Below are 57,671 nucleotides of genomic sequence, written 5' to 3' on the forward strand. Positions count from 1 at the left end.
TGCGCGGGCATTCGGTGTTTTGGCGCTCGTGGGGTTGGCGATGTCAGGTTGGGGGGGGGGGGGGGCTGGGGAAGGGGGGGGGGGGGGGGGGGGGGGGGGCCGCCCCTCCCCCCCCCCCCCCCCCCCCCCCCCCCCCCCCCCCACCGCAGCATTTCCAGGGCCGCGCCGACGCTGACGACGTTCTCGGCCAGGGGCCGGGGGAGCAGCGCGTCGGCGCGGGCGAGCCGCCGCAGCACGGTGTTGCGGTGGGTGTACAGCCGCTCCGCGGCCCGCGTGGTGCTGCACTGCTCCCGCACGTAGGTCAGGACCGTCTCGTGGGTGGCGGCGTCGGCGTGCACCAGGTCGCCGAGGGTGTCGGCGAGGAACTCCTCCGCCAGGGTCGGCTCGGCGGTGAGCAGCGCGACCAGCTGCACGTCCTCGTACCGCGCCACCTGCTGCGGCGACGTGAGCCGGATCAGCATCCGCTGCGCCGCGGCCGCGTCGAGGTGGCTGCGGCGGAACCCGTCCACGTCGGTGCCGGGCCGGCCGACGGCGACCCTGACCTCGGGATGGCCGGTGAGATGGCCGGTGAGCCGGTCCAGCGACGGGGCGGTGGCGGCGGGGAACCAGACCCACAGCGCGGCGGCCCCCGCGACGACCGTCAGCCGGTGCGCGGCGCCGGCCGCCCGCATCACCGTCTCCGCGGCGCCTTCGAGCTGCCCGGCCGCGCCCCAGACGATCGCCGCCGTGTGCGGTCCCGTCAGGCCGTAGCCGAGCTGCGCCTCGGCCCGGGCCCGGCTGATCGGCGCCCCTTCGAGCAGCAGCGTGACCGCGGCCCGGCGCTCCGCGGACGCGCCCCGGGTCAGCTCGGCCCGCTCGGCCTCCATCCGCCGCGACACGGCGGCGACGGTGTCGTCGATGAACGTCGTGATCGACAGCGCGGACGCGTCCAGGAGCTCGCGCAGCAGCGCCGGGTCCGACGTCAGGTCGAAGCAGATCTCCATCCACCGCCGCCACGCGACGCTCTGCGCGGTCCGGTACGCGTCGAGGCCGCGCTCGTCCAGGCCGCGGCGCACCATGTCCCGCGCGGCGTCGAGGGCCTCCGCGCCGGTGTTCGCCGGGACGCGCCGGCCCGGGTGCAGGACGTTGCGCGCCGCCCAGTGCCGCAGGTTGGCGAGGTTGGCGCGTTTCGTCGCCTCCGCGAGGACCGGGTCGGCGGCGACGGGCCGCATCCGGTCGCCGCCGAGCGCGGCCGCGTGCAGCTCCTCGATCCAGTCGGCACGCGGGTCGAGGGCGATCTCCGCGCCGCGCCGGAACAGCTCGGCGACCTGCGGCGACAGCGGCGGCCACGATACCTCCGCAGCATTCTGCACCATACGGTGAGTATTTCGGTGCAGGTTGGACTGGCGCAAGGCGGCGGCGGTGGCGCATCGTCGAGGTCATGAGCGAGCATCTCGACGTCATCGTCGTCGGGGCGGGCATCTCCGGGATCGGCGCCGGCCGGTACCTGCGCACGATGCTGCCCGGCAAGACGTTCGCGATCCTGGAGGGCCGCGCCGCGTCCGGCGGCACCTGGGACCTGTTCCGGTATCCGGGCATCCGCTCGGACTCGGACCTGCACACGTTCGGCTACGAGTTCAAGCCGTGGCGCGACGAGGAGTCCATCGCCACGGCGCCGCGGATCCTGTCGTACCTGCGCGAGACGGCGACCGAGAACGGCCTCGACGCGCACATCCGCTACCACCACCGGGTGCGCGGCGCGCAGTGGTCGTCCGAGGAGGGCCGCTGGCACGTCGACGTGGAGCGCGCGGACACCGGCGAACGCGTGCGGCTGACCGCCGGGTGGCTCTTCTGCGCGGGCGGCTACTACCGGTACGACGAAGGCTTCACCCCGCACTTCGAGGGCCGGGACCGCTTCCCGGGTCCGGTCGTGCACCCGCAGCACTGGCCGGAGGACCTCGAGCACGCCGGGAAACGGATCCTGGTCATCGGCAGCGGCGCCACCGCGGTCACGCTCGTGCCGGCCCTCGCCGCCACCGCCGCGCACGTGACGATGCTGCAGCGCACGCCGTCCTACGTGATGCCCGTCGCGAAGAAGGACCCCGTGGCGAAGGCGTTGCGGCGGTGGCTGGGCGAGGAGCGCGGCTACCGGGCGACCCGCCGCAAGAACATCGCCCAGCAGCGCGCGATCTGGCGGTTCTGCCGGCGCTTCCCGAAGGCGGCACGGCGGCTGATCCGGTGGGTCAACACGAAGCAGCTGCCGGCCGGCTACCCGGTCGACGAGCACTTCAACCCGCCCTACGGCCCGTGGGACCAGCGGCTGTGCGCCGTCCCCGACGGTGACCTGTTCAGGGCCGTCCGCCGGGGTACCGCCGACGTCGTCACCGACCGGGTCACGACCTTCACCGAGCGTGGGGTGCTGCTGGCATCGGGCCGCGAGCTGGAAGCGGACGTCATCGTCACCGCCACCGGTCTCCAGGTGCAGGCCCTGGCGGGACTGTCGCTCGCCGTCGACGGGGTCCCGGTACGGCTGCCGGACACGGTGGCGTACAAGGGGATGATGCTGTCAGGGGTGCCGAACCTCGCGTTCGCGATCGGCTACACCAACTCGTCGTGGACGTTGAAGATCGGGCTGCTCTGCGAGCACTTCTGCCGGATCCTGGCGCACATGGACGCCATCGGCGCCGGCGTGTGCCGGCCCGAGCCGGGCGACCCCGCGATGCCGACCCGCCCGTTCCTCGACTTCGCCGCCGGCTACATCCAGCGCGTCGTCGACCAGCTGCCCAGGCAAGGAGACCGCATGCCCTGGCTCACCTCGATGGACTACCACTCCGACGTGAAGCTCCTGCGCGCCGGCCGCGTCGACGACCCCGAGCTGCGCTTCACCCCGGCCCGCAGCGCGGCGGAGGTGGCGGCGTGAGCGAGGACCGTTTCGTCGAGCTGCCCGGCGACCGGCGGATCTGCTACCGGGTCGACGGTCCGGACGACGGCCCGCCGCTGCTGCTCATCGCCGGGCTCGGCCTGGACCTGACCTCGTGGCCGCGGCGGATGCTCGACGGGTTCACCGGCCACGGGCTGCGCGTCATCCGGCTCGACAACCGCGACGCCGGCCGTTCGACCCGCGTCCGGGCCCGGCCGCCGAGCATGCTGCGGCAGCTGTTCGCCCGTCCTGTCCCCGGCGCGTACGACCTCGGCGACATGGCCGGCGACGTGGACGCGCTCCTGGAGGACCTCGGCACCGGGGCGGTGCACGTGCTCGGCATGTCGATGGGCGGGATGATCGCGCAGACCCTCGCCGCCCGGCACCCCGGCCGGGTCGCGACGCTCACGTCGGTCTTCTCCACGACCGGCCACCGGAAGGTCGGCCAGCCGGCGCCGTCGACGATGCTGCGGATGGCGAAGCGCCCCGCCCGCACCGTGGAGCAGGCCGTCGAGCGGCACCTGTCGCTGCTGCGGCACATCGGGTCGGCGCAGTTCCCGCCGGACGAGGCGGAGGAACGCGCCTGGGTCGCCGGCATGTGGGACCGCGGGTCGGGCCGGCCGAACGCCGCCGGGGTCGGCCGGCAGATCGGCGCCATCCAGGCCTCCGGCGACCGGACCGCGCAGCTGCGCGCCATCACCGCGCCGACACTGGTCATCCACGGCGACGCCGACCGCATGGTGCATCCGAGCGGCGGCCGGGCGACGGCGGCGGCGATCCCGGGCGCCAGGCACGTCGAGATCCCCGGCATGCGCCACCACTTCTCCCCGGGCGTCGTGGACCGCATCGTCACCCTCACCGCCGCCCACATCACCGCAGCCACCGGCACCCCGGGAGTTCCCGGCCGGGCCGCGGGCGCCGGGGTGGCGGAATGAGCGGCGTGCGCGGCAAGGTGGCCGTCGTCACCGGCGCCGGGTCCGGCATCGGGCGGCAGCTCGCCGCCGAGCTCGCCCGGCGCGGGGCGCGGCTCGCCGTCAGCGACGTCGACGCGACCGGGCTCGCCGGCACCGTCGAGGAGGTCAAGGCCCTCGGCGCCGAGGTGCACGCCGCGCCGCTCGACGTCAGCGACCGCGCGGCCGTGGAGGACTACGCGGCCGCGGTCGCCGCGCACTTCGGGGTCGTGCACCAGGTGTACAACAACGCCGGGGTCGCCGGCGGCGGGCGCAGTGTCCTGGACAGCGACTGGGCCGCGTACGAGCGCACCATCGCCGTCGACCTGTTCGGCGTCATCCACGGGACGAAGGCGTTCCTGCCGCACCTCATCGCGTCCGGCGACGGGCACGTCGTCAACGTCTCCAGCCTCAACGGGATCATGGCGCAGCCGGCGCTCAGCGACTACTGCGCCGCGAAGTTCGGCGTCCGCGGCTTCACCGAGGCGCTGCGCGGCGAGCTCCTCGCCGCCGGGCACCCGGTGCGGGTCAGCGTCGTGCACCCCGGCGGCGTCCGCACCAACATCGCGACCGCCGCGATCGAGGACGCCCGCCGGCGGGGCGCGCAGGTGACCGCCCGGGACGAGGCGCGGACCCGGCTCTACAACGAGAAGCTGCTGAAGATGCCGCCGGAGAAGGCCGCCCGCATCATCGTCGGCGGCGTCGAGGCGGGCCGCCCGCGGATCCTCGTCGGCGGCGACGCGAAGTCCGTCGACCTGCTCGTGCGGTGGCTGCCGCGCGCGTACCCGAAGTTCGCCGCCCGCCTGGAACGCCGGCTCTCACCCCGCTAGGGATCGCCGCGCCGGCCCGGTCGTCTCAGGACCGGGCCGCGTGTTCGACGTCGACGTCAGGGTTGAGCGTGTCGTCGAGGAGGCGCAGCGCCGCGACGTCCGGGCCGGGATGCTTGGCGGTGAAGTGGGCGAGGTTGCGGCGCCAGTCGGCGTAGCGGCGGGGGGTCATGCCGCCCCGCTCCCACGTGTACAGCACCGCCTCCGGGTCGAACGCGAAGGCGAGGCCGTGGCGGCGCAGCCGGTACCCGAGCTCCGAGTCCTCCAGGCCCCAGCCGGTGAACCCCTCGTCGAACCCGCCGACCGCCAGGAGGTGCTCGCGGCGCACCGACAGGTTGCAGCTGAACGCGTACAGCCAGCAGGTCGCCAAGGCGTCCAGGTCGCCGCCGAGCCGGTCCAGGACCCAGACCCGGATGTCGCGGGGCGTGGCCGGCCGGTCCGCGAACGACCAGTCCCGCAGGAACGCGTCCAGGGGGAGCTCCCCGTCGCCGAGGCGGTGGCGGGGGCCGGTGAGCACCAGGTCCGGCCGGCGCTCGTGGTGGCGGGCGTGCCGGGTGAGGAGGTCCGGCGGGAACACGTGGTCGGGGTCGATCATGACGACGAGGTCGCCGGACGCACGCCCGATCCCCGTGTTGCGGGCGGCCGAGCGCCCGGAGGCGGCCGTGCGCGGCTTGTGGACGTACACCAGCGGCAGCCCCTCGTCGAAGGCGCCGATCCGCGACCGGGTGCCGTCGTCGGACCCGTCGTCGACGACCACGACCTCCAGGGTGTGGCCGCCGAGCTCCTGCCGCCGCAGCGCGGTCAGGCAGCGGCCGAGCGCCGCGCCCGCGTTGTAGCACGGCAGGACCACGCTCACCTTCATCGACAAACCTCCAAATAGATGGTTGCCAGGCTCTAAGCTGGCGGCATGGGTGTGACGAGCCGCCGCGTGCGACGCACCTATCTCACTCTGGTGCTGCTCAACACGCTTGCCGTCACGTTCATCTGGGGCATCAACTCGCTGCTGCTGTTCGAGGCGGGCCTCACCAACACGGAGGCGCTGGCCGCCAACGCGTGCTTCACGCTCGGCTACGCCGTGTTCGAGATCCCGACCGGCTCGATCGCCGACACGTGGGGGCGCCGCGCGTCCTACCTGCTCGGCGGCGGCACGTTGACGCTCACGACGCTGCTGTACTGGCTGGCCTGGCGCCTGCACGCGGACGTGTGGGCGTGGGCGGCGGTGTCGGTCGTCCTCGCGATCGGGTTCACGTTCTTCTCCGGCGCCACCGAGGCGTGGCTCGTCGACGCGCTGCACTTCCTGGAGTACGACGGCAAGCTGGAGAAGATCTTCGCCCGGGCGCAGGTCGTGACCGGCATCGGCACCCTCGCCGGGTCGCTGGGCGGCGCGTACGTCGCGCAGGTCACCGACGTCGGCGTGCCGTTCCTCATCCGGGCGGCGCTGCTGCTGACGCTCACCGTCGTGGCCTGGCGGGTGATGCACGACATCGGTTTCACACCCAGGCGGGCCGGCGGCCCGCTGCAGGACGTCCGCCGCGTGCTCACCGAGTCCGTCCGGCACGGGTGGGGCCGGCCCGCGGTCCGCTGGGTGATGCTCGGCGCGGTCGTCGCCGCCGGGGTCAGCTACTACGTCGCGTTCACGATGAAGCCCTACCTGCTGCGGCTCGCCGGCGACCCGCACGCCTACGGCCTGCTCGGCATCGCCGCGGCGGTCAACGCCGCCGCGCAGACCGTCGGCGGTCTCCTCGCGATGGCGTTCCAGCGGCTGTTCCGCTGGCGGATGTCGGTGGTCATCGCCGGGGTCGTGCTCAACGGCGGGCTGCTCGTCGTGTTCGGTCTCGCCGGCGGTGTACCGCTCGCGATGGCCATGCTCGCCTGCTACAGCATGGTGTCCGCGGCGATGCTGCCGTCGCGCCAGGCGTACCTCAACGGCCTGCTGCCCTCGGACCGGCGCGCGACCGTCCTGTCCTTCGACTCCCTCGTGGCCAGCAGCGGCGGCGTCGTGACCCAGCCCGGCCTGGGCCGGGTCGCGGACCTGTGGGGCTATCCCGCCTCCTTCGTCCTGGGCGGCCTGCTCCAGGCGATCGCCCTGCCGGTCCTGTTCCTGGCCCGCCGCCACGAGGTCGCCGCCGCCACCCCGCAGGAGCCCGAGGTCGCCGTCCCACAGCGCACGTAGCACCCGCCGCGGCGCGGGCGCGGCGCGGCTCACCCCGCCGGGGCGGCGGCGCCGGTGAACGGGCGTTTCGTGCCCTCCACGACGGGCCACACCTCGCACGGGCGCAGCGGCACGCCGAGGCGGACCAGGGTCAGCCCGGCCTTGAGGCGCACGGCGGCGAGGCGGCCCGACAGGGCGTACAGCAGCAGGTAGAGCCGGCACTGCAGGCGCTGGGCCGGGCGGAGCCGGGCGTAGGCGGCCGCGTCGATCTCGCGGCGGAAGTGCCGGCGGCGGACCCCGCGCCATTCGGGGAACAGCAGGTCGAGGCGGTGCGCCTCGTAGGACTTGCGGCGCTGGGCGCGGGCGAAGTCGCGTAGGCGCGGGATCGGCTGGAACAGCACGCGGGCGGCGGCCGCGTGGTGGATCGCCCCGGTGCCGTGCCGGTCGATGATGACCCGGGACAGGAACGAGTCGTCGCTGATCGGGCCGCGGTCCAGGCTCAGGTACGCGGCGGTGCGCGGGTCGACGCCGGTCACCCGCCGGTGCGGGACGCGCCACGCGACGTCGTAGTGCCGCACGGCGAACGCCCGCCCGCACAGGTGCCGCCCGCGGCGGATCACGTCGGGGTGGTAGTCGGCGAAGTTGAACACCGGCCGCCAGAAGCCGGGCCGGCCGTGCAGGTCGGCGGGGACCATGCTGGCCCACGCGGCCTCCGCCTCCGGGTGCTCGGCCATCGCCGCGACCAGCTCCCGCAGGCAGCCCGGGTCGAGGACGCAGTCGGCGTCCACGAGGATGAGGTGCTCCCCGGAGCGGGCCAGCCCGGCGATGACCCGCTGCGCCTCGATGAGCCCCGGCGGGGACCCGACGACGCGGGCCGTGACGCCGCCGCGCGGCGCACCGGCGAACCCGGCGGCCCAGGCGTCGGCGATCTCGCGGGTCCGGTCGGTGGAGCCGTTGACCGCGACGATGATCTCCGCCGTGACGGCGCCCGCCGGCGAATCCAGCGCCGCCACGGCCACCTCGATCGACCGGAGCGTCTGGGCGAGGGTCGCCTCCTCGTTACGGGCGGCGACCCCGACGCTCAGCACGTGGGCGACACGACACCGCGGACGTAGTCGTCGAACTCCGCCACGGAGTCGCCGGTCCACACCATGCCGTGCTCGCGGATGATGAACCAGTTCGTGGACCGCTGCCGCAGCTCGCGGAAGAAGTGCCGGCCGGCGGCGAAGCGGCCGCCCTCGATCCGCGCGTCGGAGACGAGGTCGCGGAAGCGCGGGCCGCGGGTCAGCTCCCGGTGGTGGAAGTGCACGATGAGCCGGGGCCGCCGCTCGTGCATGGCGAGCAGGGTGCTCAGCATCAGGAACTCGGGGGCGTCGGAGCTCGGCAGCCGCTCCCCGGTGTAGGTGAGGCTCTGCTGCCCCTCGTCGAACGACGTGATCAGGTCGTAGTCGGCGGAGGTCATCCGCGACTTGTCGGTGACGGTCTGCGAGACGAGCCAGTGCCCGTCGTGGGTGAACATGATCGAGCCGTCGGTGTAGGGCTTGCGCTGCCACAGGTGGTGATCGCGGTGGATGCGGGCGAGCTCGGCGACGTCGCCGGCGTGCTGGCGCCGCAGCCGGTCCAGGACGGCCCGGTCGCCGGGGTCGGCGCTCTCCGCCGGGTGGTACTTGACGCGGATCGTCTCGCCGATCGCGTTGACGTAGACGTCCTGCCACGTGTTGGTCCGCAGCCGCACGGCCAGGTCGAGATGGTCGGGGTAGATCGCGTTGACGTCGAGCGCGTCGCACAGCTCGGGCACGGCGGTGCGCGCCGCCGCGTAGCCGGGCCCGTCCTCGTTGCTGTCGGTCAGCGGATACGCCGAGATGACGTTCGTCCTGGCGCCGGTCGCGGCGAGGGCCGCCAGGTAGTGCCGCTCCTCGTCGGGCATGAGCAGCGGGTTCGTCGGGCCGTAGACGACGTAGGTGACGCCCGGGCGGTGCTCAGGGAGCGTTCCGTAGGCGAGGGGCTCGGCGGTGACGCCGTAGTCGCGGTGCAGGGCGCGGAACGCCGGCTCGATGATCTCGCGCAGCGCCCATGCGCTGTGCGGTGAGGCCGGATTCAGGACGTAGCAGTAGCGCAGCTCCGCGATGTTGCGCTTATACCGGTAGTCGTAGGCCTGCAGGTTCCCCGTTGAAGTCATCGAAGTGACCACCCAGAGGACTCTACATCGACCTCTCTCGACCCGCTGGCCAAGCACTGCCCCGGCTGGGCCGCCGCGCTACTCCATCGTGCCGTCGCCGTTGCTGAATCGTGTTACTCGCGCCATCCCGACATCTCCACGCCCTTGCCCGTGTCGACGCGGTAGCCGAGCCGGACCGTCTGGCTCTGCCCCTCCGGCACGACCAGCCGCCAGGTGAGGACGCCGAGGTCGGTGCGCTCCGCCGGCTGCGGCTCCAGCACGTTCTCCTTGACGGCGATCGTGTCGTGCCGGCTGACCGGCAGCTGGTCCAGGACCGTGATCCGCACCGGGCGGCCCGTGTAGTTGCCGACGGTGGTGCGGTACTCGACCTCCCGGCGCCGGCTGGAGCCGAGCGTCGCCTTCGTCGCGGTGCGGCGGGTCAGCTCCCGCTCCACCCGGACCCGGTCGTCGAGGCCGAGCGCCAGCTCGAGCTCCTCGCCGGGCGCCCACGTCGACAGGGCGGTCTTGCTGACGAAGTCGGCCTCGTGGAAGACGGCGGCCTGCCCGGGCGGCAGCGTGTGCTGCGACGTGTTCGTCACCTTGGCCCGCAGGTGCACGTCCGTGGACCGCGCCGGCGCGACGACGTGGTCGAGCTGGGTGGCGAGGTCCAGGATCAGCACCGTCGCCCGTGAGGTGGTGCCGTCGGCGGGCACCGGGACGGCGCGGGCCGGGCGGTACGTCGCCGCGACCGGGCCCTCCTCGACCGTCGCCTGCGCGACCTCGACCTCGGCGAACCCGTCGAGGGCCTCCTTCGCCATCCGGCGCGGCGCCGGGGCCATCGCGGCGGCGGGGGCGGGCATCGCGCCGGGAGCGCCGCCGTACGCGCCGAACGACTGCATCGGCGGCATCGGCGGTGGCGGGATCAGCAGGTCGAGATACCACGGCTGCAGCTCGGGGATCGCGACGGCGCCGGACGGCCGGGCCGTGGACAGCGCCAGCTCGCACTCCGGCCAGTCCTCGCCGGTGCGCTGCTCGACCAGCCCGAACCAGGTCAGGCGCAGGGTCTCGCCGGTCAGCCGCACGTCATACGTGGACCGCCAGCCGGCGTCGGGCACCTGGTACGTCACGTCGAGCTCGACCGGCCCCGGCTCCGACACGGCGAGCGCGACGACCGCGTAGCGCGCGTCGGGCTCCCGCTTGCCGGACAGGTCGGCCAGCTGCCGGTCGAGGGCCGCCGCCCGCTCCGTGACCTCGGTGCGCCGCCGCTGCAGGTCGCGGATGCCGGCCAGGACCGCGGTCAGCTCGCCGCCCATCGTGGCGGTGAACGCGGTGACCGTCCCGGCCGCCGCGTCGCCGGTCGCGAGGGCCCGCGCGTAGGCGCCGCTGGCCCGCTCGCCGAGCGTGGTCAGGAACGCCTGCCGCTGCCGCAGGACCGTCTCGGTGTCCGCGATCTCGGCGAGCTCCTCGTCGAGGGCCCGGCGCTCCTGCTGCACCGCGGTGACGGTGCCGTCGGACGGGGCCGGGTGGCGGCGCAGCACCACGTCGACGCCGAGGACCGTCGCCGGGCCGCGGCCGCTGACCCGGATCGAGTCGCCGTCCATGCTCAGCGGCAGCGGGCCGATCTCGGCGAGCTGCTCGCCCGCCTCGAGGGTGGCCCGGCCGCGCCGGGTGACCCTGGCCTGCCGGGGGTAGACGGTGACCGCCACGATCGAGTTCTGCACGTCCCGCACCGTAACGCATGCCGTCACCCCCGCCGGTGCGCGTCCGCCGCCGTTCGGGGCATGCCCCATGGACCGTTCCGCCCGCCGGGGCGCGCCGGTCGGCCGCATTGCGCGACACGCCGTGCGCCGCGTCCGTCACCGGCGCCGCGGCGGCCCGAGAATCGCCTTCCCCCGAGAACGGACGGAGCTCGATGTGACGGTGCCGCTGACGCTGCCCACCTCCGCCGCGACGCGCTACCCGCTGCGGTACGCCGTCGTCGACGTGGAGACCACCGGCCTGCACGCGCCCAGGGACAGGGTCCTGCAGGTCGCGGTCGCGCAGATGGAGCCCGACGGCACCCTGGGCACGGTCTGGTCCACGCTCGTCGACCCGGGCTGCGACCCGGGACCCGTGCACATCCACGGGATCACCAGGGAACGCCTCGCCGGCGCGCCCCGCTTCGACACCGTCGTCGGGCACCTCGCCGAGCTCCTCGACGGGCGGGTCCTGGTCGCGCACAACGCCGCGTTCGACTGGCGGTTCCTCGCCGCGGAGGCGCACCGCGCCGTCCACCGCCTGCCGGTCAGCACCCGGCTGTGCACCCTCGCGCTGAGCCGCCGCCTCGACCTGCCGACGGCGAACCTGTCGCTGGCGGCGCTCGCCGCGCACTGGGGCGTCGCCCAGGCCCGGCCGCACGACGCCGAGGACGACACCCGGGTCCTCACCGAGATCCTCCGGCACAGCCTCGCCGCCGCCGACACCCTCGCCCTGGAGCTGCCGCTGAGCGCCTGCGACGCGGAGGCGACCGAGCGGGTGTACCCGGCCCGCCTGCCGCGGCCCGTCTGCCCGTGGGCGTGGCCGGGCAGGTGGACGCCCGGCCGCCCGCTCGTCCAGGGCGCGAAGGTCGCCATCACCGGCAGCACCGCCACCGCCCGGGACGCGCTCGCGGCCCGCGCCACCGGCGCGGGGCTGGACGTGATGAACACCGTCAGCGGCCGCACCGGCCTGCTCGTCACCAACGACCCGGCGGGCACGACCTCGAAGCTGAAGGCCGCTGCCCTGTACGCCGTGCCCGTCGTCGACGAGGCGACCTTCGCGGCGCTGCTCGGCGACGTGGAGCCCGGCACGCCCAGGCAGGAGGGCCGCGGGCCAGCTGCGGCGGTGCCGTCGCCGCGCCGGCCCACCGGGCCGCTGTCCGGGCGGTGCCTGCTCGTCCTCGGCGGGACCCACGCCGAGGCGGCGGAGGCCCGCAACCGGATCGCGGACCTCGGCGGGATCGCCGCGGTCAACCTCACCACCCGGGTCACCGACGTCGTCGCCCTGCCGGGCGCCGAGAAGGACCGCCGCTGGGCGACCGTGACCTCGCTCGGCCTGCCGGTCACCGACCCGGACGCGCTGTCACCGGCCGCCGCGATGCCGGCGCCGGCCGCCGGGCCCGCGACCGCAGTGCCCGCGGCCGTCGCGGTCCTGTCCCGCGGGGAGGTCATCGACCTGCCGGACGACGTGGCGGACTGGTCGGTGTCGGTGACGTGGCCGGCCGGCACCGACGCGGAGGTCGACGTGGTCGCGTTCCTCACCGACCAGGACGAGCAGGTCCGCGCCGACGCCGACTTCGTCTTCTACAACCAGCCGGCCGCCGCCGACGGGTCCGTGGAGCTGACCCTGGACGTGCCGCACGAGACGCTCGTCGACGTCCGCCTCGGCAGGATTCCCGAGGACGTCAGCCGGATCGTGATCGCCGCCGCCATCACCGGCACCCATTCGTTCGGCGATCTCGGGCCGGTCGAGTTCGTCGCCCGTACCGGCGCGGGAGCCACCCACGCCAGAGCCACCCTGGACGCGGCGACCACCGAACGCAGCCTGCTGCTGGCCACCGTCTACCGGCGCGACGGGCACTGGCGGCTCCGCGCGATCGGCCAGGGCTACGACCACGGCCTCGCCGAGCTCGCCACCCTGCACGGCGTCACCGTCGACGACGACTGAGGCGGGGCCGGCGGTGGACTAGCGGTCCGGCGCCAGCAACGCCGCGAACATGTCGCGCAGCGGCTCGGCGAGCTCGTCCTGGTCCGCCGAGGCGAGGGGCTCCAGGGCCGTGGAGGCGCGCAGCAGCGCGATCCCGATCGCCGAGGCCAGGGTCATCTGCGCCCGCAGCATCCGGCGGTCCGCGTCGGCGTCCCCGGGCTGCCAGCCGGCCGCTGTCGCCATGCGGTCGGCGAAGCGGCGCAGGATGCCGACCCGGATCCGCTCGGCCTTCTCGTCGCCGGAGGAGCGCAACAGCAGCAGCAGCTGGGTGCGGTGCTGGGCGGCGTGCGGGCCGGCGAGCCGGACCGCCAGGTCGTGCGGGATCCGCTCCAGGGGCAGCTGGTCGTCGACGGTGCGGCCGAGCTCGTCGCCGACCTCCGCCAGGCACGCCTCGAACAGGCCCTCCTTCGACGTGAAGTACCGGTTGATGAGCGCGACGTTGACCCCGGCGTCGGTGGCGATGTCCCGGACGGTGGCGGCCGTGTAGCCGTCCGCGGCGAAGCGCCGGCGGGCCGCGTCGAGCAGCAGCTGACGGGTCCCGGCGGCGTCCCGGCGCCGCGTGCCCGCGGTGTTGGTCGTCACGCCACCAGCGTAGACGCACCCCGGGTGTGACGTAAACGATTGTTGACTTACGTCCGCGGCGGGCACATGGTGGACAAGTCAGCAATCGTTTACATAGCGCCTCGGGGACCTCATGACGCAAACCCTGCAACCACCGGCCGGCGCCAACCGGCACGTCAACGGCACCCTGCTGGTGGTGTACCTGTCGCTGGGCGGCCTGGCCTTCGCGGTCCTGCAGTCCCTGGTGGCGCCCGCGATGTCCACCATCGCCCGGGACCTGAACGCCTCGACCGCGGACATCAGCTGGATCCTGACCGCCTACCTGCTGTCGGCCTCGGTCCTCACGCCGATCCTCGGCCGCCTCGGCGACATGGCCGGCAAGCGCAAGGTCCTCATCGGCGTCCTCGCGGTCCTCGCCGCCGGCACGCTCCTCGCGGCCCTCGCCCCGAACCTCGCCGTGCTGATCGTGGCCCGCGCCATGCAGGGCGCCGCCGGGGCGATCCTGCCGCTGTCGATCGGCATCGTCCGCGACGAGCTGCCCCGGGAGAAGGTCGCCGTCACCGTCGGCCTGCTGTCGGCCATCTTCGGCGTCGGCGCGGGTGTCGGCATCGTCGGCGCCGGCCCGATCGTGGAGCACCTGTCCTGGCACTGGCTGTTCTGGCTGCCCCTGGTCCTGGTCGTGATCGCCCTGCTCGGCGCGATCTTCGGCATGCCGGAGTCGCCGGTGCGCACCCCGGGCCGCCTCGACGTGCTCGGCGCCGGCATCCTGTCGGTCGCCCTCGTCTCGCTGCTGCTGGCCATCAGCAAGGGCCAGGCGTGGGGCTGGACCGACGGCGCGACCGTCGGCCTGCTCGCCCTCGGTGTCGTCGCCCTCGGCGTCTTCGTCGCGGTCGAGCTGCGGGTCGGCGAGCCGCTCGTCGACATGCGCCTGATGTCGATCCGCGGCGTGTGGGCCACCGACCTCGTCGCCCTCATCCTCGGCTTCGCGATGTTCGGCACGTTCCTGCTGGTGCCGACGCTGCTGCAGCTGCCCGCGGCCACCGGCTACGGCTTCGGCAAGTCGGTGTCGGAGTCCGGCCTGTTCCTGCTGCCGACGGTGCTCATGATGGTCGTCTTCGGCCCGATCGCCGGCATCCTCAACCGGCGCTTCGGCCCGAAGCTGCCGATGTTCCTCGGCGCGGTGTCCGTCGTCGCCGCGTTCGCCCTGCCGGCGATCGCCCACGGCGCCGTCTGGCAGGTGCTCGCCTCGGGCATCCTCACCGGCGCCGGCATCGGCCTGTCCTTCGCCGCCATGTCCAACGCCATCATCGAGAGCGTGCCCGCCGCCCAGACCGGCGAGGCCAGCAGCGTCAACACCATCGCCCGGACCATCGGCAGCAGCATCGGCACCGCCGTCGTCGCCGCCGTCATCACGTCCAAGAGCACCCCGCAGGGCCTGCCCACGGACGCCGCGTTCACCGCCGGTTTCTGGGTCTGCGCCGGCGTCGCCGTCCTCGCGGTGGTCGCCTCCCTCGCGCTGCCCTCGGCGCACCGCCGCCACGAGCAGGCGGTCGCCGCGGGCGTCAAGGACCTCCCGCCGGAGCCGCAGGAGCTGCACCTGCCCCACCTGCACGCCCGGGGCTGACCCTCGCCGGTACCTCTGGAGCCCCCGGCCGTCCGGTCGGGGGCTCCGCCGCGACGGACAGCGGACAGCACCCTTGATCAGGTTTGCGGCGGGCGGCCACAATGCCGGTCGTGGAGACAGAGGACGAGGAGCGGCGCAAGAAGGACGGCTGCGACTGGGGGCCGGACTGCGACCTGCCCAGCTGTGACCTGCCCGGGTGTGACGGGTGCGACCTGCCCAGCTGCGGGTGCGACTTCATGCTGGGCACGATGCTGCTCAGCACGATGGCGATCAGCGCGCCGACGAGGAAGCCCCGGGCGAGCGCCAGCGGGCCCGGGCGGGCCGGGATGGCGGCGATCCGCGGCTACCAGCGCTGGATCTCGCCGCACCTGGGGACGCGGTGCCGGCAGATCCCGTCGTGCAGCAACTACGGCATGGAGGCGGTCCGCCGCTACGGGCTCGTCGTCGGGTCGCGGCTGACCGCGGCCCGGATCCGCCGGTGCAACCCGTCGACGCCGCACGGGACGCGCGACCTGGTCCCGTAGCCAGTGCTGGTTGCGCTCACATGAGCTCTGCCAGAGGTTGACAACTGAAGATGTGAGCGCAAACATGACGGTTCCCCGCCGCCACGAGGAGCCTTCATGCCCAGCCGCCTGCTCACGTTCGTCGCCGCCCTGCTCGTCACCGCCGCCGGGCTCGTGCTCACCCCGCCGGCGGCGGTCGCGTCGCCGGCCGTGCGCTACACGAACCCCCTGGCCAACCAGCGCGCCGACAGCCAGATCGTCAAGCACACCGACGGGTACTACTACTTCACCGCGACCGTCCCCGAGTACGACCGCATCGTCCTGCGCCGCGCCACCACCCTGCAGGGGCTGTCCACCGCCGCCGAGACCGTCATCTGGCGCAAGCACAGCAGCGGCGTCATGGGCGCGCACATCTGGGCGCCGGAGATCCACTACATCGACGGCAAGTGGTACGTGTACTTCGCCGCCGGCGCCACCAACGACATCTGGGCAATCCGCATGTACGTGCTGGAGGGCACCGGCGCGAACCCGCTGACCGCGACGTGGACCGAGAAGGGCCGCATCACCACCGCCTGGGACACGTTCTCCCTCGACGCGTCCACGTTCGTCACCAACGGCGTGCGGTACCTCGTCTGGGCCCAGTCCGAGCCCGGCCTGGCGACCAACTCCAACGTGTACATCGCCCGCATGAGCAACCCGTGGACGATCACCGGCAGCCCGGTCAGGATCGCGACGCCGACCTACGACTGGGAGCGGCGCGGCTACGCCGTCAACGAGGGACCCACCGTCATCCAGCGCAACGGGCGGGTCTTCCTCACGTACTCCGCCAGCGCCACCGACGCCAACTACTGCCTCGGCCTGCTGACGGCGAACGCCTCCGCGAACCTGCTCAGCGCCGGGTCGTGGGTGAAGAGCCCCGCCCCGGTGTTCGCCAGCAACGCCGCGACCGGCCAGTACGGCCCCGGGCACAACTCGTTCACCACGTCCGAGGACGGGCAGAGCGACATCCTCGTCTACCACGACCGCAACTACCGCGACATCACCGGCGACCCGCTCAACGACCCGAACCGCCGCACCCGCCTGCAGAAGCTGTACTGGAACGCCGACGGCACCCCGAACTTCGGCATCCCCGTCCCCGACGGCGTCACGCCGGTGCGGCTGCAGTCGTACAACGTCCCGGGCCGCTACGTGCGGCACTACGACCACCGGGCCCGCATCGACGCGGACGTGGCACCGCTGGCGGACGCGCAGTTCCGCATCGTGACCGGCCTCAACGGCGGCGGCACCGTGTCGCTGGAGTCGACGAACTTCCCCGGCTACTACCTGCGGCACAGGAACTTCGAGGTGTGGGTGGAGCGCAACGACGGCTCCGCGGTGTTCAAGGCCGACGCCAGCTTCTTCCAGCGGGCGGGCCTGGCCGCCGGCGGGGCGGTGTCGCTGGAGTCGCAGAACTTCCCCGGCCGCTACGTGCGGCACAGCAACGGCCTGCTCCACGTCCAGGCGGTCGGCGACGCCACCGGCCGCGCCGACGCCACGTTCACCCTGGACTGACGGGAGCGCGGGGCCGGGCAGCGCCGTCCGGCCCCGCGAAATCCGGTTGCCGGGACGGCGCGGGGTCCGCGATCATCGCTGCATGACGCGCTGACCTCCGCCCCTGCCCCTTGTCTCCCGAGCAGCCGAAGTGAGCGTCCCGTGTCACATCCGAAGGCGACCGTCACCGTGTTCGCCGGCCCGTCCAGCTGGATCGAGTCCGACGCCGTCGCGCAGTGCCACCAGGTGGCCGCGCTGGACGGCATGCTCCACGTCGCCGGCATGCCGGACCTGCACCCCGGCAAGGGCGCCCCGATCGGCGCCGCGATGTCCTCGACGGTGCTGTATCCGTTCCTCGTCGGCTCCGACATCGGCTGCGGCATCGCCGTGTTCCCGATCCGCCTCAAGCGGGTGGTGCCGGAGAAGCTGGCCGCGAAGTTCCCGGACCTGGACGTCCCGCTCGACCCCGCCGACGTGGCGGCCGCCGGCGAGATCCCCGGCGGGCACACCGAAGGCCTCGGCACCGTGGGGCGCGGCAACCACTTCGTCGAGCTGGCGAAGGTCGGCACCGTGCTGGACGGCGGGCACGCCGCCCGGCTCGGGCTCGCCGCCGGCGACCTCGTCCTCGTCGTCCACAGTGGATCCCGCGGCTTCGGCGAGCGGATCCTGCGCGCGCACACCGAGGTCCACGGCGCGGGACCGGCCGCCGACCCCGCCGCCTACCTGGCGGCGCACGACGACGCGGTCCGCTGGGGCTCGCTCAACCGGCGGCTCCTCGCCGCCCGCGTCGCCGACGCCCTCGGCGCGGAGCGCACCGAGCCGGTCGTCGACCAGTGCCACAACCTCGTCGAGGTCCGCGACGGCGGCTACCTGCACCGCAAGGGCGCCGCGCCGGGCGACGGCCGGGACGTGCTCGTCGCCGGGACCCGCGGCACCCCGTCGTATCTCGTCGCCGCGCACGCCGGCGCCGAGGCGAACCACTCGGTGGCGCACGGCGCCGGCCGCAAGATGTCCCGCGCCGACGCCCTGCGCCGCGGCAAGGTCAAGCACACCGTCGAGGAGCTGCGCCGCACCCCGGTCGGCTCGTACGTCGTCTGCGGCGACCGGCAGCTGCTGTTCGAGGAGGCGCCGACCGCGTACAAGCGCATCGAGCAGGTCATCGGCGACCTCGCCGACCATGGGCTGGCCACGCCGGTGCTGACGACGGTCCCGCTGGTGACCTACAAGACCGCGCCCGTCAAGGACCGGCGCTTCAGCACCTGACGCCCTGCTTGGCGAGCTCGGCGATCAGCGCGGACGCGGTGAGGTTCGTGAAGTTGACGTCCTTGCCCGCGGCGACCTCGATGACGTAGTCGTGGTCACCGGAGTCCTGCTCGATCTCGACGTCGCAGCTGCCGGCCTTCGCGTCGGCCTCGTAGTCGTCGAGCTTCTTCACGTTCTTCTTCTTTTTCTTGTCGTACACCTGGTCGTAGTCGGCCTCGGCGTCCACGTTGGTGTAGCCGGCCTTGGTCAGCTGCTTCTCCAGGTCGTCGGCCTGCGACGAGCAACCGGCGAGCCCCATGCCGAGCAGCAGCATGGTCGTGGCGGCGATGACGGATCGGGTGGCTCGCATGGCTATCGGCACTACTTTCGTCTCGGGGGGCTGCGGGGGTGGAGTCATCAATTCTGGATCATCCGGCCGGCGACGCTGTCGGGATGCCGATGCTCGATGTGTCGACAAACGGCGTGGTGCCGGTGCGGCGGCTGTCGTACCGCGGGTCGAGCGTGCCGAACAGCCGGTCCCACACGGTGGTGTAGAAGCCGAGGTTGTACCGCGGCGCCGCGTGGTGCCCGGCGTGCATCCCCGGCGTCGCCACCCACTTGAAGACGACGGACGCGCGCACCCTGGGCGGCAGCGGCTCCACCCCGAGGTGCCCGAGGATCCCGAAGAGCAGGTTGACGCCGGTGTACGCGGCGAGCGCCCACACCGAGAACGGGTGGACGGCCAGGACGAGCAGCCACGCGCCGCCGAACCCGATCACCTCGACGGGGTGCAGCGCGAACAGGGTGACCGGCCGCGGGTCGGCGAAGACGTGGTGCAGCCGGTGCGCGAGCGGGAACAGCCACCGCACGTGCGCCGTCGCGTGACCGGCGTACAGGACGGCGTCCATCACCACGACCAGCACCGCGAAGTCGAGCAGGGCCCGCCAGGTCAACGGCATCGTGAAGGTGATGGTGCCGGCCCGCCACAGCCACCACCCGGCGACGGTGACGCCCGCGTTGAGGACGGTCGCGGACGCCACGAGCCCCAGCTCCAGGCGGCTGACCGGGCCCGCGGGCGCGGTGACCCGCGCCGCGCCCGGCAGCCGCAGCACCCAGTGCCCGAGCACGGCGGTGATCCCGACGAGGGCCGCGTTCTCGGCGAGGGCGAGCACCGCGAACCAGCCGGCGGGCAGCTCGCGCAGCCACGTGACGACGTCGTGCACGCGCGTCCCGCCTCCCTTCGCCGGTATCGGGGTGCCCGGTCCGCATCCCGCTCCGCACGGCACTGTGTCACCCGCCCGCAACCCCTCGCGCGGAACACGGGGACGGTCCGGCGGGCGGCCGATGACTACAGTCGTGGCATGGGGACGGACTGGGGGACGCAGGCACCTGCGGCGGCATCGCAGGACGAGGTGGGGGACACCGGCGAGGACCGGGACGCCGGCGAGAGCGGCTGGCGGCCCAGGTCGCGGGTCGGGGCGATGGTCGCGGCCCTGCTCGCGGGGGACCAGGACGCGGCTGAGCAGGTCGCCGACGAGCCGGAGGCCAGCGAGAAGGAGCCGCGGGTCCTCGCGGCGGCGATCCGGCTCGCCGTGCAGAGCCTGTTCGACGAGGACACCCCGCCCGACGCGATCGCCGGCTCCGTGGCCGAGATGGCCCGCGACGTCGAGGTCGACCAGGACGCGGCGGTGGCCCTCATCCGCGCCCAGCTCGGCGAGGAGCACCTCATGGAAGCGTTCCCGGAGCAGGTGGTGATCGACACCACATGGTCGGTGTTCGGCTATCTCTGCGAGCAGCGGCTCGGCCGTGAGGACTCCATCGAGCTCATCGCCCAGGCGGAGGCGGAGGCGCTGTAACGGGCCGGTGGACCAACAGTCACCGAACGGTTGATCTCAGCGTGCGTGGTGTGTGCGAGCATCCACGCCAGCGGATACCTATGCGCTGGGAGCGGCCGAGTGACTGAGTTGGTGGAGCGGATCGTCGTCCCGTTCGAGGGCCCCGGCGCCGGTGCCGGGCCCCTCACCTGGGGTCAGCGGCAGGTGTGGGCGGCGATGGTCGAGATCGACTCGTCGATGAGCATGGGCGGCGCGGTGCCCGCCACCGGCGGCAGGACCGTCGAGGACTTCGCCGCCGAGCTGCGGTTCTTCATGTGCCGGTACGCGGCGATGCGGACCCTGCTGCGCTTCGCCGACGACGGCACCGTGACGCAGGAGGTGTTCGGCTCCGGCGAGACCAGCCTCGTCGTCATCGACACCGCCGACGGCGACGACCCGGCCACCGTCGCCGAGGCCCTCGCCGCGCAGTGGCGGGACCGCAAGTTCGACTACGCCACCGAGTGGCCGCTGCGGATGGGCGTGGTCCGCCACCGCGGCGACGTCACCCACGTGGTCGCCCTGATGTGCCACATCGCCGCGGACCTCGGCGGGGTCGCGGTGATGATGCGCGACCTCGCCCAGCGGGACCCGGTCACCGGCGAACCGGCCGCGCCGTACGACGCGCCGCAGCCCCTCGACCTGGTGCGTCTGCAGCAGGAGCCGGCGATGACCCGGCAGACGGCCACCGCGATGCGCTACTGGGAGACCCACCTGCGGGCCATCCCCGCGTCGCTGTTCGACCCTCCGGCCGCCGCCCCGGGGCAGCCGCGCTACTGCCGGCTGCGGTGGCAGTCCCGCGCGATGCACCTGGCGTCCGGCGAGGTGTCGGCGCGGCTCGGCGCGGACCCGGCGTGGGTGCTGCTCGCCGCGTTCGCCGCCGGCCTCGAGCGGCTGCGGCCGGGCCGCGGGCCGTTCGTCGCGATCAACATCATCGGCAACCGGTTCCGCACGGCGCTGCGCGACGTGGTCAGCCCCGTCACCCAGGACGGGCTGTGCGTCCTGGACGTCGCCGGGGTCGGCCCGGAGGAGGCCATCGCCCGCGCCCGCGCGGCGTCGATGAGCGCGTCGAAGCACGCCTACTACGACCCGGCCGCCCGGGCGGCGCTCACCGAGCGGGTCAGCCGCGAACGCGGCGAGCACCTCGACCTCACCGTCCTGTACAACGACCGCCGCACCCACCAGGCGGCCGGCGCGCACGACGCGGTGCCCGAGCAGACCATGGTCCTGTCGGAGGAGCCGCTGCGGTCCCTCGGGCCGAAGCTCATGATCGTCGTCGAGGACGTGCCGGACGTGGTGCGGCTGAGCGTCGACGTCAAGACCGAGTTCCTGCGGCTGCCGGACCTGCGGGCGCTGCTGGGGGAGATGGAGGCGTTCGTGCTGGACGCCGCGACACGGCACCAGCCGGTGGCGTAATCGGCGGGATGGGGGGCACTCACGGGCGGAAACGTCCGCGAACCTGGTCCGGAGGAGGCCAACATGCCCTACATCACCGTCGGGACGGAGAACAACGGCCCGATCGACGTGTACTACGAGGACCACGGCTCGGGGCCGCCGGTCGTGCTGATCCACGGGTTCCCGTTCAACGGCGCCACCTGGGAGAAGCTCACGATCCCGCTGCTCGCCGCCGGGCGCCGGGTGATCACCTACGACCGGCGCGGCTTCGGCAACTCGTCGCAGCCGTCGACGGGCTACGACTACGACACGCTCACCGCGGACCTCGACGCGCTGATGACGAAGCTCGACCTGCGCGACGCCGTCCTCGTCGGGCACTCCATGGGCACCGGCGAGGTCACCCGGTACCTCGGCACCCGCGGCTCGCGGCGGGTGAGCCGGGCGGTGCTGCTCGCGCCGCTCGCCCCGTTCCTGCTCAAGACGTCCGACAACCCTGAGGGCGTCGACGGGAGCCTGTTCGAGGGCTTCCAGGCGGCGATCCTGGACGACCGGTTCGCCTACCTCACCCAGTTCTGCAAGGCGTTCTTCAACTGGGACGAGAACAAGGGCACCAGGGTGAGCGAGGAGGCGTTCCGCGGGCACTGGGACATCGGCGCGCGCGGCTCGGCGAAGGGCACCCACGACTGCGTCGCCGCCTGGCTCACCGACTTCCGGCCCGACCTGCCGCGCATCGACGTGCCCGTGCTCATCGTGCAGGGCGACCAGGACAACGTCCTGCCCTACGCCAAGACCGGCGCCCGGCTCCAGCCGATGCTGCCGGACGCGCGGCTGATCACCCTGCCGGGCGCGCCGCACGGCATCCCGTGGACCCACCCGCGCGAGGTGGCCCGGGCGACGATGGAGTTCATCGGCGCGACCGCCATGTCGCACGCCTGACCCGCAGTACCGGGGCGGTTTCATGCGCACGGCGTGAGGCCGCCCCGCCCGCGCCGCCCGGACCCTCGACACCATGGCGGACCGCACACGCATCGTCGTCACCGATCGCCCGGCCGGCCCCGGTCCCAGGGCCGGCGGGCGGACCCGGCTGGCGCCGATGATGGGACCGGCCCTCGTCGCCGCCATCGCCTACGTCGACCCCGGCAACGTCGCCACCAACCTGACCGCCGGCGCCACCTCCGGCTACCGCCTCGTCTGGGTCGTCGTCGCCGCCAGCGCGGTCGCGATCCTCGTGCAGTACCAGGCGGCGAAGCTCGGCGTGGCGACCGGCCGGTCCCTGCCGGAGCTGTGCCGGGACCGGTTCCCGCGGTGGGGGCGGCGGATCCTGTGGCTGCAGGCCGAGCTCGTCGTCCTCGCCACCGACCTCGCCGAGTTCGTCGGCGCCGCGATCGGCCTGCGGCTGCTGTTCGGGATGCCGGTCGCCGTGTCCGCGGTCGTCACCGCCGCCGTCTCGCTGCTGCTCCTCGCGCTGCGCCGGCGCGGCCGGACCCGGTGGTTCGAGTCGGCGACGGCGGCGGCGCTGCTGCTGATCGGCGCCGGCATCGTCTACGACCTCGTCGCCGCCGGGCACCAGTCGGCCGGCGGTTTCGCCGCCGGGCTGGTCCCGCGGCTGGACGGCGCCGGGTCGGTGGTCCTGGCCATGGGCATCGTCGGCGCGACCGTCATGCCGCACGCCGTCTACCTGCACTCGGCGCTGTCGAAGCCCGGCGCCCGGTGCAACGCCGACCCGGGGACCGTCCGGCGGGCGCTCAAGCTCGACTGCGGGATCGCGCTGAGCGCCGCCGCCACCGTCAACGTGTCGATGATCGCGCTCGGCGCGGGCCTCGGCGCGCTGACCGCCGGGGCGTGGACCGGTGACCTGTTCGACGCGCACGCGGTCCTCGCCGAGCGGGTCTCCGGGTTCGCGGCGCTCGCGTTCGCGGTCGCGCTGCTGTCGTCCGGGTTCGCCTCCTCCGGCGTCGGCACCCTGGCCGGGGACGTCGTCATGGGCGGGTTCCTCGGCCGCCGTGTCCCCGTGTACCTGCGCCGGCTCGTCACCATGACGCCGGCGGTGGTGCTGCTGACCGCCGGCACGTCCCTGACGACGCTGCTCGTCGCCAGCCAGGTGGTGCTGTCGTTCGGGGTGCCGGTCGCGCTGTTCCTGCTCATCCACTTCTGCCGCGACCGGGTGCTGATGGGCCCGCTCGTCAACGCCCGCGGCACGACGGCCGCCGCGGCGGTGGCCGCCTCGGTCGTCGCCGCCGTCGGCCTCGCCCTTCCGGTGCTGCTGCTCGCCTGACCTGCCGCCCGACCTGCCCGCCTGACCTTTCGCCTGACCGGTGCGACCGGTCCGGCCTGTCCCGTGCACCGACCATCCGTCACCCGACCAGGAAGGCCTCATCCATGACGCAGACGTTGCCGCAGCCGAAGCGTGGCACCCGCGGCGGTACCGACACCGGACCCCGCAACGTCGAGCTCGACCTGCAGAACCCGGACCTGCTCACGCCACCGGCGGAGGACGCGGGCACGATCCCCAACCTGAAGTTCTCGATGTCCATGGCGCACACCCGGATGGAGGAGGGCGGCTGGACCCGCGAGGTCACGCAACGGGAGCTGCCGGTCGCCACCCAGCTCGCCGGGGTCGACATGAAGCTCAACCCCGGCGCGTACCGCGAGATGCACTGGCACAAGCAGTCCGAGTGGGCGTACGTGCTGGACGGCAGCTGCCGCATCGGCGCGGTCGACCAGGAGGGCCGCACGTTCCTCGACGACGTCCAGCGCGGCGACCTGTGGTTCTTCCCGAAGGGCGTCCCGCACCACATCCAGGCGCTCGGCGAGGGCGTGGAGTTCCTGCTCGTCTTCGACGACGGCATGTTCTCGGAGAACTCGACGTTCATGCTCAGCGACTACTTCGCGCACACGCCGCGCAGCGTCCTGGCGAAGAACTTCGGCTGGTCACCGCAGCAGCTGGCGAGCCTGCCGGAGCGGGAGAAGTACATCTTCGACGGGCAGGTGCCGCCGGCCCTGGAGACCGACAAGCTGGTCAGCCCGACCGGCGACGTGCCGCGCACGTTCAAGCACCGGATGCTCGCCGAGGCCCCGGAACGCTTCAAGGGCGGCTCCGCGCGGGTGGTCGACTCCACCAGGTTCGCCGCGTCGACCGCGATCAGCGCCGCGCTGGTGGAGATCGACCCGGGCGGGATGCGGGAGCTGCACTGGCACACCACCGACGACGAGTGGCAGTACTACATCTCGGGCACCGGCCGGATGGGCGTCTTCGCCGGCTCCGGCATGAACCGCACGTTCAACTACCAGGCCGGCGACGTCGGCTACGTGCCGTTCGCCTACGGGCACTACATCGAGAACACCGGCGACGAGCCGCTGGTGTTCCTGGAGATGTTCCGCAACCCGCGCTTCGAGGACATCTCCGCGAGCCAGTGGATGGCGAACACGCCGCCGGAGGTCGCCGCCGCCACCCTCAACCAGGACCGGGCCACGATCGAGGCGCTGCCGCACACGAAACCGCGCATCACCCGCTGAAGACGGCCGTGCCGGGCCTCTCACCGATAGAGGCCCGGCACGGAGTTCCGTTCAGCTCAGCAGGCGCCCTGGTCCTCCCAGGCGCCCCACTGCCCGCTCGTCGACGGGTTCTCGCCCTGCGTCCACCACTTCGCGCGGTACTTGCGGCCGCTGTACTGCACGACCGTGTTGCCGGAGTAGGCGGTGGCCGAGTTCCACACCGGCAGCGACCCGCAGCCGGTGCCCGTGGACGTCGACGGGGACGAGGACGGCGACTTCGACGGCGACGGTGAGGTCGACGGCGACTTCGACGCCGACGGCGACACCGAGACGGACGCCGACGGGGACGGGCCGGAGCAGACGCCCTGGTCGACCCAGACGGCGTTGGTGCCCGGGGTGTCGCCCTGCGTCCACCACTGCGCCTTCCACGTGTGCCCGTTGTGCGACACCAGCTGCCCGCCGGTGTACACGGTGCCCGCCGCCCACGCCGGGGCGGTGCAGCCACCCGTCGACGGGGTCGTCGACACCGTCGGGGAGGCGGTCGGGACGGTGCCGCCGCGGGCGTAGTCCGCGGACAGGGCGTAGGTCTGCCCGCCGATGGTGAGCGTGAAGTTCGACGGGCCGGAGATCGGCAGCTGGTAGTTGAGGGTGACCTCGGCCCATGCCCCGGCCGCGATCGCCGGGACCGTCAGCCGGACCCGGTTGAAGTCGCCCTTCAGGCCGCCGACGTTGCTGCCGGTGTGCCCGGTCGACACCGTGGTCAGCGCCCAGCCGGACTGCTGGCTGAGGTTGCCCGGCGCGGTGGTCGGGTAGTCGAACTCCAGCGTCGAGCCGGCCGGGATCGCCGCACCGGTGTTGTTGGTGAGCCGCAGCTCCGGGTTGATCGGGTAGTTGTTGTCACCGAGCGCGAACCCGCCCATCGACACCCCGACGTTCAGCGTTTGCGTCGGCATGGTGATGTTGGCCTTCTTGGCGCCGTACGGCGCGGCCGTCTTGAACTTGTCGTACAGCAGGTTCGTCAGCGTGTTGCCCATGTAGTACTCGTTGCGGGTGGCGTTCCACGCGTAGTCGCCGGCGAGCTCCCAGATCATGACGCCGCCGATGCCCTTGTTGACGACGTAGTCGGCCTTGGTGCCGAGCGACTGGTCGTCCTCGGTGGACAGGAACACCTGCTTCTGCGCGTTCCACAGCCACGGCGCGACGAGCGCGCTGGAGTAGTTGCGGGCGTAGGTGCCGGTGATGCGGTCCTCCGGGTCGGTGGCCGGGGTCAGCCCGTAGGCCTCCAGGTAGTCACCGGCGCGTCCCTCCTGCAGGTTCTTCGCGTGCCACATCGGGTTCGCGCCGGCCGGGACCTCGGCGTTGAGCTCGACGTCGTGCCACAGGTTGTCGATGCCGACCGCGCCCGCGCCGCACGGCGTCGTCGAGCCGATCGCCCCGCCGGTGCCGGCCGGGCACTTCGTCTGGTCCGGCAGCGCCGCGCGTCCCCACAGGCCGTTGGTGCCGCCGGTGACGCCGCGCCAGCCGCGGGTGTAGTACGGCACGCCGATGTTGATCCGGCCGGACTGCATCGCGCCGCGGAAGTAGTGGTACGCCCAGTCGGTGTTGAGATAGCCGATGTTGGAGTACGCGCCGTACACGCCGCCCTGGGACAGCTCCGCGTCGTCGCCGTTGTCGTACAGCGCCGCGTTCGGCCCGACGAAGTGGTTCCACGAGCCGTGCAGGTCGTAGCTCATGATGTTGACGTAGTCGAGGTACTGCAGCGCCTGGTAGGACTCCAGGCCGCGCAGCAGCCAGCCGGACGCGGGCGCGGCGACGGTCACCATGTAGTACTTGCCGTCGCTGGCCGCGGCGGCGTCGAGCTTCTCCCGCAGCGTCTTCATCAGCAGGTGGTAGGAGGCGTTGAGGCCGGCCCGCTTCGCGTCCGCCTGCGCGAAGTCCAGGGGGTTGCCGGCCTTCGCGTTCGACGTCGGGTACTCGTAGTCGATGTCGACGCCGTCGAAGCCGTACGTGCGCAGGAAGGTGACGACCGAGTCGGCGAAGGTGTTGATGCCGGCGACGTTGATGCTGTTGTCGCTGTTGGTGGTCATCCGGTAGAAGCCGCCGGAGTCCATGCGGTCGCCGTTGTCGGCGAAGTAGCCGCCGGTCTCGGCCCAGCCGCCGACGCTGATCAGCGTCTTGACCGCCGGATGCTGCTTCTTGAACTTGTTGAGCAGGTTGAAGTGGCCGGTGTAGGAGTACGCCGGGTCCATCTCCGCGCCGGCGACGCCGGGCCACGTCATGTTCGTCGCCGCGTTGTTCGCCGCCGTCGGGGTGCCGACGGAGATCTTGTTGGCGCCGTCGACGTGCGCGAACGCGTAGTTGATGTGGGTGATCTTGTCCCACGGGATCTGGTTCGCCAGGTACGCGGGCGCGCCGTTCTTGCCCGTACGCCAGCTGGTGAAGTAGCCGATGATCCGGCGGCCGTGGTCGGCGCCCAGGCTCTCCCGGCCGTTGGTGTCGTAGACCTTGCAGTAAGGCACCGTGACGCCCGGGGTCGGGTAGAGCCCGTCCGGACGGCAGGCAGCGTGGTCGACCTCCGCGTTGGCGGTGGTCACGAAGAACGCCGCCGAGGCCGCAACGAGTGCGGCCGTCGCGGCGGACAAGAGGTGCAGGGTGCGTCGACGCATAGAACCCTCCGCCAACCGTTAATAAAGTTAACAGTAAAGTGTCCTAGATGTATAGCGGCCATCGACGAGGGTGCGCAAGAGCCAGCCTTAACAGCGGCTTAGTACGCGACTTATTTCTGGAAGGCCTGATACAGGTTGCGCATCGCGATGACCGAGGACCGGACTTCCTGGAGGAGCTCGGTGGTCGCGAGGGGGCGTCCCCACTCGGTCGTCGCGAGCTCGTCCATGCCGATCGTCTCGATGCCGCAGCCATAGACCTGGCCCAGGAGCCGGATGGCGTCGCAGTGCTGGAACCGCACATACGGGTCGTTGGTCACCAGCAGGATCCGGTCCGCCGGCGCGGGGGTGTGGATGTGCTCCACCCAGCCCAGCAGGGAGCAGGCGGTGCTCGCCCGCAGCGGCAGGCGGGTGGACGCGGCGGCCAGGACGTGGACCGAGGGCCGCGCCCACGTCTGGTGCCACCAGCCGTCGCCCGTGCGCGTCTTCACCGGCTCGGGCAGGTCCAGGAAGCGGCGCAGCGCGGCCGCCATCATGTCGGCCTCGGTCTCCAGGGCGCCGAGACCGAGGCGGACGCCCTCGCGGTGCTCCCGGTCGTCGCGGTGCCGGAGGCTGCCCAGCCCGGCGACCGTCCCCGCCCGCACGCCGTCGTCCAGCAGCCGGGCCGCATAGGCGACCCTGCCCAGGGTGATCCGGATGCCGCCGCCGAGCACCACCACGTGGTCATAGCGGTCCCGCGCGGGCCGCGGGGCGCCGCCGAGGCCGAGGGTGCGGATGAGCGCCCGGATCCGCTCGTCGTCGGCGCCGTAGCCGACACGGGCGGTGTCGAACCGCTCCTTGGTGCCGGCGCGGAAGTCCCAGACCGCGGAGAAGTCCGCCACGTGGTCCAGCGCCGCGCGAACCGGGCCGGCCGGCACCTCGCCGCCGAAGTGCCCGACGAGGTCACGCATCGCGGGTGATGTCACCCACGCGCCGACCGAGGCGGTCACGGCGGCCGGGTCCGGCCCGCCTGGCTCGCACGGTGGCAGCGGGAGGGGTTCCGTCACCTTCGCCAGCCTACAGAAGAGGTCCGACAGTACTGTGAGGTGACGCGACGGACTGAGGAGAGCGATGATCTTCATCACGGCGAAGTTCCAGGTCAAGCCCGAGCACGCCGAGCGGTGGCCGGAGATCGCGGGCGACTTCACCAGGGCGACCCGCGCCGAGCCGGGCTGCCTGTGGTTCGACTGGTCCCGCAGTCTCGACGACACCTGTGAGTACGTGCTCGTCGAGGCCTTCCGCGACGGCGACGCCGGTGGGGAGCACGTGCGGTCGGCGCACTTCAAGGAGGCGCAGCGGACCCTGCCGCAGTATCTGGCGGCGACCCCGCGGATCGTCAACGCCACCGTCGAGCAGGACGACTGGTCGGAGCTGGGCGAGCTGGCCGTGCGTCCATAGTGGACCGCGGGGCGTGCCGCGTTGATCGACTGCGAGATATCGTGTCGATACGCTCACGCCCCGGAGGTGCCCCCGCATGACGACCGCAGCGCTTGTCCGCGGTGCGAACACCACGATCGACGAGCCGGCGGTGACGGCGCTGGTCGCCTGGCGCGCCGGCGCGTCCGTCGACGCGTGCGCGCTGCTGGTCGGCGAGGGCGGCAAGGTGCGCGGCGACGCCGACTTCGTCTTCTACAACCAGCCTCAGGACGCCTCCGGCGCGGTCTCGCTCAGCACCGGCGGGGACGGCGCCGCCCGGCTGGCCGTCGACCTGGACCGGGTCCCGGCGGACGTGAGCAGCGTCGTCGTCGCCGGGTCGATGGACGCCGGCACCTTCGACACCGTGCCGGGGCTGGCGGTGACCGTGACCGGCCCGCGCGGGCAGGTCCTGGCGAAGTTCCCGGTGCGCGACGTCGAAGCGGTCACCGCGATGGTGTTCGGCGAGTTCTACCGGCGGCAGGGCCGCTGGAAGTTCCGCGCCATCGGGCAGGGCTGGGACTCCGGGCTGGAAGGCCTGGCCACGGCGTACGGCGTGACCGTCTCCTCGGACGACCCGCCCGAGCCGGAGCCGGAGCCGGTGCAGGTGCAGGTGGAGCGGGTGCGCGCCGACTGGTACGTCGACCCGGGCCACCCCGCGCAGCTGCGCTGGTGGAACGGCACCGAGTGGAGCACGCAGGCGGTGCCGTTCATCCACGACACCGAGCGGGTCTGCGGTCGGTGCGGCGGGCCGAAGTACCGCAGCTACGCGGGCGTGCCGTCCACCTGCCGCAGGTGCGCGCCGGAGGTCGACGGCGTCCTCAACGTGTGGCGGGGCCGGGCCGCCCGGGTCCTCGCCACCACCGGCACCGCCGAGCCGGAGTGGTCGCAGCTGTGGGCCGAGCTGCGCTACCACCGCGTCCGCGAGGACGCCGGGCGGGAGGCGCTGCGCCCGGCGGCGGTGCACCACCTGCACCGGCTGCTGACGTTCGCCTTCGCCGACGGGATCATCGAGCAGCACGAGATGGACGCGTTCGACGCCGCGGTCACCGCGCTCGGCGTGGTCGACCCCGCGATCAGCCAGCTGCGCCGCAGGCTGCGCCGCGGACTGGAGCTGGGGCTGATCAGCAACGGCGACGTGCCCCGGGTCACCTCCAGCACCCTGCACCTGGACGCCGACGAGATCCTGCACCTGAAGGTGCCGGCGACGCGGGTGCAGCAGCAGGCGCGCGGCACCAAGCGCAGCAGCGGCCGGCTGATCGTGACCAACGCCAAGCTGCGGTTCGTCGGCGAGAGCGCCGGCTCCGACCTCGCCTGGGCCAAGGTCATCGAGGCGCGCCCCGAGTACGGCACCGTCGTCGTCTCCGCGACCACGGCCCGCGGCGGCGGCACCTACGAGGTCGGCGACGCCGAGTACGTCGCCGCCGTCCTCACCGGCGTCCTGAAGGTCGCCAAACGCCTCGCCACGGTGCCCACCCAGCGCGACTCGCGCTCGGTCCCGCCGGCGGTCCGCGCCGAGGTGTGGCGCCGCGACGGCGGCGCCTGCGTCGAGTGCCAGGCCACCGAATACCTGGAGTTCGACCACGTCATCCCGTGGAGCCGCGGCGGCGCGACCAGCGCCGGCAACCTGCAGCTGCTGTGCCGCCGCTGCAACCTCGCCAAGGGCGCCCGGATCTAGCGTTTCAGTTCCAGCCGCAGCCCCAGCCAGTCCGCCAGCGCGGCGATCTCGGCGTCGACGGCGGTCCTGTCGTGCGGCTCGTCCTCGTGGACCGCGTTGACCCTGAGGACGCTGGCCTTGCGGTCGGCGACGGCGTCGAGCTTGCCGACGAGCCGGTCGCCGTGCAGGACCGGCAGCGCGTAGTAGCCCCACCGGCGTTTCGCGACCGGCTTGTACATCTCCAGGCCGTAGTCGAACCCGAACAGCTCCAGGGTCCGCTTCCGGTCGTGGACCAGCCGGTCGAACGGCGACAGCAGCGCCGTCCGCTCCCCGAACGGCTCGCCGAGCCGGTCCAGCTGCGCGGGGTCGACCCGCCAGGTGCCCTTCACCCCCTCGACGACGGCGGGCTCGCCGACGTCGCCGACGCCCCACGGCTCGATCGGCACCTCGGTCGTCTTCGCCCGGGCGATCCCGAGGGCCCGCAGCCGCCGCTCGCTCCTGCGCCGCGGCGCCTCGTCCGCCGGCACCGGCGGGTCGGCCGGATACACCCGCTCAGCGAGGTCCCACAGCCGGTCCCGGCCCTGCCGCCCGGCGACGGCGACCTCACCCATCGCCGCCATCAGATCCAGCAGCCGGATCACGTTCTGGTCGTTGGTCCACCCGGTCGACGCCCACGCCACCGCGCACGTGTCCGGGATCGCCCGCGACGGCTGCGCCCCCTCGCCGCCGAGCCGGGCGAGGATGTCCTTCCGGCACGCGTCGTTGGCCCGCACCCACTCCCGGTGCCGCGAGTGTTTGAACGCCCCGGGCCCGTCCTCCCGGCGCAGCGTCATCTCCGCCGTGTACAGCGCGAGATCCTCCGCCGGCCGGACCGTCGCCGCGAGCTCGACCAGCTCCCGCCGCTTGAGCGCGTCGACGAGGTCCGCGGTCGAGTACGCCTCGCCGAGCCGGCTCCACGCCACGAGGTCCGCGGTCGGCGCGACCGCCGCCGTCGGGTCGATCTGCAGCAGCGTCAGGTGCCGCACCGTCTCCAGCAGCCCTGCCGGCCTTCGGTGATCGAGGAGCTGCGCGCGGACGGCGATCCTGCGCGCGTCGACGGGGGAGAGCCGGTGCGTGGTCACCCCCCGAGGCTAACCTCCCGACCAGTTCCGGCCGGACGGCGGTGCGCCGGACCTGTGGACCGGTCCGGCGCACCGACGGGAAGCGGGGTGGGTCAGCTCTTCATGCCGTGCTCGATGGCCTCGATGATGCGGGGGCGGAGCTCGGCGGCGCTGATGATGTCGTCGACCGAGCCGACCGTGACGGCGCGCTGGATGTTGTGGACGCGGTCGAACTCGGCGGCCACCTCGCCCAGCTTCTCCGCGCGGACCGCGGAGTGGACCTCGGCGAGCTGGGCGTTCAGGGCGGCCCGTTCCGCGCCCGTGGCGGCCGTGACACGGGCCTGCAGGTCGGTGACCCGCGGGTCGGTGGCGGTGCGGTTGTTGACGTCGCCGGTGAAGACGACCGCGGCCGCCGGTGCGCCGCCCAGCACGGAGGCGAACGAGCCCTCCAGGGCGAGGACCGTCATGTTCGGGTTGAGGGCCTTGGAGAAGACGACGAACGCGCCGCCGTGGTAGCGGGAGATGACGCAGAAGACGATCGGGCCCTCGAAGTTGACGATGGCGCGGCCGATCTCGGCGCCGTACTCCAGCTGGAGCTTGCGCATCGACTCCGGGGAGCCGTCGAAGCCTGACAGGTTCGCCAGGACGACGAGGGGGCGGTTGCCGGAGGCGGCGTTGATGGCCCGGGCGGTCTTCTTCGACGAGCGGGGGAAGAGGGTGCCGGCGGTGTACGTGTCGGGGCCGTCGGTGGGCGGGAAACCGCGCCGCGGCACGGAGCGGGACTCGATGCCGATGAGGCAGACGGGCCAGCCGCCGATGTGCACGTCCTGCACGGCGGAGGTCTCGGCGTCGGCCATGCCGGCCCAGCGCTCCAGGACCGGGTGGTCCTGGTCGGACAGGGCGCGCATGACGGTCCGGATGTCGAAGGCCTTCTTGCGGTCCGGGTTGTGGGCCGCGGAGAAGATCTGCCCGACGGTGGTGAAGTCGCTGCCGACGATCGCGTGCGGGAAGTCCGAGACGTCCCGGTCGGCGGGGTCGGTGGTGGCGGCGCGCCGCGGGCTGGTCTCGCCGGGCACCACGTACGTGTGGTCGTAGTGCGCCATGAGCACGTCCCGGGCGGCCGGCAGGTCGCGGGCCCAGTACTGCGCCTGGCCGTTGGGGCCCATGACGCGGTCGTAGCCGCCGATGCCGTAGTTGTCCTCGGCGGACACGCCGCCGGAGAAGTCCAGGGACTGCTTGCCGGTGAGGACCATCGCCGAGTCGGGGGTCATGACGAGGATGCCCTTGGTGTGCATGAGCATCGTCGCCTCGGCGTTCCAGTACGGCTGGGCGCCGACGTTGATCCCGGCGACCACGATGTTGATCTCGCCGCCGGCCTGGGTGAACGTGACGATCCGCTTGAGCGCGGCGGCGACCCAGTCCATGTTCTCGGTGCCGGAGCTCATCGAGATCTTCGCGCCGGCGGACAGCGCGAACCATTCGAGGGGCACCTGCAGCGCGGCGGCGAGGTCGAGCGCGGCGATGATGCGGGAGCACTCGGGCTCGGCGAGGGCGCCGAGCGCCTTCGTCGGGTCGCCGAGCAGGACGACACGCTTGACGCCCTCGGGGTGCCGTTCGGTCGGGGTGGTGACGACACCGGCGACGATCGCCGCCGTGTTGCGCCCCTTCGGCCGGTCGACCGGCACGAGCACGCCGTCGACGAGGTCGTGCTCGACGAACGTGCCGTCCTCGCCGGCCAGGAACCCGGTCAGCTCGTACGGGTACACGTTGCCCCGGCGGGCGGCGCGCAGCACCTTCTGCCGGTAGTCGTCCAACGGCTGCAGCGGCTCCGTCGACGGCTTGTCGACCGACAGCTGCACGCCGCGGCCGTGGTCGAGGGTGATGCGGACCGCGACCTCGCTGAGGTCGCCGGCCGAGTTGCGCTGCCGGGCGATGAACTGGACCTCTTCGAGGCCGGCACCCGCGGTCGTCGGCAGGATGCGCTGGACGAGCGAGTTGAGCTCGTCGCCGGTCAGCTCGGTCGACGGCCACACGTACATCAGGATCCGGTTGGTGTCGAAGCGCTTGTTCTGCGGGCGCTGCGCCTGGATGTTGCGGATCGCGTCGAGCCCGGCGGTGACCGCGTCCTCGACGGCGGGCAGCGCGACGAGCCGGCCGTCGGCCTCGCGCAGCGGCGTCAGGTCGCGGACCTGGCCCATCGCGATGAGCCGCTCGTCGGCCGGGTTGCTCCGCGCGACCGCCTTGAACAGGTAGATCTCCTCGTCGGCGGACGGCAGCCGGGTGAGGTCGAACTCGCGCAGCCGGTGCAGCTGCAGCCGCTGCGCGAGCTGCGGGTGCAGCCCCCGGATGAGCCGGTCCTCGGCGAACGCGCCGTCGGGACCCGGGCGGAAGGTGAAGTGGTGGTGCATGACGGCGCCGCTGGTGCCCGCGACGGTCGTCGTGACCCGGCGGACCCCGGCCGGCAGCGGCCGCTCGGTCAGCAGCTGCTGCAGGCGTACGGCCATCGCGTCGGCGTCCGGCTGGTCCTCCCACGTCACGTACAGGTCGGCGACGAGCCCGCTCTCGGCGACCCCGGCCGCGAACCCGCCGACCGCTTCGAGCGCCGCGGGCAGGGCGGCGATGTCGACGGCGGTGGTGACGACCCGGACGACCCCGGAGGCGTCGGTGCGGTCCGCGGTGACGAAGTGGCAGCCGGCCGCCTCCCGGGCGGTGACCGCGGACAGGGCGCGGTTGCCGTAGTACCGGCGGGTCAGGACCTCCAGCAGCGCCGTGTGGTCCGCGCCGGGCCGGCCGATCCGCTGGCCGATGAGCCGGACGAGCGGTTCGGCGCTGGCGACCATCGCCTGGATGCGCTCGGCGCGGTCCGGCGCGTCCGGGTGCCGGTCGAGGTGGTTCAGGTCGGCCCGGACCGCGGCGTACACCTTGGCGCGGTTGCGGCGCAGGAGCGGCTGGGCGAACCAGCGGAACACGACGCCGCGGGCCAGGTCGGACACGGCGGGGAAGCGGACCTGGGTGGCCTCGACGAGGTGTTCGAGGGCGAGCCCGGCGCGTTCGCTGAGCGACTCCAGGGGCGGCGGGCCGGCCAGCCACTGCCTCAGCAGCTCCGACACGACGGCGACGTCGGTGCTCATCCGCTGCTGGGCGAGGAAGATGCGGAAGACCGCGGCCTCCAGCTCGGGGGTGCGGTCGAGCTCGCTGACGCCGTAGTGGCCGAGCGCCTTGCGCAGCTTCGCCTGGAAGTTGTCGGGCAGACCGGCCCGCTCGACGTCGAGGCTCTGCAGGTAGCTGTGGAAGTACTCGCGCGGGCTGTGCACGGGGCTGCCGGGCTCGTCCTCGAACTCGCCGCCGGGCTTGTTGCGGCTCAGCTCCGACAGGTCGGCGAAGGTGGTGAGCAGGTCGACCTCGCCGGGCAGCGGCCGGCCGCCGAGCTCGGTGCGGGCAGCCAGGTAGCCGGTCAGCAGGCGCCGGCCGTCCTGCGGGTCGACGTCGAAGCCGAGCAGCAGGCTGCGCAGGTCCTGCAGGCCGCGGTGCACGCGGTCGACGGCGGACACGTCGGCGGGCTCGACCGGCAGGTCGATCTCGACGATCGCGGTCTCGGTGGACTCGGCGTCGGCGTCGCCGTCGGCGAGGGGCTCCAGGCGCATCAGCGGGGCGCCGGTCTCGACCTGGCTGCCGACGGACACGGGGCATTCGCGGACCCGGGCGCGGAACGGCGCGCGGAGCACCGTCTCCATCTTCATGCTCTCCAGCACGAGGATGGGCGCGCCGGCGTCGACCTCGTCGCCGACGGTGAGCGGGGTCGCGACGACCAGCGCGGGCGCGGGGGAGCGGACGACGCCGCCCTCGTCGCGGCTGATGCGGTGGGTGGTGCCGTCGACCTCGACGAGGTGGATCGGGCCGTGGGTGGCGGTGACCAGCCGGAAGCGGTGGCCGTTGACGGCGATGCGGCCGCTGTGCTCGTCGAAGCGTTCGATCTCGACGTCGACGGGGTGCACGTCGCCGCCGCCGGAGACGCCGACCCGGTAGCGTCGCTGGCCGATGCGGGCGACGCTCACCCGGTATCCGGCGCCGCGCAGCTTCAGGTCGAGGGGGCGGCCGGTCTCGTGCTGGACCTGGGGACGCCCGCCGTGCGCGGTGGACAGCAGCCGGTGCCGGCTGATCTCCTCCTCGTCCTGGTAGGCCTCGATCGCGGCGGCGGCGAGGGCGACCGCGGAGTGCCGGTGGCTGACGAGGCGACCCTCGGCGCGGACCCGGTCGATCCAGCCGGTGTCGGCGCTGGCGTCGATCACCTCGGGCTGGTCGAGCAGGTCGAGCACGAAGCTCTTGTTGGTGGTGCCGCCCTCGATGATGACGGTCGTCTCGGCCATGGCGCGGCGCAGCCGGCCGAGGGCCTCGTCGCGGTCCCGCCCGTACGCGATGATCTTCGCGATCATGGAGTCGAAGTCGGCGGGGATGGTGTCGCCCTCGCTGACGCCGGTGTCGACGCGGATGCCGGGCCCGGCGGGCAGGGCGAGCCGGGCGATCCGGCCGGGGGACGGCGCGAAGTCGCGGTCGGGGTCCTCGGCGTTGAGCCGGGCCTCGACGGCGTGGCCGAGCTCGGCCGGCTTGGCGCCTTCGAGCCGGCCGCCGCCGGCGACGTGCAGCTGCAGCTTGACCAGGTCGGTGCCGGTGGTGATCTCGGTGATCGGGTGCTCGACCTGCAGGCGGGTGTTGACCTCGAGGAAGGCGAAGAGCCGCTCACCCGGGTGGTAGAGGAACTCGACCGTGCACGCGCCGCGGTAGCCGACGTGCACGGCGAGGCGCTCCGCGGAGGCCTTGAGCTCGGCGGTCTGCTCGGCGCCCAGCACCGGCGACGCGGACTCCTCGATGATCTTCTGGTTGCGCCGCTGGACGGAGCAGTCGCGCACGCCGAGCGCCCACGCGGTGCCCTGCCCGTCGGCGATGACCTGCACCTCGACGTGCCGGGCGCCGGTGACCAGGCGCTCCAGGAACACGACGCCGGAGCCGAAGGCGCGCAGCGCCTCCTGGCTGGTGCGCTCGTAGGCGTCGGTGAGGTCCTCGGCGGAGGCGACCATGCGGATGCCGCGCCCGCCGCCGCCGGCGGTCGCCTTGAGCATCAGCGGGTAGCCGATCTTCTCACCCGCGCTCAGCGCTTCCTCGAGGGTGGCGACCGCGCCGCGGCTCCACGGCGCGACCGGGACGCCGACCTCCTCGGCGACGAGCTTCGAGCCGATCTTGTCGCCGAGCTTGCGCATCGCCTCGGCGCTCGGGCCGACGAACGTCACCCCGAGCTTTTCGCACAGCTCCGCGAACGTGGGGTCCTCGGCGACGAACCCCCAGCCGACCCAGGCCGCGTCGGCGCCGGTCTCGACGAGGGCCCGCTCCAGGACGGCGTGGTCCAGGTACGGCCGCGCCGACGCGGGCCCGAGCGGGTAGGCGATGTCCGCCTCCCGGACGAACGTCGCGGCGCGGTCGGCGTCGGTGTAGAGGGCGACCGTCTCGATCCGCGCCCCGGTTTCGGCGGAGAGATCCCGGACGGCGTGGATGAGCCGCATCGCGGCCTCTCCGCGGTTGACGATGGCGACACGCTTGAACACCGGTTGAGCCTCCCAAGAACCAACGGCCCACGCCGCGGAGCGGCCGTGCCGACACACAGCAGGCGACGTCCGGGTCCCGGAGCGCCGCCTGCACCTTGCTACACCCTGCGTGATTACCGCCGAGTACACCACTGTGCTGCCCCACGCATCCCGGACCCCACGCGTTGTCAGAATCCTACAAACAGACACTGCGCCAACTCCTAGGAGGAGGGTGACCGGCGTCACTCAAGCATCGCTCGAATGAACGCAGGGTGACCCGCCGTGGTCGTGCGGTGTCCGGCGGCTAGTGCTGCTCCCACATCGCCGCCGACGTCGGCGGCTCGAACTCCTCGAAGACCAGCAGGGTGCGGGTGCTCACCACGCCCGGCATGCCCTGGATGACGTCGAGGACCAGCCGGCGCAGGTCGGCGTTGTCCTTGGCGCGCACGAGCAGGATCACGTCGAACTCGCCGCCGACGAGGGCGATGTGCACGACGCCGGGCAGGGCGCGCAGCCGCTCGCCGACCACCCGCCACTCGGCCTGGCGCAGGTTGACCGTCACGTACGCCGACGTGCCCATGCCGGCGGCCACGTGGTCGACGTCGGCGCGGAACCCGCGGATGACGTCGGTGTCCCGCAGCCGCTGCACCCGGGCGTAGGCGTTCGCCCGGGAGATGTGCAGCAGCTCGGCGAGGGTGCGCATCGACATGCGCCCGTCCCGGCTGAGCTCCACGAGGATGCGCCGGTCGATGTCGTCGAGCGGGGCGGCCACCTGTCCAAACCCCCTTCCTGAACGAGCCTTAAGTCTGGACGTTTGGCATCGTACGGCGGCGGTAGCGACTCCATCTTCTCGGTTTGTGCGCGGCAGTGGAACGCGAATGGCGCGAGGCTCAGGATTGCGGCATGACGCGTGACCCGAGTCACCTGCTGCCGGGCGACCGACCGGTCGCCCTCATCGACGCGCACGGCCGGGCCCTCGACCCAGGAACCTACGCCATGCCCGAGGCCGGAGCCCTCGTCAAGGCGCTCGGCGCGCTGCTCACCGCGCGCCGGCTCAACGACCAGGCGTACGCGCTCGTGCGGCAGGGGCGGCTCGCCGTGTACCCGTCGTCGCACGGGCAGGAGGCGTGCCAGGTCGCCGCCGCACAGGTCCTCGACGACGGCGACTGGCTCTTCCCCACGTACCGCGACACCGTCGCCGCCGTCGGCCGGGGCGTCGACCCCGTCGAGGCGCTCAGCCTGCTCAAGGGCGACTGGCACTGCGGCTACGACCCCTACGAGCACCACGTCGCCCCGCACGCCACCCCCCTCGCGACCCAGCTGCCGCACGCCGTCGGGGTCGCGCACGCCGCCCGCCTGCGCGGCGAGCCGACGGTCGTGATGGCCATGTGCGGCGACGGCGGCACCAGCGAGGGCGACTTCCACGAGGCGCTCAACTTCGCGGCCGTGTTCCGGGCGCCGGTCGTGTTCTTCGTCCAGAACAACGAGTACGCGATCAGCGTCCCGCTGTCCCGGCAGAGCGCCGCGCCGTCCCTGGCGCACAAGGGCATCGGCTACGGGGTGCCCGGCGAACGCGTCGACGGCAACGACATCGCCGCCCTGCTGGCGGTCCTCGGCGCCGCCGTCGGGCGGGCCCGCGCCGGCGGCGGCCCGCAGCTCGTCGAGGCGCACACGTACCGGATGCAGGCGCACACCAACGCCGACGACGCCACCCGCTACCGCGACGACGCCGAGGTCGCGGCGTGGGTCGAGCGGGACCCGATCACCCGGCTGCGCACCCACCTGTTCGACCGGGGCCTCATCGGTGACGAGCAGCTCACGACGTTCACGCAGGAGGCCGAGCGGGTCGCCGCGCACCTGCGCGACGGCCTCAACCGCGACGTCGAACCCGACCCCGCCGACCTGTTCGCGCACGTGTACGCCACGCCGACGCCGCAGCTGCGGGAGCAGGCCGCGCTGGTCGCCGACGAGCTCAGCCGAGAAGGAGCCCCCCGATGACCGCCGTGCGGGAGACGACGCACATGAAGCTGTCGATGGCACAGGCGCTGAACCGAGCGCTGCGCGACGCCATGGCCGGCGACCCCACGGTCGTCGTGTTCGGCGAGGACGTCGGCGCGCTCGGTGGCGTCTTCCGCATCACCGACGGCCTCACCGCCGACTTCGGCGAGACCCGCTGCTTCGACACGCCCCTCGCCGAGTCCGGCATCGTCGGCATGGCGGTCGGGATGGCGATGAACGGCATGCGGCCCGTCGTCGAGATGCAGTTCGACGCGTTCGCCTACCCGGCGTTCGAGCAGATCGTCAGCCACGTCGCCAAGATGCGCAACCGCACCCGTGGGCGGGTCGCGCTGCCGATGGTGATCCGCGTCCCGTACGCGGGCGGCATCGGCGGCGTCGAGCACCACTGCGACTCGTCGGAGGCCTACTACGCGCACACGCCGGGCCTGCACGTGCTCGCCCCGTCGACGCCGTCGGACGCCTACGCGCTGCTGCGGGCGGCGATCGCCTCGCCCGACCCGGTGGTCTTCCTGGAGCCCAAGAAGCTCTACTGGAGCAAGGAGGAGGTGGAGCTGCCGTCCCCGGCGCCGGGCATCGGCAAGGCCGTCGTGCGCCGCGACGGCACCGACGCCACCCTCATCGCCTACGGCCCGGCCGTGCCGGTCGCCCTGGAGGCCGCGGAGACCGCCGCGCAGGAGGGCCGCAGCCTGCAGGTGGTCGACCTGCGCTCGATCGTGCCGTTCGACGACGAGACCGTCTGCGCCGCGGTCCGCTCCACCGGGCGGGCCGTCGTCGTCGCCGAGGCCGCCGGGTTCGCCGGGGTGTCCGCGGAGATCGTTGCCCGGGTCACGGAACGCTGCTTCAACGCCCTCGCCGCCCCGATCCGCCGCGTCGCGGGCTTCGACATCCCGTACCCGCCGCCGAAGCTGGAGCATTTCCAGCTGCCCGGCGTCGACCGGGTCCTCGACGCCGTCGACGACCTGCAGTGGGAGCAGTGATGGCCACGTTCCTGCTGCCCGACCTCGGCGAAGGGCTCACCGAGGCGGAGGTCGTGCGGTGGCTCGTCGCCGAGGGTGACACGGTCGCCGTCGACCAGAGCATCGTCGAGGTGGAGACCGCGAAGTCCCTCGTCGAGGTGCCGTCGCCGTACGCCGGCCGGGTCGAGACCCTGCACGCCGCCCCCGGCGCCACCGTCCAGGTCGGCAGGCCCCTCATCTCGATCGCGGCGCAGGAGCGGGCACCCGCGGCGGTCGCGGCGCGGGAGACGTACCGGGAGGAGGAGCGGGCCGGGTCGGGCAACGTCCTCATCGGCTACGGCACCTCCGGCGGCACCGCGACCGGGCGGCACCGCAGGCCCCGCGGCACCGTCCGTCCCGCCGCGCCCGCGTTCCCCGCCGTCGTGGCCCGGCAGGTCCCGCTGGTGATCTCGCCGCTGGTGCGCAACCTCGCCCGGGCCAAGGGCGTGGACCTGCGCACCGTCGACGGCACCGGCGCCGGGGGCGTCATCGTCCGCGCCGACGTCGAGCGGGCCACGACCGCCGCGGCGCCGGGGGAGCGCCGTGTCCCGCTGAACGGCTTCCGCAGGACCGTGGCGGCGGCGCTGACCCGCAGCCGGGCGGAGATCCCCGAGGCGACCGTCTGGGTCGACGTCGACGCGACGAAACTGTGGCGGCTGCGGGAGAGCAACCCCGCCGGGCCGGGGTTGATCGCCTACGTGGCGCGGTTCGTGGTCGCCGCTCTGCGCGAGTACCCGGTGTTCAACGCGCGCCTGGACACCGAGCGGCAGGAGATCGTCGAGTTCGACCGCATCGACCTCGGCATCGCCGTGCAGGGCGCCCGCGGGCTGGTCGTCCCGGCCGTCACCGGCGCGGACGCGATGAGCACCACGAAGCTCGACGAGGAGATCCGCGCGCTCACCGCCCGGGCCCGCGAGGGCCGCACCGGCGCGGCGGAGCTGGCGGCGGGGACGTTCACGCTCAACAACTACGGCGCGTTCCGGGTCGACGGCAGCGCCGCCATCATCAACCACCCGCAGGTCGCGATCCTCGGCCTCGGCCGGATCATCGACCGGCCGTGGGTCGTCGGCGGCGAGCTGTGCGTCCGGAAGATCGCGCAGCTGAGCTTCGTGTTCGACCACCGCGTGTGCGACGGCGGGACCGCCGCCGGGTTCATGCGCAGCGTCGCCGACGCCATCGAGGACCCGGCGTCGGTCATCGCCAGGCTGTGACCGCCGTCCTGCTCGACCCGGCGCCGCTGCCCGGCGGTCCCGCGGCCGACGTCGAGCTGGGGCCGCGGCTGCTGCGCGAGGGCCGCGAGGGCAGGGACGGCCGTGAGGGCCGCGAGGGCACGGCGCGGGAGCTGCTGCGGATCTTCACGCCCGCGCCGACGGCGGCGTTCAGCCGGCGCGACACGCTGCGGCCCGGCTACGCGGCGGCCGAGGAGGCGGTCCGCGCGGCCGGGTTCACGCCGGTGGTCCGGCCCCAGGGTGGCAGCCTGGCGCTGTACCACGGGGGCAGCGTCGTGGTCGACCACGTGTGCCGCACCCCCGACGCGTCCGCGGGCACGGTCGGACGGTTCCGGCGGTTCGCGGCCCTGCACGCCGCCGTGCTCACCGGCCTCGGCGCGGACGCCAGGATCGGCGCCGTCCCGGGCGAGTACTGCCCGGGTGAGTACAGCGTCAACCTCGGCGGGACGGTCAAGGTGGTCGGCTCCGCGCAGCGCGTCACCCGGGACGGCTGGCTGTTCAGCTCCGTGTTCCAGGTGACCGGCGCGGAGCCGCTGCGGGCGCCGCTGACGGCCGCCTACGCCGCGCTCGGCTACGACTTCGACCCGGCCACGGTCGGCGCCGTCGAGGGCGGCCTGACCGTCGCGGCGGTGGCCGCGGCCCTGACGGACGCCTACAGCATGCTGCGGGCCTGACCCAGGGGCAGGAGCAGGTCGGTGAGGGCGTCCACGACGCGCCGCTCGACGCCGGGGCCCATCCGGGTCGTCGGCACCGACACGGAGACGGCGTCGGTGGCCGGCACCGTCAGCGGCACCGCCATCGCGAAGCACATGATGCCCTCCGCGTTCTCCTCCCGGTCCACCGCGTAGCCGGTCTCGCGGACCGTGGCGAGGGCCCGGTGCAGGTCGCCGCGGTCGGTGAGGGTGCCGGGGGTGAGCCGCTGCAGGGGCCAGGACAGCATCGTGTCGACGTCGGTGTCGGTGTGCTGGGCGAGCAGCGCCTTGCCCAGCGCCGTCGCGTGCGCGGGCAGCCGCCGGCCGACGGCGCTGTACAGCCGCAGCCGGTGCGTCGAGTCGCGCTTCGCCAGGTAGACGATCTGGTCGCCCTCGATCCGGCCCAGGTGCACGGTCTCGCCGAGCCGCCGGGACAGCTCGTCGAGGACGCCGGCCAGCACCGCGACGCTGTCGTCGCCGTCGAGGTAGGCGGCGCCGACCTGCAGGGCACGCATCCCGAGCCGGAAGCGGGTGCCGGTCTCGTCGGCGCGGACCCAGCCGCGGGCGGTCATCGTCCGCATCAGGCCGTGCAGGCTGCTCTTCGGGATGTCGAGGGTGCGGGCGAGGTCGACGAGCGTCCAGGCGCGCGGCTGGTCCGCGAGGACCTCGAGCACGTCGAGGGTCCGCGCCGAAGACTTGACCGGGGGCTGCACGGCGCCACTGTAGCGAACCGCGCCGGCTTCCACTATGTTCATCCACGTGACTGACGTTCAGAATAATGAACAACTCGCCATAGGTCGCGTGGTGCCGGTCGTCGTCCTGGAGGACGCCACCCACGCCGGCGCACTCGGCGACGCCCTCGCCAAGGGCGGCCTGAGGTCCGCCGAGATCACCCTGCGCACCGCCGCCGGGCTCGACGCGATCGAGGCCCTCGCCGGCCGCGACGACCTTGTCGTGGGCGCCGGCACGGTGCTCACCGCGCAGCAGGCGGAGCGCGCCATCGCCGCCGGCGCCAGGTTCGTGGTGACGCCCGGCTTCGCGCCCGCCGTCGTGGCCGCCTGCCGGGACGCGGGCGTCCTCGTCGTGCCCGGCGTCGCCACCGCCACCGAGATCCAGATGGCCCTCGACGCGGGGCTGCACCTGGTGAAGTTCTTCCCGGCCCAGCAGCTCGGCGGCGCGCCGATGATCAAGGCGCTGGCGGCGCCGTTCCGCGGGGTGCGGTTCATCCCGACCGGCGGCATCACCCCCGAGGTGATGCCGGACTATCTCGCGCTGCCGTCGGTCCTCGCGGTCGGCGCGAGCTGGATCGTCGCGCCCGAGCTGCTGTCCGCGCAGCGCTGGGACGAGGTCACCGCCCGCGCCGCCGCCGCGGTGGAGGTGGCCGGATGACGCTCACGCCGCGCCCGGCCGCCGACTGCCGCTATGACCTGGTCTCGCTCGGCGAGGTGATGCTGCGCCTCGACCCCGGTGCCGGCCGGGTCCGCACCGCCCGCACCTTCCAGGCGTGGGAGGGCGGCGGGGAATACAACGTCGCCCGCGGCCTGCGCCGCTGCTTCGGCCTGCGGACCGCGATCGTCACCGCCTTCGCCGACAACGAGATCGGCCGCCTCGTCGAGGACCTGATCCTGCAGGGCGGCGTCGACACGTCGTTCGTGCGCTGGGTGCCCTATGACGGGATCGGCCGCGCCGCCCGCAACGGGCTCAACTTCACCGAGCGCGGCTTCGGGGTGCGCGGCGCCGTCGGCACGTCGGACCGGGGGCACACCGCGGCCAGCCAGCTGCGCCCCGACGACGTGGACTGGGACCACCTGTTCGGCACGCTCGGCGTGCGGTGGCTGCACACCGGCGGCATCTACGCCGCGCTGTCGGAGACCGCGCCGGAGACCGTCGAGGCCGCGATGACCGCCGCCCGCCGGCACGGCACGATCGTCTCCTACGACCTCAACTACCGCCCGTCGCTGTGGAAGGCGGTCGGCGGCAAGGCCCGCGCCCAGGAGGTGAACCGCCGCCTCGCCGGCCTCGTCGACGTGATGATCGGCAACGAGGAGGACTTCACCGCCTGCCTCGGCTTCGCCGTCCCGGACACGGACATCGACGCGGGCGCCCTCGACGCCGGCAACTTCCGGTCGATGATCAAGGCGGTCGTCGAGGAGTACCCGAACTTCAAGGTCGTCGCGACCACGCTGCGCGCCGTGCACAGCGCCACCGTCAACGACTGGGGCGCCGTCGCCTGGGCGGACGGCGAGTTCGCGGAGGCCACGCACCGGCCGGGGCTGGAGATCCTGGACCGGGTCGGCGGCGGGGACAGCTTCGCGTCCGGGCTCATCTTCGGCCTCCTCGAACGCGACGGCGGGATCGCCACCGCGGTAGAGTACGGCGCCGCGCACGGTGCCCTGGCCATGACCACCCCGGGCGACACGTCGATGGCCAGCCTCAAAGAGGTCGAGTCCCTCGTCCGCGGCGGCGGCGCCCGCGTCCAGCGCTGAGCGACGGGCGAGCGGGTCACCGGGCCGTGCGGCGCGACCGCCGCACGGCCCGGCCCGGGCCCGCTACGACGGGTCGACCCACAGGCTGGCCGACGCGTATCCGGAGGACAGCCCGCCGGCCGTCCGGCTGCGCACCGACAGGCTGTGGCTGTAGGGCGTGTCCGGCGTCCAGCTGACCGTCGCCGTGCCGCCGGCACCGGCCGGGACGACCTGCTCCGGCGCCCCGTCGAAGGAGTAGACGAACTCGGTGCTGCCCGCGAGGTGGGCGGTGAAGGTGAACGCGGCGGTCTGGCCGACCGTGCCGCCGTCCGGCCAGTGGTAGACGTCGGAGGCGATGTCCGGCTGCAGCGACCTGATCCGGAAGCTGGCGTAGGCCCAGTCGGAGACCGGCCCGCCGGCGCCGCTGGTGCTGCGGACGAGGAAGCTGACCCAGCCGCCGGTGACGTTCGGGTATTCCAGCGGCGTCCAGCGCACCGTGGCGGTGCCGTCGGCCGCGGCGGCGACGGTCTGCTGCGGCCCGTCGCCGAACCTGTAGTCGTAGGACACGACGCCGGCCGCGGTCGGGTGGAACACGAACGTGCCCTCGACGCCCGGGCCGCCGCCCTCCCCGTCGCCGGGCGGGTAGTCCGCGGACGTCACCGTCGGCGCGATCGACGCCGGGTAGAACCCGACGCCGGTGGGCTCCGACTCGGTGCCGTCGGCCGTCCTGGAGGAGACGGTCAGCGTGTTGCCGCTCGCCCGGCTCGGGGTGAACCGGATCGTCGCGGTGCCGTCCGGGCCCGCCGCGACGGTCTGCGGCGGCTGCTCGTCCTCCTGCCACTGGTTGAACTGGTACGTGTAGGACACCACGCCGTGCATGTGCGGCTTCAGCGTCCAGGTGCCCTCGGTGCCGACCGGCTTGCCCTGGGTGCCGTCGGACGGGAAGTCCGTGGACTCGACGTAGGGCATGGTGTTGACGGTCAGCCACAGCGAGCCCGTCCCGGACCGCACCCCGGCGGCGGTGGTGCTGAAGACCGTCAGCACGACCCAGTCGCCGGCGGGCGGGGTGACCGTCACCCGCGCCTTGCCGTCGGCGCCGGCGGGCACCGTCTGCGCGGGGGCCGCGTCGAGCTGGTACGTGTAGCTGACCGTGCCGGCCAGGTTGGGGCTGAACGTCAGGTGGTGCGGGTCGCCGAGCCACGCGTCGGGATCCGCGTCGTCGATGCCGGGCGCGGTCTCCAGCACCGAGAACCGGTACTCGACGGTCTCGGACTGGTTGCCCGCCCGGTCGACGCTGCGCACGTACAGGGTGACGAACCCGGACTGGGACGGGGCGAACTGGACCGTCGCGGGACCGCCCAGTGCCGGGGCGGCGACGAAGGTGCCGCTCCAGTTGCTCTCGCCGTAGTAGTACCCGGCGACGTCGGCGACCCCGCCGGCGGTGAACGTGAAGGTGCCGGGGATCCCGGGCCCGCCGTGCCACGTGCCGTCGCCGGGGTAGTCCGCCGACGTGACCGCCGGCGGGCTGCCGGGGCGGGTGGTGTCGACGGTGAACCGGCACTCGTCGCTCCACGGCGACACGTCCGCGTCGTCGCGGGACCGCGCGGCGAGCGCGTAGGTGACGCCGTCGTGCAGGATGCCGTCCGGGATGGCGGACCACGCCTTCGTCGGGGTGTAGCCGGCCCAGGTCTCCGGCAGCTCCACCCGGTCCTGCGGCCGGTCGACGGGCCAGACGGCGAACTTGGCGTAGGCGATGTCACCGCCGCCGGTCTGGTTGACGTCCGGGTCGGTGAGCAGCGCGGTGAGCGACGGCGTGGTCGTCGTGACCCACAGCTGGTCCGCCGCGCCGCAGGCCCGCCCGTCGACGGTGAGCTGGGCGGGCGTGCCCGGCACCGCGTTGGCCTGGATGATCAGCGCCGGGTCGTTGCGCACGTGCCGGCCGTAGTGCTGGTTGCTCTCGAACCGGTCGGGGACCCGCAGCTCCAGCGTGAGCGTGCTCTTGCCCGCGGCGACCGCGTCGCGCACCAGGGTGCCGAGGTCCGCCTCGAGGTAGCTCGCCGGGCACGCCGGGCTGTTGTACACCGTGAACTGCCGGCGTTCCTTCGGCGGCTTGTTCCACGACGTCGAGGCCGTGACCGGGTCGGTGCTCCACAGCTGCCAGCTGCGCTCCTTGCGGCAGTCGTTGGCGGAGGTCTCGGACATGACGAAGCCCGCCGAGATGATCCGCTGGCCGCGGTAGGCGCTGATGTCGTAGGTGAAGTACGACCGTGACCGGTGCTTGCCCGCGGCGTCCTTCCAGGCGCCGACGGGCGCGTCGACGGGCTTGCCGGTGTAGGCCTTGGCCGGTGTGCGGGAGTCGGTGTAGGTCCAGCTGGCCGGGCGCAGCGCGCGCTGGTTGGTGGCGGAGGCGGCCGGCGGGTGGACGAGCACCGCGCCGCCCACCGCGACGAGGACCGCCAGCAGCCCCGCCGCCCACGGCCGTCGTGTCCCGTGTCTCACTGTCATCGCATTCCCCCGTGACGATGGATGCCTGTCGTGCCCCCGACGCTAGGCCCGGCCGCGGGTTCCCACTGTCCCGGTGTCTCCTATGTGGACAGAGCGCGCGAAATCACCAGGTTTCCGGGTGGGTGAGGTCGGTGACCGGGCGGTAGCCGCCCAGGACGGTCAGGGCGTCCCGCTCGGCGTAGCCGTCGCCCAGGTCGGTGAGGAAGAGGTCGACGAGGCACGGCCCGACCAGCATCTCCAGGGCGCCGGGGGCGACGGACCAGGGCCGGTAGGGGCCGGCGACCAGGTCGCCGCCGCGGTCCGTCACGCCCTCCGGGGTGCGTTCGGCGCGGATCGTCAGCCAGCGGCCGGCGTCGTCGCCGACGATCAGCGACGCCTCGGCGAAGCCGTCGCGCTCCGGCGTGCCGACGGTGATCGCGCAGCCGAGGACGCGGCCGCCGGTGGGCAGCGCGTCCAGCTGGAACGGCACGACGCAGCGCTGCGAGCCGGTGAAGCTGACCTGGGCCGCGGCCCGGGTGGCCTCGTCGCGGTCGGCGGTGACCATGCTCAGCTGCGCCCACAGGCCGTCGCCCGGCTGCCAGCGCACGAACCACAGGGCCGGGCCGCCGTCCTGGCCGGCGTCGGTCCACGCGGTCCCGGGCCGGTCGGCGACCCGCACGCCGGCGGGCGGCTGCGGGTGGCCCGCGGAGCGCAGGCTGCGGGGGACCGCGTCGAGCGCCGCCTCGGTGGTGGCGAGCACGAACTGGGCCTTGTTCAGGAACTCCACGCTCTCCGTGCCGCGGCCGGTGCGCCAGGTCGCGTACTCGGCGTCGACGAGGTCGTCCGCGACGAAGTGCAGCACCCGCGGGTCGGCGCCGACGGTGTCGGGGCGCTTGAGGGCGCCGGGCACGCCGGGCGCCGGGGGCAGGCCGAGCGCGACGGGTGGCGCGGCCGGGACGGGCGGCGGTTGCTTCGACGGTACCGTCGCGGCGAAAGCGACCAGGACGGCGCACAGCGCGGCGGCGGCCCCTGCCGTCACCCGGCGCCGGAGCCTGATCCGCCGGCCGCGGCGGCGGGCGTGGGCGACGATCGGGGCGGGGTCGACGTCGTCGCCGGAGCGGGCGTGCAGCGTCTCGGTGAGCCGCCGGTCGAGGTCGGTGCGCATCAGAACCCTCCCGTGAGTGACGCCGACGGCGCGGCGCGGAGCGTGTCGAGGGCCCGTTTCGCGTGCGTGCGCACGGTGCCGGTGGAGCAGTCGAGGATCTCGGCGATGCGCGTGTCGTCCAGGTCCTCGTAGTAGCGCAGCACGATGACGGTGCGCTGCCGGGCGGGCAGCCGCAGGACGAGCCGCCACAGCGCGTCGCGGTCGGCGACCTCGGCGGCCTCGTCGGCGGTCGCGGGTCGCTCGGCGACGGTCTCCACGGTGACCTCCCGGCTGCTGCGCCGCCGCCACCACGAGTGGTGGGCGTTGACCAGCATCCGGCGGACGTAGTCGTCCGGGCGGTCGGTGCGGGAGATCCGGCCCCAGCGGGCGTAGGCCTTGGCGAGGACGTCCTGGACCAGGTCCTCGGCCCGGTGCTCGTCGCCGGTGAGCAGCCTGGCGAAGCGGAACAGCGCCGGGGTGCGGGCGAACGCGTACTCCTCGAACGTCACGTCCTAGAAGACGCGGCGGGCCGCCCGCCCCGTAGACACGGGACGGGCGGCCTTGTGCGCTTACGCCTGCCGGATGACGACGTCGTCGACGCCGGCCTCGACCAGGCTCGCGGTGGCGGCGTCCGCGGCCTGGATCAGGATCTGGACGCTCTGCCCCGCGTACGGGGTGAGGTTGACGCTGCCGGTCGCCCAGGCGGCGTCCCGGTCGGTGGCCGCGCCCGCCGCGGTGAACAGCACGGTCGTGCCGCTCGCCGTGACGACGCTGATGCGCAGGAAGTCGGCCGACGTCGCGTTGCTGCCGTGGCCGAGGTACCACGAGTAGCTCAGCGTCAGCGTCCCGGTCGACGGCAGCGCGATGCTCGGCGACCGCACGCTGGTCGTGCCGCCGTCGACGTCGTTGGCGCCGGCGCTGGACCCCGCCAGCCGCGCCGTCACCAGGTCGTTGCTGCCGCTGACCGTGGTGCCGAGCTGCTTCGGGCCGCTGGAGTCGGTGGCCTCGGGGTCGCCGCGCTCCCACGCGCCGCTGGTCGCCGTGTCGGTCCCGGACGGGTTCACCGTCCAGCCCTTGTTCGTCTCGAAGTCGTCGGACCAGACCGTCGTGCCGGGGCTCGCGCCGCAGTACTGGGCCTCCTTGCCGATGACGCGGTACGGGCAGTCGGCGTACTCGGCGATCTGCAGGCTCGACTCCCGGTTCAGCGCGGTCTGCGCCGCGATGACCTCGTCGGGCGGGTAGAAGCCGCCGCCGCCGCTGCCCGGGTACATCTCGAACGTGTAGGACCAGATGCGCTGGTCGCCCCACATCCAGTCGTCGATCGACCCGTCGGTGATGTACAGGTCGCTGGCCTGCTCGGGGGTGTACCCGTTGGTGCCGGCCAGCTGGACGCCGAGCGTGCGGAACGTCGCCTCCTGGTCGGCGTCCAGCCCCGGCGCCGTGTTGGCGGTGGTGTAGCCGAACGGCCAGAGCACGAGCTTGCCGTAGGTGTGGAAGTCGATGTGCGTCTTGATCTGCTGCACCCCGCCGACCCGCCGGCTGAGGACGAAGTCGCGGACCCGCTGGGTCTCCGGCGCGGAGAACGCCGAGGGGCCGCGGTAGGTCTCGGAGCTGGTGGTGCCCGACGACCCGCCGCAGCAGCCGAAGTTGTACGACCAGTTGCGGTTGAGGTCGGTGCCGACGTTGCTGCTGCCGCTGTTCGGCTGCCGGTTCTTGCGCCACGACCGGTAGGCGCCGGTGGCGATGTCGTACTCGCCGCCGTCGGGGTTCATGTCCGGCACGATCCAGATCTCGCGCGAGTTGACGACGTTCGTGATCCGCGCGTCGCTGCCGTAGTTGTCGGTGAGCAGCTTCACCAGGTACAGCGCCATCTCGACGGTGAGGTGCTCCCGGGCGTGCTGGTGCGCGGTGTAGATGACCTCGGGCTCGTTCTCGTCGGTCGCGACGTTGTCGGAGATCTTGATGACCGGGATGTCCCGGCCCTCGTACGACGTGCCGAGGCTGGTCTTGCGCAGGATCGCCGGGTGGTCGGCGACGGCCTGGTTGAGCTCGGCGGTCATCTCCGCGTAGTTGTGGTACATCGAGTCCGCCGACGGGAAGTCGAGGATCGTCGCGGGCCCGGCCGGGGTCGCGGGCCGCAGCGCCCGGGTGACGGTGAAGCCCAGCTGCCGCAGCTTCGCGACCTCCGACGGGGTCGCGGTGACGTCGGCGACGCCGTGGTCGACGCCGTCGATCGCCGCGCCGGTCGCGGCGACCTGGTTGCGCTGGTCGAGGGTGCCGACCCCGCTCACCAGATAGGGAGCGGACGTCTCGGCGGGCACCGCGTCGGTCGGCGCGGCGCCGGCCGGGCTGATCGCGGCGACCACGAGAGCGGCGGTCACCGCGATCGTGAGGGGGATGGTGCGCCTACGGGGGTGGCTCATCAAGCCTCCTTGGGTGGTGGAGGTGAACGAGCTATCAGGTGACCATCCAACCCAAGGTCATATCAACATACGTCTTTTCAATAACGCGGCTCCGCGTTTCGCCGCATTCCGGCGATTCGCCGCGCTCGGCGCCTACCGGTCACCCGCGCCGCCGCGCTCCGGCTCGCCGGGCGCCGGCTCGATGTCGGGGGTGGCCGGCTCGATGCCGGCGTCGAGCGTGCTGCCGCCGGTGGTCGCCCGCTCGATGTCGGCGTCGAAGGTGCGGCCGCCGCGGTGGATGATCCAGGCGCCGACGCCGAGGGGCAGCAGCAGGACCGTGAACGCGCCGCGCAGCGAGCCGGACCCGCTGCCGCCGCCGAGCGCGTCGGAGGCGACCCCGACGAGGAACGGGCCGGCGGCGCCGCCGAGGGTCACGACCGCGTTGAGGACCGCGAAGCCCAGGCCGCGCCGGTGCGCCGGGACGACGTCGGCGTTGGCGGCGGTCAGGTTCGGGATCGCCGCGGAGAACCCGGCGTTGGCGATGAAGTACCCGGCGATCTGCACCGGCAGCACCGGCACGAGCGCCGCGACGGCCAGGCCGAGCGCGCCGATGAACAGGGCGGTGCCGGCCAGGACCATCCGCCAGCCGGGGCGCCGTCCGTGGTGGCGGTCGCCGTACCGGCCGCCGATGATCACGCCGAGGACGATGCCGACGCCGCCGACCCCGCCGGCGATCCCGGTCGCGGCCGCCTCCTCCAGGCCGAACTGCCGCTGGTAGAAGGTCGGCATCCAGAAGAACAGGCCGCCGAGGCCGAAGAACATGATGGTCAGGCCCGCGACGACCGACCGCAGCGTCGGGATCCGCACGAGCTGCCGCAGCTGCCGGTGTACGGGGACCGCCTCCTCCTCCGCGGCCGGGGCGGCGGGTGGCGCGGTCCCGGCGGCGAGGGCCCCGATCCGGTCGCCGAGCCCGCGGACCGGCTCGCGGACGGTGAGGCACAGCAGGGCGATGACCGCGCCGGGCACGGCGACGAACAGGAACGCCTGCCGCCAGCCGACCGCCTGCGCGAGCGCCCCGCCGACGAGGACCCCGACCGGGAGCCCGACGAAGTACCCGAGCCGCTCCAGGCCGTAGGCGCGGGCCCGGCCGCCGGGCGGGAAGTAGTCGGCGAGGAGGCTGGACGCGGGCGGGTTGTAGAGCTGCCCCGCCGCCCCGAGCAGCACCCGGATCCCGAACAGCACCGCGTACGACGTGGCCAGGCCCGTCCCGAGGGTCAGCAGCGCCCAGGTGCCGACGACCGCGGCGATGATCCAGTTGCGCCGGCCGGTGTCGGCGAGCCGCCCGGCCGGCAGCAGCAGCACGACCCCGGCGATGGCGCCGGCCGTCGGGATCGCCCCGACGGCCTTGTCGCTGAGCCCGAACTCCTCCTGGATCTGCGGCACGACCCCGGCGAGGAGGTTGTACTCGACCCGGTCGACGAACGCGACCAGCGCCACGCAGATCGCCGGCCACCACCCCAGCGGCGCGGTCCTCGCCGGGTCGACCGCGACCGGTGGCCGCCCCGCGAACGCCTCAACCCGCACCGTCTCGACGCCCACGCGGCCTCCTCAATTGGGAAACAGCGTTTCCCTCAGGGTCCTGGCGTCACGATATGCGCCGGGCCGCCCCACCACAAGATCGGTCCTCGCTCGCGTAGTAGCGGTACAGCAGGTACACCGACAGCGCGCACAGCAGATGCCAGGCCGCGTGCCCCTGGACCAGCGAGCGCGGGTCGCACAGCCAGGCCTTCGCCGCGTTCCAGATCCCGAACGCGACCAGGATCGCCGCGATCGCGCCGTACACGTACGCGCGCCGGCCGTCGCCGCCGCGCCGCATGACGCCCACCTCGACGGCCACGGCGGCGACGAGCAGCAGCCCGAACGCGGCGTTGCCCGGGTGCATGACGACGGGCAGCCGCGCGTCCCACGCCCCGGCCGCCTCGCAGCACGCGACCCCGCCCACGAACACCGCCGCCAGGGTCGGCGTGCCGCCGCGGGTCCGGCGCATGACGGCGTACGCGAGGACGAACGCGGCGACGAGATACATGCTCAGCAGGTCGAGGTGCCCGCCGAGCGCGCTCTGCGTCGCGTGCATCGCGGCGCTGCCCGGCCCGAGCAGCACCACGAGGCACGCGAGCGCCGCCGCCCGCCACCGCGGCCCGGACGCGCCGCCCCCGATGTCGGGCCGCGCCCCGGCGTGCCAGGCGATGAGCAGCCCCGCGACGACGAACCCGGCGTTGCTGAACGTGTTGGCCGGCTGCCTGACCACCCAGTCCCGGCCGGCCTCGCAGAACTCCGCCCCACGCCCGGCGTCGGCGCCGAGCCACCCCCGCCCGACCGCCGCGGCGAGCAGCCCGCACGAGACGGCCGCGACCGCGCCCGCGGCGGCGAGAGGTCTGAGATCACGCGTCACGCGCGCCACGATCCCACGTCGGGCGGTGCGGGGACGAGGTCACGGCCGGCGGGTGGACAGCGGCGGCGGGCGGTCGCGGGGACAGTTGAGGCATGTCGTATCAGCAGCACACCTACCAGCGGCCGCCGCAGCAGCTGGTGTACCAGCCGCCGCCGGTCCACCAGCAGCAGCCGGTGTACCAGCCGGCGCCCGCCTACGGGTCGTCGCCGTCGAGCGCGGTGCACTGGGTGGTGCCGGTCGGCCGGTCGTGGCAGTCGATCGTCGCCGGCTACGTCGCGCTGGTCGCGTGGCTCGTCTGGCCGCTCGGCCCGGTGGCGCTGGGGCTCGGTGTGTGGGCGTTCGTCAAGGCCCGGCGCGGCGGGCACGGACGCGGGCGGGCGGGGTTCGCGGTGGCCGTCGGCGCGGCCTCGACCTTCGCCCTGACCTGGGCCGTCATCGACGTCCTGACCTAGCCGCCGGGCACCCCCGCGGTAAGCCACGGAGACCTCCGGTCCGGTGCGGCGGCGCAGCCGCACCTCGCCGGAGGTCTTCTCGTCTGCCGGGCCGCCGTGCCGGTGACGCTCGCGGCCGGCGGTCCTAGACGCCGGCCTTGGCCAGGTCGGCCGGGGGAGCGGCGGCGGCGACGGCGGTGGTGGGGCTGCCGGGGGCGATCCGCAGGTGCACGGTGGCGCCGGACTCCAGGTTCAGGGCGAGGAACTCGTTGCGGGTCACGGTGACGATGACGTCCTGACCGGCGGCCGTGGTCACGTCGATGCGGATCTCGAAGCCGATCCGGGTGACGCGGGTGACCGTGCCGGTCACGTCGTCCGGGCCCGCCGGGGTGGTGCCGATCTGCAGGTCGTGCGGGCGGACCAGGTGGTCGCCGAGCTGGGTGACCGGGCCGAGGAAGCGCATGACGAAGTCGTTGGCCGGGCGGTCGTACAGGTCGTCGGGGGAGCCGATCTGCTCGATGCGGCCGTCGTTGATGACGACGATCTCGTCGGCGACCTCGAGGGCCTCCTCCTGGTCGTGGGTGACGAAGACGGTGGTGACCTCGACCTCGTCGTGCAGGCGGCGCAGCCAGTCGCGCAGCTCCTTGCGGACCTTGGCGTCCAGGGCGCCGAACGGCTCGTCGAGCAGCAGCACCGTCGGCTTGATCGCCAGGGCGCGGGCGAGGGCCATGCGCTGGCGCTGGCCGCCGGACAGCTGGGCGGGCAGCCGGTCGGCGAACTGGGACAGGTGCACGAGCTTGAGCAGCTCGTCGACGCGGGCCGCGATCTCGTCCTTGGGCCGCTTGCGGATCTGCAGGCCGAAGGCGACGTTGCGGCGCACCGACATGTGCTTGAACGCGGCGTAGTGCTGGAACACGAAGCCGACGTTGCGCTTCTGCGGCGGCAGGTCGGTGGCGTCGACGCCCTCGATCTCGATCCGGCCGGTGTCGGCGCGCTCCAGCCCGGCGATGATGCGCAGCAGCGTGGACTTGCCGCCGCCGGACGGGCCGAGCAGCGCCGTGAGGCGGCCCGACGGGATGCTCACCGACACGTTGTCGAGCGCGACGAAGTCCCCGAAGCGCTTGCCGACCCCTGCGATTTCGATGCTCAACGGTCTTCCTTCGGCCGGAGGACGGATACGACGATGATGCTGGCCACGGCGACGAGGGCGAGGAGGAACGCGGTCGCGTAGGCGCCGCCCTTGTCGAAGTTGAGGTACTTCTCCTCGACGACGAGGGGTGCGGTGCGGGTGGCCCCGAGGACGTTGCCCGACACGATCTTCACCGCGCCGAACTCGCCGAGCGAGCGGGCCAGGCTCAGCACGACGCCGTAGATGATGCCCCACTTGATCGAGGGCAGGGTGACGCGGGCGAAGGTCTGCCAGGCGTTGGCGCCGAGGCTGCGGGCCGCCTGCTCCTGCTCCTCGCCGATCTCCTCCAGGACCGGCACGACCTCGCGGATGACCAGCGGCAGGGCGACGAAGACCGTCGCCATCACCATGCCGGCCTCGGCGAAGATGATCTGCAGCCCCCAGCTCTCCAGGGTCGGGCCGAACCAGCCGTTGCGGCCGCCGTAGACCAGGACCAGCGACAGGCCGACGACGACCGGCGACACCGACAGCGGCACGTCGAGCAGGGCGTTGAGCAGGCGTTTGCCGGGGAAGTGGTACCGCACGAGCAGGATCGAGATGCCGACGCCGAAGACGGTGTTGATGATCACGGAGATGATCGCGATCTCCACCGACAGGTGCAGGGCGTGCACGATGTCCGGGTCGGTGAGGATGCCCTGCAGGTTGTCGAAGCCGTCCTTGAAGGTGTTCTGGCCCACGAGGTACACCGGCCAGGCGACCAGGAAGAACAGGTAGACGATCACGATCAGCCGCACGAGGTGGGCGACCGGCCCGCGGCGGCGGGTCCAGGCCTTCCCGGGGCTCTTGCGCGCGGGCGCGGGTTTGGCCAGGGTGTCAGCCACGGCGGACCGTCCTTCGCTGGATCACGTCGAGCGCGACGATGACGGCGAACGAGATCACCAGCAGGACCGTGGCGACCGCCGCCGCGTTCTCCAGGTGGTCGTTCTCGATGCTGCTGAAGATGCGCACGGAGGTGACCTCGGTGCGCATCGGCAGGTTGCCCGACAGCAGCACCAGGGAGCCGTACTCGCTGACGCCGCGGGCGAAGGACAGCGCCGCCCCGGCGGTGATCGCCGGGGTGAGGCTGGGCAGGATGACCCGCCGGAAGATCGTGAACCGGCTGGCGCCGAGCGACGCGGCGGCCTCCTCGACGTCCCGGTCGATCTCGGCGAGGACGGGCTGCACGGTCCGCACGATGAACGGCAGCGTCACGAACAGGAACGCGACGAAGACCGCGACCCGGGTGTTGGCGATGTCCACGCCGATGGGGCTGTACGGCCCGTACAGCGACAGCAGCACCAGACCGGCGACGATCGTCGGCAGCGCGAACGGGATGTCGACGAGGATCTCCAGGACCCGCTTGCCGAAGAAGCGGTCGCGGACCAGGACCCAGGCGATGAGCGTGCCCATGACCACGTTGACGAGCGTGACGCCGATCGAGGTGAAGATCGTCAGCTCGATCGCGGCGAGGGTCTGCTCGGCGACGATCGCGTCCCAGAAGCCGCCGAGGCCCTGCGAGCCGGCGACGGCGACGACCGCGGCGAGCGGGATGAGCACCAGGAGGCTGAACCACAGCATCGCGACCCCGAGGCCGAGCCCGGAGACGCGGGTGAGGGGGTGCCCCTGCGGCACGGCCGAGGCCGGCCGGCGGTTGCCCGCCGGCCGGCCCGGGTTTGCGGTCGCCGATGTCACTTGGATTTGCCCGACGCGGCGATGATCTTGACGATCAGGCCCTCTTTCTCGTCGAAGAACTTCTTGGAGAGCTTCGACCAGCTCTCGAAGTCCTTGTCGACGGTGAGCAGCTTCGCCGGCGCGGGGAACGGGCTGTTCGGGTCGATGGCGCCCTCGACGCCCTTGGTGTCCACGCCCTGGATGATGGGGCGGAAGCCCTTGAGCGCGAACTGGCGCTGACCGGCCGGGCTCAGCACGAACTCCAGCCAGTCCTTCGCCTTCGGGTCGGCGTTGGTGAGGATCGCGCCCGGGTTCTCGATGAGGATCGTGGTGTCCGGGTAGACCCAGTCGAGCTTCTCGCCGCTCTGCCGGGCCAGGATCGCCTCGTTCTCGTAGGCGAGCAGGACGTCGCCGGTGCCGCCGATGAAGGCGGTGGTGGCGTCGCGGCCGCTGCCGGGCAGCGCGACGACGTTGGCGAAGAGCTTGGTGAGGTACTCGCCGGCCTGCGCGTCGGTGCCGCCGTTGGCGGTGATGTGACCCCACGCGGCGAGGGCGTTCCAGCGGGCCGCGCCGGAGGAGGCCGGGTTCGGGGTGACGATGCCGATGCCGGGCTTGATCAGGTCGTCCCAGCCCTTGATGTTCTTCGGGTTGCCGGGGCGCACCGCGAGGACCACGACGGAGGAGGACACGATGCCCTTGTTCGGGCCCTGGTTCCAGCTCGGGTCGACCAGCTTGGCGTCGACCAGGCGGGTCACGTCGCTGGACACCGAGAAGTGCACGTAGTCGGCCTTGAGGCCGGCGACGACCGCGCGGCTCTGGTCGCCGGAGGCGCCGTAGGAGGTCTGGAACTTCACGCCCTTGCCGGCGGGGGTCTTGTTCCACTCCGCGGCGATCGCCTTGTTGGCGGCCTCGGGCACGGCGAAGCCGACGATGTTGAGCGTGGTGGACGAGCCGCTGGCCCCGGCCTCGTCCTTCTTGGTGGTCCCCGCGCACGCCGACAGCACGAGGCCGGCGGCGAGCATGAGAGCGGCGGTCGCTCTGATGGGGTGCTTCATGGGGAACCTGTCCTCCTGGTGTCGGCAGTGCGCATGGGGATCGTGCGTTCGGTGTCGTTGTCGGTGAGCAGGTCGGCGAGGGTGGC

At 73.3% G+C, this 57,671-nt stretch carries 48 protein-coding genes (1 of these 48 cut by a window edge); 23 read left to right on the forward strand and 25 right to left on the reverse strand.

Going from position 1 to position 57,671, the window contains the following annotated elements; all coding sequences use genetic code 11:
* Positions 1 to 1,355: PucR family transcriptional regulator (locus ACZ6TV_RS25520; RefSeq protein ID WP_465299763.1), on the reverse strand; the 1,355-nt coding region annotated here is incomplete at its 3' end.
* 65 nt (positions 1,356 to 1,420) lie between these two features.
* Here ACZ6TV_RS25520 and ACZ6TV_RS25525 point away from each other — a divergent pair.
* From ACZ6TV_RS25525 to ACZ6TV_RS25535, 3 genes are read left to right on the forward strand one after another with little or no spacing between them, the layout of a single operon-like run.
* Positions 1,421 to 2,899, forward strand: coding sequence for a flavin-containing monooxygenase (locus ACZ6TV_RS25525; protein WP_465299764.1), 1,479 nt, complete (start codon positions 1,421 to 1,423; stop codon positions 2,897 to 2,899).
* Entirely contained in the window at positions 2,896 to 3,834 is a 939-nt protein-coding gene (locus ACZ6TV_RS25530) for an alpha/beta fold hydrolase (RefSeq protein WP_465299765.1), read from the forward strand. The genes ACZ6TV_RS25525 and ACZ6TV_RS25530 overlap by 4 nt, the downstream gene beginning before the upstream one ends.
* The gene (locus tag ACZ6TV_RS25535; protein ID WP_465299766.1) at positions 3,831 to 4,679 is read left to right on the forward strand and encodes an SDR family NAD(P)-dependent oxidoreductase; all 849 of its coding nucleotides are present in this window, start codon (positions 3,831 to 3,833) and stop codon (positions 4,677 to 4,679) included. The genes ACZ6TV_RS25530 and ACZ6TV_RS25535 overlap by 4 nt, the downstream gene beginning before the upstream one ends.
* Positions 4,680 to 4,704: 25 nt before the next feature.
* Here the strand turns inward: ACZ6TV_RS25535 and ACZ6TV_RS25540 are convergent, their stop codons facing one another.
* Positions 4,705 to 5,538: a glycosyltransferase family 2 protein gene (locus ACZ6TV_RS25540; RefSeq protein ID WP_465299767.1), complete on the reverse strand. Its 834-nt coding sequence runs from the start codon at positions 5,536 to 5,538 to the stop codon at positions 4,705 to 4,707.
* A gap of 45 nt (positions 5,539 to 5,583) precedes the next feature.
* On the opposite strand from ACZ6TV_RS25540, the gene ACZ6TV_RS25545 reads away from it, so the two are divergent.
* The gene (locus tag ACZ6TV_RS25545; RefSeq protein WP_465299768.1) at positions 5,584 to 6,849 is read left to right on the forward strand and encodes an MFS transporter; all 1,266 of its coding nucleotides are present in this window, start codon (positions 5,584 to 5,586) and stop codon (positions 6,847 to 6,849) included.
* 29 nt (positions 6,850 to 6,878) lie between these two features.
* Here ACZ6TV_RS25545 and ACZ6TV_RS25550 read toward each other — a convergent pair whose 3' ends face one another.
* The 3 genes from ACZ6TV_RS25550 to ACZ6TV_RS25560 form a co-directional block, all read right to left on the reverse strand.
* Entirely contained in the window at positions 6,879 to 7,916 is a 1,038-nt protein-coding gene (locus ACZ6TV_RS25550; RefSeq protein WP_465299769.1) for a glycosyltransferase family 2 protein, read from the reverse strand.
* Entirely contained in the window at positions 7,910 to 9,007 is a 1,098-nt protein-coding gene (locus ACZ6TV_RS25555) for a hypothetical protein (RefSeq protein ID WP_465299770.1), read from the reverse strand. Before ACZ6TV_RS25555 ends, ACZ6TV_RS25550 begins: the two co-directional genes overlap by 7 nt.
* A 113-nt stretch (positions 9,008 to 9,120) precedes the next feature.
* The gene (locus ACZ6TV_RS25560; RefSeq protein WP_465299771.1) at positions 9,121 to 10,707 is read right to left on the reverse strand and encodes a DUF4139 domain-containing protein; all 1,587 of its coding nucleotides are present in this window, start codon (positions 10,705 to 10,707) and stop codon (positions 9,121 to 9,123) included.
* A gap of 193 nt (positions 10,708 to 10,900) precedes the next feature.
* Between ACZ6TV_RS25560 and ACZ6TV_RS25565 the strand changes: the two genes are divergently transcribed.
* Positions 10,901 to 12,670 carry a TerD family protein gene (locus tag ACZ6TV_RS25565; RefSeq protein WP_465299772.1) on the forward strand — a complete coding sequence of 590 codons (1,770 nt, stop codon included), beginning with the start codon at positions 10,901 to 10,903 and terminating at the stop codon, positions 12,668 to 12,670.
* A gap of 18 nt (positions 12,671 to 12,688) precedes the next feature.
* On the opposite strand, the gene ACZ6TV_RS25570 is transcribed toward ACZ6TV_RS25565, so the two are convergent.
* A complete protein-coding gene (locus ACZ6TV_RS25570; protein ID WP_465299773.1) occupies positions 12,689 to 13,291 on the reverse strand; it encodes a TetR/AcrR family transcriptional regulator in 603 nt (200 codons plus the stop codon).
* 112 nt (positions 13,292 to 13,403) lie between these two features.
* Between ACZ6TV_RS25570 and ACZ6TV_RS25575 the strand changes: the two genes are divergently transcribed.
* The 4 genes from ACZ6TV_RS25575 (at position 13,404) to ACZ6TV_RS25590 (ending at position 18,190) form a co-directional block, all read left to right on the forward strand.
* Positions 13,404 to 14,894, forward strand: a complete 1,491-nt coding sequence (locus ACZ6TV_RS25575; RefSeq protein ID WP_465299774.1) for an MFS transporter — start codon at positions 13,404 to 13,406, stop codon at positions 14,892 to 14,894.
* 110 nt (positions 14,895 to 15,004) lie between these two features.
* Positions 15,005 to 15,418: a membrane protein insertion efficiency factor YidD gene (yidD, locus tag ACZ6TV_RS25580; RefSeq protein ID WP_465299775.1), complete on the forward strand. Its 414-nt coding sequence runs from the start codon at positions 15,005 to 15,007 to the stop codon at positions 15,416 to 15,418.
* A gap of 96 nt (positions 15,419 to 15,514) precedes the next feature.
* Positions 15,515 to 16,948, forward strand: coding sequence for a family 43 glycosylhydrolase (locus ACZ6TV_RS25585; protein ID WP_465299776.1), 1,434 nt, complete (start codon positions 15,515 to 15,517; stop codon positions 16,946 to 16,948).
* A gap of 141 nt (positions 16,949 to 17,089) precedes the next feature.
* Complete coding sequence (locus ACZ6TV_RS25590; protein ID WP_465299777.1) at positions 17,090 to 18,190, forward strand: RNA ligase RtcB family protein; 1,101 nt, start codon at positions 17,090 to 17,092, stop codon at positions 18,188 to 18,190.
* On the opposite strand, the gene ACZ6TV_RS25595 is transcribed toward ACZ6TV_RS25590, so the two are convergent.
* On the reverse strand, positions 18,180 to 18,539 hold the full coding sequence (locus ACZ6TV_RS25595; RefSeq protein WP_465299778.1) for a hypothetical protein: 360 nt from the start codon (positions 18,537 to 18,539) through the stop codon (positions 18,180 to 18,182). The two genes, ACZ6TV_RS25590 and ACZ6TV_RS25595, sit on opposite strands and share 11 nt — an antisense overlap.
* Positions 18,540 to 18,597: 58 nt before the next feature.
* Positions 18,598 to 19,392, reverse strand: coding sequence for a sterol desaturase family protein (locus ACZ6TV_RS25600; protein WP_465299779.1), 795 nt, complete (start codon positions 19,390 to 19,392; stop codon positions 18,598 to 18,600).
* 138 nt (positions 19,393 to 19,530) lie between these two features.
* Between ACZ6TV_RS25600 and ACZ6TV_RS25605 the strand changes: the two genes are divergently transcribed.
* From ACZ6TV_RS25605 to ACZ6TV_RS25625, 5 genes are all read left to right on the forward strand, one after another.
* Complete coding sequence (locus ACZ6TV_RS25605) at positions 19,531 to 20,025, forward strand: hypothetical protein (protein ID WP_465299780.1); 495 nt, start codon at positions 19,531 to 19,533, stop codon at positions 20,023 to 20,025.
* Positions 20,026 to 20,124: 99 nt separating this feature from the next.
* Positions 20,125 to 21,456 carry a condensation domain-containing protein gene (locus ACZ6TV_RS25610; RefSeq protein ID WP_465299781.1) on the forward strand — a complete coding sequence of 444 codons (1,332 nt, stop codon included), beginning with the start codon at positions 20,125 to 20,127 and terminating at the stop codon, positions 21,454 to 21,456.
* A 63-nt stretch (positions 21,457 to 21,519) separates the two neighbouring features.
* Positions 21,520 to 22,371 carry an alpha/beta fold hydrolase gene (locus ACZ6TV_RS25615; protein WP_465299782.1) on the forward strand — a complete coding sequence of 284 codons (852 nt, stop codon included), beginning with the start codon at positions 21,520 to 21,522 and terminating at the stop codon, positions 22,369 to 22,371.
* A 73-nt stretch (positions 22,372 to 22,444) separates the two neighbouring features.
* Complete coding sequence (locus ACZ6TV_RS25620) at positions 22,445 to 23,710, forward strand: Nramp family divalent metal transporter (protein ID WP_465299783.1); 1,266 nt, start codon at positions 22,445 to 22,447, stop codon at positions 23,708 to 23,710.
* 104 nt (positions 23,711 to 23,814) lie between these two features.
* Positions 23,815 to 24,951: a cupin domain-containing protein gene (locus ACZ6TV_RS25625; protein ID WP_465299784.1), complete on the forward strand. Its 1,137-nt coding sequence runs from the start codon at positions 23,815 to 23,817 to the stop codon at positions 24,949 to 24,951.
* 56 nt (positions 24,952 to 25,007) lie between these two features.
* Here ACZ6TV_RS25625 and ACZ6TV_RS25630 read toward each other — a convergent pair whose 3' ends face one another.
* On the reverse strand, positions 25,008 to 27,596 hold the full coding sequence (locus tag ACZ6TV_RS25630; protein ID WP_465299785.1) for a chitinase C-terminal domain-containing protein: 2,589 nt from the start codon (positions 27,594 to 27,596) through the stop codon (positions 25,008 to 25,010).
* A 110-nt stretch (positions 27,597 to 27,706) separates the two neighbouring features.
* On the reverse strand, positions 27,707 to 28,639 hold the full coding sequence (locus tag ACZ6TV_RS25635; RefSeq protein ID WP_465299786.1) for a hypothetical protein: 933 nt from the start codon (positions 28,637 to 28,639) through the stop codon (positions 27,707 to 27,709).
* A gap of 64 nt (positions 28,640 to 28,703) precedes the next feature.
* On the opposite strand from ACZ6TV_RS25635, the gene ACZ6TV_RS25640 reads away from it, so the two are divergent.
* Positions 28,704 to 29,030, forward strand: a complete 327-nt coding sequence (locus ACZ6TV_RS25640) for a putative quinol monooxygenase (protein WP_465299787.1) — start codon at positions 28,704 to 28,706, stop codon at positions 29,028 to 29,030.
* A gap of 76 nt (positions 29,031 to 29,106) precedes the next feature.
* Positions 29,107 to 30,723, forward strand: coding sequence for a TerD family protein (locus tag ACZ6TV_RS25645; protein WP_465299788.1), 1,617 nt, complete (start codon positions 29,107 to 29,109; stop codon positions 30,721 to 30,723).
* Here the strand turns inward: ACZ6TV_RS25645 and ACZ6TV_RS25650 are convergent.
* The 3 genes from ACZ6TV_RS25650 to ACZ6TV_RS25660 all read right to left on the reverse strand — a co-directional run bounded on the left by ACZ6TV_RS25650 (position 30,720) and on the right by ACZ6TV_RS25660 (position 38,150).
* Positions 30,720 to 31,823, reverse strand: coding sequence for a DNA glycosylase AlkZ-like family protein (locus ACZ6TV_RS25650; RefSeq protein ID WP_465299789.1), 1,104 nt, complete (start codon positions 31,821 to 31,823; stop codon positions 30,720 to 30,722). The two genes, ACZ6TV_RS25645 and ACZ6TV_RS25650, sit on opposite strands and share 4 nt — an antisense overlap.
* Positions 31,824 to 31,915: 92 nt before the next feature.
* Positions 31,916 to 37,399: an ATP-binding protein gene (locus ACZ6TV_RS25655; protein WP_465299790.1), complete on the reverse strand. Its 5,484-nt coding sequence runs from the start codon at positions 37,397 to 37,399 to the stop codon at positions 31,916 to 31,918.
* Between the two features lie 283 nt (positions 37,400 to 37,682).
* On the reverse strand, positions 37,683 to 38,150 hold the full coding sequence (locus ACZ6TV_RS25660) for an Lrp/AsnC family transcriptional regulator (protein WP_465299791.1): 468 nt from the start codon (positions 38,148 to 38,150) through the stop codon (positions 37,683 to 37,685).
* A gap of 131 nt (positions 38,151 to 38,281) precedes the next feature.
* On the opposite strand from ACZ6TV_RS25660, the gene ACZ6TV_RS25665 reads away from it, so the two are divergent.
* From ACZ6TV_RS25665 to ACZ6TV_RS25680, 4 genes are read left to right on the forward strand one after another with little or no spacing between them, the layout of a single operon-like run.
* Positions 38,282 to 39,376 carry a thiamine pyrophosphate-dependent dehydrogenase E1 component subunit alpha gene (locus tag ACZ6TV_RS25665; protein ID WP_465299792.1) on the forward strand — a complete coding sequence of 365 codons (1,095 nt, stop codon included), beginning with the start codon at positions 38,282 to 38,284 and terminating at the stop codon, positions 39,374 to 39,376.
* Between the two features lie 23 nt (positions 39,377 to 39,399).
* Entirely contained in the window at positions 39,400 to 40,374 is a 975-nt protein-coding gene (locus ACZ6TV_RS25670) for an alpha-ketoacid dehydrogenase subunit beta (RefSeq protein ID WP_465299849.1), read from the forward strand.
* On the forward strand, positions 40,374 to 41,603 hold the full coding sequence (locus ACZ6TV_RS25675; protein ID WP_465299793.1) for a dihydrolipoamide acetyltransferase family protein: 1,230 nt from the start codon (positions 40,374 to 40,376) through the stop codon (positions 41,601 to 41,603). Before ACZ6TV_RS25670 ends, ACZ6TV_RS25675 begins: the two co-directional genes overlap by 1 nt.
* Positions 41,600 to 42,295, forward strand: a complete 696-nt coding sequence (locus ACZ6TV_RS25680) for a lipoyl protein ligase domain-containing protein (RefSeq protein ID WP_465299794.1) — start codon at positions 41,600 to 41,602, stop codon at positions 42,293 to 42,295. Before ACZ6TV_RS25675 ends, ACZ6TV_RS25680 begins: the two co-directional genes overlap by 4 nt.
* Here ACZ6TV_RS25680 and ACZ6TV_RS25685 read toward each other — a convergent pair.
* Positions 42,274 to 43,026: an IclR family transcriptional regulator gene (locus tag ACZ6TV_RS25685; RefSeq protein ID WP_465299795.1), complete on the reverse strand. Its 753-nt coding sequence runs from the start codon at positions 43,024 to 43,026 to the stop codon at positions 42,274 to 42,276. The genes ACZ6TV_RS25680 and ACZ6TV_RS25685 overlap by 22 nt on opposite strands.
* A 46-nt stretch (positions 43,027 to 43,072) precedes the next feature.
* Here ACZ6TV_RS25685 and eda point away from each other — a divergent pair, with 46 nt between their 5' ends.
* Both eda and ACZ6TV_RS25695 read left to right on the forward strand, forming a co-directional pair.
* Positions 43,073 to 43,702: a bifunctional 4-hydroxy-2-oxoglutarate aldolase/2-dehydro-3-deoxy-phosphogluconate aldolase gene (eda, locus tag ACZ6TV_RS25690; protein WP_465299796.1), complete on the forward strand. Its 630-nt coding sequence runs from the start codon at positions 43,073 to 43,075 to the stop codon at positions 43,700 to 43,702.
* Positions 43,699 to 44,799: a sugar kinase gene (locus ACZ6TV_RS25695; RefSeq protein WP_465299797.1), complete on the forward strand. Its 1,101-nt coding sequence runs from the start codon at positions 43,699 to 43,701 to the stop codon at positions 44,797 to 44,799. The genes eda and ACZ6TV_RS25695 overlap by 4 nt, the downstream gene beginning before the upstream one ends.
* 63 nt (positions 44,800 to 44,862) lie before the next feature.
* Here ACZ6TV_RS25695 and ACZ6TV_RS25700 read toward each other — a convergent pair whose 3' ends face one another.
* From ACZ6TV_RS25700 to ACZ6TV_RS25725, 6 genes are all read right to left on the reverse strand, one after another.
* Positions 44,863 to 47,283 (reverse strand): hypothetical protein, encoded by a 2,421-nt coding sequence (locus tag ACZ6TV_RS25700; protein ID WP_465299798.1) that lies wholly within the window; start codon positions 47,281 to 47,283, stop codon positions 44,863 to 44,865.
* A gap of 103 nt (positions 47,284 to 47,386) precedes the next feature.
* Entirely contained in the window at positions 47,387 to 48,427 is a 1,041-nt protein-coding gene (locus tag ACZ6TV_RS25705) for a hypothetical protein (RefSeq protein ID WP_465299799.1), read from the reverse strand.
* Positions 48,427 to 48,915: a SigE family RNA polymerase sigma factor gene (locus ACZ6TV_RS25710; protein ID WP_465299800.1), complete on the reverse strand. Its 489-nt coding sequence runs from the start codon at positions 48,913 to 48,915 to the stop codon at positions 48,427 to 48,429. Before ACZ6TV_RS25710 ends, ACZ6TV_RS25705 begins: the two co-directional genes overlap by 1 nt.
* Before the next feature lie 60 nt (positions 48,916 to 48,975).
* Complete coding sequence (locus ACZ6TV_RS25715; RefSeq protein ID WP_465299801.1) at positions 48,976 to 50,829, reverse strand: M14 family zinc carboxypeptidase; 1,854 nt, start codon at positions 50,827 to 50,829, stop codon at positions 48,976 to 48,978.
* A gap of 132 nt (positions 50,830 to 50,961) precedes the next feature.
* Positions 50,962 to 52,407, reverse strand: coding sequence for an MFS transporter (locus ACZ6TV_RS25720; protein WP_465299802.1), 1,446 nt, complete (start codon positions 52,405 to 52,407; stop codon positions 50,962 to 50,964).
* Positions 52,408 to 52,453: 46 nt separating this feature from the next.
* The gene (locus tag ACZ6TV_RS25725; RefSeq protein WP_465299803.1) at positions 52,454 to 53,260 is read right to left on the reverse strand and encodes a ceramidase domain-containing protein; all 807 of its coding nucleotides are present in this window, start codon (positions 53,258 to 53,260) and stop codon (positions 52,454 to 52,456) included.
* A gap of 92 nt (positions 53,261 to 53,352) precedes the next feature.
* Between ACZ6TV_RS25725 and ACZ6TV_RS25730 the strand changes: the two genes are divergently transcribed.
* Entirely contained in the window at positions 53,353 to 53,712 is a 360-nt protein-coding gene (locus ACZ6TV_RS25730; protein WP_465299804.1) for a hypothetical protein, read from the forward strand.
* 124 nt (positions 53,713 to 53,836) lie between these two features.
* Here ACZ6TV_RS25730 and ACZ6TV_RS25735 read toward each other — a convergent pair whose 3' ends face one another.
* The 5 genes in view from ACZ6TV_RS25735 to ACZ6TV_RS25755 are tightly spaced (each overlapping or abutting the next) and all read right to left on the reverse strand, a layout consistent with a single transcriptional unit that may run on beyond the window.
* Positions 53,837 to 54,841 carry a sulfate/molybdate ABC transporter ATP-binding protein gene (locus tag ACZ6TV_RS25735; protein ID WP_465299805.1) on the reverse strand — a complete coding sequence of 335 codons (1,005 nt, stop codon included), beginning with the start codon at positions 54,839 to 54,841 and terminating at the stop codon, positions 53,837 to 53,839.
* The gene (locus ACZ6TV_RS25740) at positions 54,838 to 55,701 is read right to left on the reverse strand and encodes a sulfate ABC transporter permease (RefSeq protein WP_465299806.1); all 864 of its coding nucleotides are present in this window, start codon (positions 55,699 to 55,701) and stop codon (positions 54,838 to 54,840) included. Before ACZ6TV_RS25740 ends, ACZ6TV_RS25735 begins: the two co-directional genes overlap by 4 nt.
* The gene (gene cysT, locus ACZ6TV_RS25745; protein WP_465299807.1) at positions 55,694 to 56,551 is read right to left on the reverse strand and encodes a sulfate ABC transporter permease subunit CysT; all 858 of its coding nucleotides are present in this window, start codon (positions 56,549 to 56,551) and stop codon (positions 55,694 to 55,696) included. The genes ACZ6TV_RS25740 and cysT overlap by 8 nt, the downstream gene beginning before the upstream one ends.
* Entirely contained in the window at positions 56,548 to 57,585 is a 1,038-nt protein-coding gene (locus ACZ6TV_RS25750) for a sulfate ABC transporter substrate-binding protein (protein WP_465299808.1), read from the reverse strand. Before ACZ6TV_RS25750 ends, cysT begins: the two co-directional genes overlap by 4 nt.
* Positions 57,582 to 57,671, reverse strand: partial view of an RrF2 family transcriptional regulator gene (locus tag ACZ6TV_RS25755; protein ID WP_465299809.1) — the 3' portion only. 369 nt of this gene lie beyond the right edge of the window; the window shows 90 of its 459 coding nt (coding positions 370-459); its start codon lies off the right edge, out of view; its stop codon occupies positions 57,582 to 57,584. The genes ACZ6TV_RS25750 and ACZ6TV_RS25755 overlap by 4 nt, the downstream gene beginning before the upstream one ends.

This window comes from Dactylosporangium sp. NPDC051087, assembly GCF_055586325.1.

Coding starts and splice junctions, on each gene's coding strand:
- ACZ6TV_RS25525 (WP_465299764.1), top strand. CDS start 1,421: ATGAGCGAGCATCTCGACGTCATCGTCGTCGGGGCGGGCATCTCCGGG.
- ACZ6TV_RS25535 (WP_465299766.1), top strand. CDS start 3,831: ATGAGCGGCGTGCGCGGCAAGGTGGCCGTCGTCACCGGCGCCGGGTCC.
- ACZ6TV_RS25540 (WP_465299767.1), bottom strand. CDS start 5,538: ATGAAGGTGAGCGTGGTCCTGCCGTGCTACAACGCGGGCGCGGCGCTC.
- ACZ6TV_RS25545 (WP_465299768.1), top strand. CDS start 5,584: ATGGGTGTGACGAGCCGCCGCGTGCGACGCACCTATCTCACTCTGGTG.
- ACZ6TV_RS25555 (WP_465299770.1), bottom strand. CDS start 9,007: ATGACTTCAACGGGGAACCTGCAGGCCTACGACTACCGGTATAAGCGC.
- ACZ6TV_RS25575 (WP_465299774.1), top strand. CDS start 13,404: ATGACGCAAACCCTGCAACCACCGGCCGGCGCCAACCGGCACGTCAAC.
- ACZ6TV_RS25585 (WP_465299776.1), top strand. CDS start 15,515: ATGCCCAGCCGCCTGCTCACGTTCGTCGCCGCCCTGCTCGTCACCGCC.
- ACZ6TV_RS25595 (WP_465299778.1), bottom strand. CDS start 18,539: ATGCGAGCCACCCGATCCGTCATCGCCGCCACGACCATGCTGCTGCTC.
- ACZ6TV_RS25605 (WP_465299780.1), top strand. CDS start 19,531: ATGGGGACGGACTGGGGGACGCAGGCACCTGCGGCGGCATCGCAGGAC.
- ACZ6TV_RS25615 (WP_465299782.1), top strand. CDS start 21,520: ATGCCCTACATCACCGTCGGGACGGAGAACAACGGCCCGATCGACGTG.
- ACZ6TV_RS25620 (WP_465299783.1), top strand. CDS start 22,445: ATGGCGGACCGCACACGCATCGTCGTCACCGATCGCCCGGCCGGCCCC.
- ACZ6TV_RS25625 (WP_465299784.1), top strand. CDS start 23,815: ATGACGCAGACGTTGCCGCAGCCGAAGCGTGGCACCCGCGGCGGTACC.
- ACZ6TV_RS25630 (WP_465299785.1), bottom strand. CDS start 27,596: ATGCGTCGACGCACCCTGCACCTCTTGTCCGCCGCGACGGCCGCACTC.
- ACZ6TV_RS25640 (WP_465299787.1), top strand. CDS start 28,704: ATGATCTTCATCACGGCGAAGTTCCAGGTCAAGCCCGAGCACGCCGAG.
- ACZ6TV_RS25645 (WP_465299788.1), top strand. CDS start 29,107: ATGACGACCGCAGCGCTTGTCCGCGGTGCGAACACCACGATCGACGAG.
- ACZ6TV_RS25665 (WP_465299792.1), top strand. CDS start 38,282: ATGACGCGTGACCCGAGTCACCTGCTGCCGGGCGACCGACCGGTCGCC.
- ACZ6TV_RS25670 (WP_465299849.1), top strand. CDS start 39,400: ATGAAGCTGTCGATGGCACAGGCGCTGAACCGAGCGCTGCGCGACGCC.
- ACZ6TV_RS25675 (WP_465299793.1), top strand. CDS start 40,374: ATGGCCACGTTCCTGCTGCCCGACCTCGGCGAAGGGCTCACCGAGGCG.
- ACZ6TV_RS25695 (WP_465299797.1), top strand. CDS start 43,699: ATGACGCTCACGCCGCGCCCGGCCGCCGACTGCCGCTATGACCTGGTC.
- ACZ6TV_RS25700 (WP_465299798.1), bottom strand. CDS start 47,283: ATGACAGTGAGACACGGGACACGACGGCCGTGGGCGGCGGGGCTGCTG.
- ACZ6TV_RS25705 (WP_465299799.1), bottom strand. CDS start 48,427: ATGCGCACCGACCTCGACCGGCGGCTCACCGAGACGCTGCACGCCCGC.
- ACZ6TV_RS25715 (WP_465299801.1), bottom strand. CDS start 50,829: ATGAGCCACCCCCGTAGGCGCACCATCCCCCTCACGATCGCGGTGACC.
- ACZ6TV_RS25730 (WP_465299804.1), top strand. CDS start 53,353: ATGTCGTATCAGCAGCACACCTACCAGCGGCCGCCGCAGCAGCTGGTG.
- ACZ6TV_RS25750 (WP_465299808.1), bottom strand. CDS start 57,585: ATGAAGCACCCCATCAGAGCGACCGCCGCTCTCATGCTCGCCGCCGGC.